Origin of the sequence: Acinetobacter higginsii, assembly GCF_000369845.1 — a bacterium.
Lineage (GTDB): Bacteria > Pseudomonadota > Gammaproteobacteria > Pseudomonadales > Moraxellaceae > Acinetobacter > Acinetobacter higginsii.
Window position 1 is genome coordinate 115,344 of the sequence record NZ_KB850212.1, and the last position, 57,671, is coordinate 173,014.

Below are 57,671 nucleotides of genomic sequence, written 5' to 3' on the forward strand. Positions count from 1 at the left end.
GGGCAATGATCTTGTCATCGATGTCGGTAATGTTGCGAATATAGCGAACTTTCCAACCTTGGCTGCGCAGAAAGCGAATGATGTAGTCAAATGCAACCATAACCCGAGCGTGCCCGATATGACAGTAATCGTAAACCGTCATACCACAGACATACATATCGATTTGACCTTCTTTACGTGGGACAAATTCAACTTTTTTACGTTGCTCAGAGTTATATAGAACAAAAGGTTGCATAAGGGTTTTCAAACACTCTACAAAAATCGTTATTCATCATAACGTATGCACCATATTTCATAAAGTTATCAGCAGAAAAAAGATGGCTTTCATTTGCAATATTTCTTTATTCAAAACCAATTTGACTCACTGTCCGAAGTTGAACTTTTTTTTGCGAAATAATAATAAATCACAGCCGTTGCCAGAATGCCGACCAACCAAGAGATATCAATACCACCTAACATGGTCACGATGTGACCCGTGTAAACTTTACTATGAATAAACGGAAGTTGTAGTAACACGCCCATGATATAACAGCCAATGCCGATATGATTCCAGCGGCCATATTTCCCATCTGGATCATATAAGGCGTCAACATCACATTCTTCTTTAGAGATGAAATAGTAGTCTACAAGGTTAATTGCACTCCAAGGAATGAAGAAGGTGAGTAGGAACAGAATGAATGCTTTAAAGCTGTTTAAAAAAGTATGTTCACCAGCAATTGCGATGATTGTAGAAATGGCAACCATAGCCAGTACAATACCTAAACGCGTCATTCTTGAAATTTGATAGCGCGGTTTGAAGCTATTCCAAATGGTTGCAATACACATGAAGCATCCATAAGCATTCAGCGTGGAGAGTGTGACCTTACCAAAGGCGATACTGAAATATAAGAACGTAATGATCAGTGCGACGGCGTTCATTCCCACGACATATTGCACCTCATTTCCGACAAAGCCGCCTTGTGAAATCTGTGCAATCAATACACCCAAAGTCATGGAAATTTGCGAACTGAGGAGTGAACCTAAACCAACAGCCAAAAAGACACGGGTGGAGGAGGTGTTTGACGGTAGGTATCTGGAATAATCGGCTACATAAGGACCGAATGAAATTTGCCAAGAGGCCGAAAGCGAAATTGCTAACAAAAATGAGGACCAGCTAAACTTTTGAACGGCAATTAATTCTGAAAAGTTTGAATGAGTTAAAATTTGAGTCAAAATAATAATAAAGGCAATTATGCCAATAACGCTTGCAACTTTTCCGACCCAGTGGATTAGGCGATAACCAATGGTGGCAAAGATCACAATAAAAGCCGCATAGATTAAAATTCCAGTGCTATTGCTGACATTGATGAGTTGTGCGATCGCTTTACCTGCGAGAACTTCACCCGTGGCTGTAAACCCAATGTACATTAAGCAAACTAAGAGAATCGGAATGCATGCACCATATACGCCAAATTGCACGCGGCTTGAAATCATTTGAGGAAGGCCAAGTTTGGGACCTTGTGCTGCATGCAATGCCATGACGATGGCACCGAAGCATTGGCCAATCAATAAACCGATAATCGACCAAAACACATCACCACCCAGTACAACGGCCAAAGCACCTGTAACGATCGCTGTGATTTGTAAATTAGCACCAAACCACAGGGTAAATTGGCCGAAAACACTGCCATGTCTTTCGTGTTCTGGAATGAAATCAATACTGCGGTTTTCAATAAATTGATGTTTTTCTTTCCCATCCACTGAGGTCATCTTTTTACTCCGTATCCTTGAAGCACTTTTCGTCATAAAAAATACCTAATTATTGCTTAGGTATGATCATGTATGATCTTATTTGTATATGTATATACAACTTGAGTTAATAATAAGCAAGTTTTCCTGTGAAGTATAGAAGGGATCTACGATTAAGAATGAATGTACATATGCCTAACTAAATTGGGATTCAACATATGGGTGTATAGCCCAAATATTATGAGTCCTATTTCATACTTCATCTCTTCATTTTTCATGAAAACTTATACATTTAGAAACGTGTATGATTTGCAGATATGTTAGAATCGCCACCATTCTTTTGATTAAAATCATCTACCATCAGGTGGATAGAGTATTATTTTGAGTCAAACTCATATGTCACACACTATAGATTTCCAAAAAAGCGCATTAGAAACGTTGCGTGTCGAACAACAAGCCATAGATGTCTTAACTGCGCAAATTGATGAACGCTTCGATATTGCATGCGAAATCCTTTTGCAATGCCAAGGACGTGTTGTTGTAACTGGTATGGGTAAGTCTGGTCATATCGGTCGTAAAATGGCAGCTACCTTTGCATCGACTGGAACACCATCTTTCTTTATGCATCCAGGTGAAGCAGGCCATGGTGATCTAGGAATGTTAGTGCGTGGTGATGTACTGATTGCAATTTCTAACTCAGGCAAGAGTGATGAAATCATGATGTTAATGCCTTTAATCAAGCATTTAGCTGTGCCTTTAATTACCATTAGTCGGGATAATAAAGGACCAATGCCTCAAAATGCAGATGTGGCATTGACATTAGGTTTAGCTGACGAGGCTTGTCCTTTAGGCTTAGCACCAACATCAAGCACTACAGCAACATTAGTGTTGGGGGATGCATTAGCTGTTGCGCTATTAGAAGCACGCGGTTTTACTGCGGATGATTTTGCGCGTTCACATCCAGCTGGAGCCCTAGGTAAACGGTTGCTTTTGCATGTGAAGCATTTGATGCATACAGGTTCAGAATTACCAAAGGTTCGCCCAGATACACCAATGAATAAAGTGTTATATGAAATTTCTGATAAGCGTCTGGGTTTAACCACGATTGTCGATGAAAATGATACCTTATTGGGTATTTTTACCGATGGTGATTTACGTCGTATGATTGACCAGCAACAAGGCTTCGATGTGAACTTAGCGGTTTCTGAAGTAATGACTAAAAATCCACTAACGATTTCACAAGAAGCGCGTGCGGTGAAAGCTTTAGAAAAAATGCATGACAGAAAAGTGAATCAATTTGTAGTTGTTGATGATGCCAATAAAGTGATTGGTGTGATTAGTATGCATGACCTCATTCAGGCAGGAGTAAATTAAGCCATGGCATCTTATGCTTTACAAGAACAAGCACGTCATTTAAAAGCACTGGTACTTGATGTGGATGGGATTTTAAGCGATGGCTTTGTTACATTAACCAATTCAGGTGATGAGATTAAATCATTTGATATCCGTGATGGCTTGGGAATGAAGCTGGTTCAACAAGCGGGTATGAAAGTAATTATTATCACAGGTCGAAAAAGTCAGATTGTTGAAAAACGGATGTCTGATCTTGGTGTAGATTTGGTATTCCAAGGACGTGAAGATAAAGGGGTGGCATTGCGTGAAGCTTGTGCTCAATTGGATCTATTGCCCGAAGATTGTATTTATATGGGCGATGACTGGCCTGATCTATCTGCATTTGCTATCGCTGGTATGAAAGTTACTGTGCCTAATGGACATGAAGAAGTACGTCGTCGTGCTAATTTAGTGACCCAAGCGATGGGTGGTCGTGGTGCTGTACGAGAAGTATGCGATATGTTGTTGATGGCAAAAGGTGTTTACCAAGAACTGCTTGAAAAATATCTTGCTGTACCACATTAATATAGTGTTGATTCGCTCAAAGGTTAGGTAACCCTGTTTATGGATACCAAAGTTTTATATGTTGTTGCTGTTGTAGTCGCTTCTATAAGTGGTGGCTACTATTACTACAGTGGCAAAGCAAAAAAGTTGGATGTTGATTCAGCCAAGAATATGACCTATTCAGCCCAGGGTGTTCATTTAACTCAAACTGACGAGCAGGGCAATTTGTATATGCGAGCTGAAGTTAAACAGCTACAACAGAATATGCAACAAAAAACCTCCCAGCTTGATCAACTGAATGCGGTGATGTACAAACAGGGCAAACCTGATGCAACATTCTATGCAAAACAAGCAAATGGCTATGATGATAATACTAAAGTCATTTTGCTTGGAGATGTTGTTGCAACGAAACTGTCCGATCAAGGTAACAAATTAGAGTTTCATACGGATGAACTCACTGGTTACCCAAAAACAAGAGAGCTTGAAACACAACATCAGGTGATAGTTCAATCACCATCTGCTGAATTTGTGAGTCAAGGTCTTAAGGCTAATTTAAATAATGGTCAATATGAGTTTTATAAAATTCGAGGAAAGTATGCGCCAAGTTCTTAATTCCAAATCTCGTTCTACTTTCCTTAAACAACTAAGCTGCGTTGCTGTTGTTGCACTTTCTTCTGCAGCTAGTTTTGCTTTGCCATCGGATCGTAACCAACAGCTTTCTTTGGTTGCGGATCGTGCAACCTATAATGATAAAACAGGTATAACGACCTATACAGGCAATGTTGTGATCGAACAAGGCACCATGAAGCTTCAAGCTGATTCACTTGTTGCAAATTTAAATAGCAAAAAAGAAATTCAAATCATTACGGCCAAAGGTCAGCCAGCAAAGTTCCAGCAGCAAATGGATACCAATAAGGGCTTAGCTCGAGGTGAAGCACAGACGATCGTGTACAATGCAGATACGGGTATTCTTACTTTAACGGGTAAAGCATACCTTTATCAGGATGGCTCAAGCATTCGTGGTAATAGCTTAAAATACAGCATGAATAAAGGTGATGTAGAGGCACAAGGATCTTCAACTAACCGTGTGCAAATTATTATTCCACCTTCAAGTTCAAAAAGTTTCCCAGGGGCGCGTGATTAATGGAACAATCAATGCAGCAACCACAGACGCTCTGTATCAAGCACTTAGCGAAGAACTACAGTAAACGTTGGGTAGTAAAAGATGTTTCTTTTACTATGCAAAGTGGACAAATTGTTGGTCTGCTTGGGCCAAATGGTGCAGGTAAAACGACGAGCTTTTATATGGTCGTCGGTTTGGTTCGTATGGATAAAGGCGAGATTCATTTAGATAATCTGGACTTGTCTGATCTGGCGATGCATGAGCGTGCACGTAAAGGTATTGGTTATTTGCCTCAGGAAGCTTCAATCTTTAGAAAGTTGACGATTGCTGAAAACATTATGGCAATTTTAGAAACGCGTAAAGATTTGAATAAGCAACAACGTCAGCAACGCCTGAATGAATTATTAAATGATTTTAAAATTAATCATATTAAGGATTCATTGGGGATGAGTGTGTCTGGTGGTGAGCGTCGCCGTGCTGAAATTGCTCGTGCTTTGGCTGCCGATCCTAAGTTTATGCTTCTAGATGAACCATTTGCTGGTGTCGACCCAATTTCTGTTGGTGATATTAAAGATATTATTCAAACACTTAAGGATCGTGGTATTGGGGTTCTGATCACGGATCATAACGTACGTGAGACTTTAGCAATTTGTGAAAAAGCTTATATTGTGAGTGAAGGGTCTGTAATTGCAGAGGGCACACCACAAGAAATTCTAGATAATGAGCAAGTGCGTAAAGTATATTTAGGTGATGATTTCGTCGTTTAAATCGGCCGATTATCACTTTTAAAAAAGAACCGTAAGGTTCTTTTTTTGGGGTAAATAAAATAATAAATGGTTAAATATTGAGTTGTTGATGAAGGGGTGGCTTATATTTTATCCTAATTGTATGATAAATATATATTTTATAGATTCCACTATAAAGGCATAATCTATTAAAATGCGAACTGTTTTACAAAAATATACATATATCTAGCGATGAAATTATGTGCGGAACGTAGTGTTTTTTATAAAAAAATGCTTAAAATGAAAATGCTGAAATGATAACAATACGAAAAAAATATGAACTTGCACAACGATATAAAAGTGAATAATGGATCATGGAAAAAAAGTATGGATTTTAAGTGGTTACTTTATGTAGCAACCTTGTCTGTGCCAATGACACATGCAACAACTCCAAGTGAACAGTATCACACTTTAAAGAACAATATTTCTCAGCTTTTTGTCCCAAAAAGTAGTGATGAGTTTAAAGTGGCACAAATGCAGAAATTAAGTAATTTTTCTGTTGATGCTTCACTCGGGAGTGATTTGCCTGTGGTTGGATCAGGCCGTCCTCAAGTCGATACCGTTCCTGCTGCTTTCTGGCAGAATCAGCGAAAAGTACTCAAAGATGCGGTACAGATTGCGGTACAGCGGAACCCTGAAATTTCGCAAGGAATTTCATCATTAGCCTCACAAAATGCCAATATTGATGTTGCCAAATCTGGCTACTATCCACAGATAGGTGGTGGGGTCAGCACAGGTGATTTGGGCAAAAAAGTACTCGAGGCCAACAGTTACTCACTTTAAGTGCTGCACAAATGCTTTATGACTTTGGTAAAGTTAAATCAGGTGTTGATGTCGAAAAAGCCAAAGTTGTGGTTGGGCAAGCGAATGTTCTAGTGAAAATTGATGATATTTCATTAGATGTTGCGCAAACAATTGTTAATATTCAGCGTTATCAAAAACTGATCCAGATTGCGAATCAGCAAATCGCAGGGATTAAGCGTATCCAAGAGATGGCTAATCTGCGTGCTAATGCGGGAATTAGTAGTCAGGCTGATCCGATACAGGCCCAATCTTATTTGCAATCCGCTCAATCAGCGATGATCGCGCAACAATCTTTGCTGAGCCAATATCAGCAGCATTTGTATACCTTATTAGGTTTTGATACACGAAATGTACAATGGGCGATTTCAGAAGATTTTGTAAAACAATCAGATTTATATGCTGCACCGCAGTTCAATACCATTCCACAAATGATCGCAGCTCAGGCTGGAATTGAGGTTGCCCGTAATCAAAAATTACAGACACAGATTAGTAATTATCCGACACTATCTGTAAAAGGAGAACTGAGTCAAGCTTTACATGGTAGGAACCCTGGAAATGATAAAGAGGGTGGGTTCGATAGTGCGATTATGTTGGAAGCTAGTAGCCAGTTCTATCAAGGTGGGGCCACATCCTCGAAAACTCGTGCGGCTAGTTTTGCTGAAGAGGCAGCAAAAGCACAAGTCAATGCGGTGTATTTAAAAGTATTGGATCAGATTCGAACCAGCAGAGAACAAATTGAAAACAAACAACGTCAAATGCAGGTTTTAGCAGGACAACAAGCAACAACAATACGAACAAGAGAACTTTATCAAGAACAATATAAGTTGGGAACACGGACTCTGGTTGATCTGTTAAATGCAGAACAGGCGATTCATAGTGCGAATTCAGAGGCAGAAACAGCACGTTATGACATTTACAGCAGTATTGCTCAATATATTGCTGCAACAGGACGTTCTCGCCAAGCCTATGACCTCAATAATATAAAAATCCAAGGATTTGAGGTACAACCATGATTACTACAAAAATAAACTATCAGCCTTGGTTACAAGCCATACTGACCATTGCAAAGCATTATCGAATTGAACCTTCTGAGGAACGGATTCGCCTGCAGCTTGACTGGAATCAAAACCAGAATCTAGATGAAGTTTTAGTGTTAATCAGCAGACAGGTTGGATTAAACCTTAGAAGAGTTGCCTTTAGCGACGACGTGATTAACCCTTGGCGTTTACCTGTATTGGTAGAATTAGCCGACGGGCAGGTTGGTGTTATTGATAAAGCTGACGGTTCAGGCCATGTCAGTGTTCAACTAAGTGGCGATCAAGGTCTATCCCAAAAATTTGCCGTTGGCGCATTGAAGCATATTATTAAAAATGTATATGTGCTCCGCCCTGAACAGTCAGTACCCGATGCGCGTATTGATGAATATATCAAACCATACGAGGCAAGCTGGTTTTGGTCAATTGTATTGCAAGACTGGAAACGCTATATCGATATCATGTTGGCCTCAATGATTGCCAATATTTTGGCCTTGGCCACGATTATTTTTTCAATGCAAGTCTATGACCGAGTTGTTCCATCACAGTCGATTCCAACACTTTGGGTACTTGCGAGTGGTGTACTCATTGCTGCGATTTTTGAGTTTGTATTAAGACTTTCACGGGTTTATATCTCAGATATTATTGGTAAAAGGGCAGATTTACGAATTTCTGATCGCGTATTTGGTCATGCAATTCGGATTAAGAATAGTGAGCGCTCTAAGTCAACGGGAACCTTTATTTCTCAGATCCGTGAGTTAGAAGGTGTTCGAGATCTAGTGACATCAACGACCATGGGGGCCATTGCCGATTTACCCTTTTTCTTTTTATTCCTGATTATCTTCGCAATCATTGGTGGTAACTTATTTTGGGTCATGTTATTGGTCGTGCCTCTAATGATCTTGCCTGCAATTTTGGCACAAAATAAATTGGCACAGCTTGCACAAGAAGGGATGCGTGAATCTTCGATTCGAAATGCAATTTTAGTAGAAGCAGTACAGGGTATTGAAGATATTAAATTATTACGCGCGGAGTCACGTTTCCAAAACCAGTGGAACCATATGAACGAAGTGTCTGCTGATATCAGTATGCAGCAACGTAAGATTGTGGGGGTACTGACTGCGTGGACGCAAAAGATTCAGGGGCTAACTTATGCAGCTGTGATTCTAGTGGGTTGTTTTGCGGTGATGAAAGGCGATATGACCACAGGTGCTTTGGTGGCGTGTTCGATTTTATCTTCACGGATGTTGGCACCAATTTCACAAATCACGGGTATTTTGGGACGTTTGCAACAGGCAAAAGTGGCGAAGAAAAGCTTAGATGAGTTAATGCAGAAACCTGTCGATCAACCAGATCAAGCACATTTGGTACATAAAGAAGTGTTGCATGGCGATTATGAGTTGAAAAAAGTGGTGTTCCAATATACGGAAGATGACCCACGCCCAAGTTTGGTTATTCCACAACTTAAGATTCGTGCAGGTGAGCGTATTGCAATTCTAGGACGCAATGGTGCAGGTAAATCGACCTTATTACAGATTTTATCTGCGATGCAGTTTCCGAATTCTGGCTCAGTGTATTTAGATGATCTGGATATTAGTTTGATTGATCCTGCCGATGTGCGTCGTGATATGGGCTTACTTAATCAAAATGCACATCTATTTTATGGCACCATCCGTGAAAACTTAACCCTTGGCGCACCTCTAGCGCGTGACGAGGATATATTAAAGGTACTAAAAGTGACTGGTGCACTGAGTTTTGTGCATGAAAAGAAAGAAGGCCTAGATCATTTGGTATTAGAAGGTGGCGTTGGTTTCTCTGGGGGACAACGACAAGCCTTATTGTTGGCGCGTTTATTGATTCGTCAGCCGAATATCTTATTGCTAGATGAACCAACTGCTGCCATTGATGATGTGGCCGAAAAGCAATTGATTGATCACTTAAAAACTTGGCTTGGTTATCGAACTTTAGTTGTTGCAACGCATCGACGTGCAGTTTTGGAATTGGTTGACCGAATTATTGTCATGAATGAAGGCAAGATCGTCATGGATGGACCTGTAGATCAAGTTTTACAACAATCATCAATAAAACAAAAAATAGTTTAATACTTTGAGGAAATTTTATGAGTGAACAACAACAGAACAGCAGTCGTCCCATGAACGTAACTTATAATGAACCAAAGTTACCTCGTTCGACGCTTGTTGTTTGGATGATTGGGATTGGTTTACTTTCACTCTTAATCTGGGCATGGTTATTTAATCTAGAAGAGGTTTCAACGGGTACGGGGAAAGTGATTCCCTCTTCAAAAGAGCAGATTATTCAATCACTTGAAGGGGGAATTCTCACTAAACTTGATGTCAATGAAGGTGATGTGGTTGAAAAGGGGCAAATTCTTGCACAACTTGATCCAACCCGATTTGCATCGAATGTTGGAGAGTCAAAGTCTTTACTGACTTCAGCACAGGCAACTGCAGCACGTTTACGTGCTGAAGTGACGGGTTCACCATTAAGTTTTCCTGAAGACGTGCAAAAGAGTCCTAAATTGGTGCAAGAAGAAACAGCGCTATATTTGTCACGACGTGCTAATTTGGAACAGTCAATTGAAGGTTACGAGCAAGCAGCTAAGTTGGTAAGACAAGAACTGGCAATGACAGAACCATTGGTGGCAAAAGGGGCGGCCAGTGAGGTTGAAGTATTACGTTTAAAGCGTGAAGCCAATGATTTAAACAATAAAATCAATGATACGCGCAACCAGTACTATGTCAAAGCACGAGAAGAATTGTCTAAGGCGAATACCGATATTCAAACTCAGCAGCAGATTGTGAATGGTCGAAATGACAGTTTAGAACGTGCGGTATTTAAAGCACCTGTACGTGGCGTAGTGAAAGAAATTGATGTTACGACCCTAGGTGGTGTTATTCCTCAGAATGGTAAGTTGATGACCATTGTTCCTTTAGAGGATAAATTGCTGATTGAAGCGCGTATCTCACCGCGTGATATTGCGTTTATTCGCCCGGGGCAAGAAGCTTTAGTCAAAATTACCGCCTATGATTACTCAATTTATGGCGGGTTAGACGGTAAAGTGACTGTGATATCCCCAGATACCATTCGTGATGAGGTCAAGCAAGATCAGTTCTATTATCGTGTATACATTCGTACTGATTCTGACCGTTTATATAACAAAGCGGGTAAGGCATTCAGTATTACTCCAGGGATGGTAGCGACAGTGGATATTCGTACTGGACAAAAAACCATTATGGATTACTTGTTGAAACCGTTTAATAAAGCCAAAGAAGCATTGCGTGAACGCTAACTTGTGCTGATTGAAAACCTCGCTTGATGCGAGGTTTTTTATTTGTGCTGTAAAAAGCTATAATCGCGTTTTAAATTTTTAATCATGTTCTATGCCATTCACCCTTGCCAGTTCGGTAACTTTTGAAGAAGACATTAAAAAAAGTCGTTTCCAAGCGATTGCAGCAGTTGTTGAAAATGAACAACAAGTGAAAATTTTTTTAGAACAAAACAAAGACTTATCCACCACGCATCAATGCTGGGCATGGAAGATCGGCCATCATGTTCGTTTTAATGATGATGGCGAACCTTCAGGAACAGCAGGGCGGCCAATACTTGCCACCATTGAAGGTAATGATTTAACCAATGTGATTGTATTAGTGAATCGTTGGTATGGTGGAATTAAACTGGGTACAGGTGGTTTGGTTCGTGCCTACGGTGGTTGCGCAGGACAATGTTTGCTCTTGGCAGAAAAAATCGAATTGATTGAAAAGCAAGAAATTCGTTTTGCGTGTTTGTTCAATGAATGGGCGATTATGCAATATGAGCTGATGCAGCAGCAGATCGAGTATCAAGAACAATATACCGAAACAGGTGTCGTGATTGAGGCACGAGTTCAAGTGCATCAAATTGAACCATTAAGGTTAAAACTGCAAGATGTGAGTAGAGGACGTGAGCAGCTGAAAGTCCTAGAGGAACACGCACATGATGAATGATCCTTTATTAAAATACCGAGAGCAGCATAAGCATCGTTTGAACTATATGCCATGGTTATATTGGACTTTAAAACCCAAACATCGCGAATGGGCTGAAGCATGGCAAGCCGAGTACCAAGCCTATTTGATGGATATGGAAACGGTTGAAATTGGTCAAAACTGCTTTATTTCACCCTTGGCCCATATCTTTGCTGAACGTGGTCGCAAGATCAGTATCGGAGATAATACCTTTATTGCTGCAGATTGTACTTTGCATGGCCCTTTAGAAATTGGCAATGAAGTGGCAATTAACCATCATTGTATTTTAGATGGCGGTCGTACAGGGATTAAGTTGCATGATCAAGTTCGAATTGCGGCTTATAGTCATCTATATGCATTTGATCATGGCATGGAAATGGATCGTCCGATCTATCAACAACCTGTTACGTCTAAAGGCATTGAGATTGGTCGAGATGTCTGGCTAGGAGCGCACGTCGGAATTAAAGATGGAGTCAAAATTGGCGATCATGCTGTGGTTGGAATGAACAGTATGGTGACCAAAAATGTTGAGGATTATGCAGTGGTTGCAGGGAACCCCGCAAAATTAATTCGTTACCGAAGCGAATAAAAAAGTGTATGAGATTCGATACATAAATTTAACCCACCATGCTTTTATCTATGTTAAGTTAAAAATAAGTAGAAGACCTAAGGTACATACCTAGAGAGAGGCGAAAATGAACCGTGTAATTGCATGTATTGATTCTTCACCCTGCATTGATGCTGTTGCAGAAGCAGCAGTATGGGTTGCGAAACAAACGCAAAGAGAGTTGGTATTGTTGCAAATCCTGGACTATTACCCAGCTAGCTACCATTTAGGTGAAATCAGTGGCGTGATTGGCTTTGAAAGTAATGCCATGCTACTTAAAGAACTCGCAGAGTTGGAACAAAAACAGAGTGAGTTAGCACTCGATTATAGTAATAATTTGCTGAATCACATTTCTGAGTTGATCGAAAAACAGTACGGTCTAAGCAGTACCAAAATTCAGGAAAAAGGCGATTTTCTTGAGCAAAGCTTTAATCTTCTCAATGAAAATGATGTGGTGATTATCGGTCGAGTGGGTGAGCGAGCTGCTGAGAAGAACAAGCCGATTGGAAGTAATGTTGAAAACTTTATTCGTGGTGCAAATTGTACGGTTATTACCGTTGGGGAACATTTCCAGCCACCGAAACGCTTTATCTTTGCTTATGAATATTCACCGACCTGCCAAAAGATGTTGCAACGCATTGCTCAAAGTGACTTGTTGAAAACATTACAATGCCATTTGCTCTATGTAGGTGATCATCCGGAAATGTTGGCCGAACCTGAAAAGTATCTCACTGATGCAGGTCTGGAAGTGGTTTCAGTCTATCGTTATGGTGATGTAGCACAAAATATTCTTGAATATCAAAGAGAACATGATATTCAATTGATTGTATTAGGTGCATTTAGTCACAGTAAAATTCATCAATTCTTCTTGGGCAGTATCACGACGACGATCTTCCGAAATGCCATTGTTCCACTATTAGTTGCTAAGTGATTCATTTTATTCCATATAGTTATCCGCAATTCCTGTGGATAACTGTATGGAAAAGCACTGGAGATAAATATAATTTATTGATATTGCACAACTAAATTAAATAGGTTGTTTTTTAATCTCTATTTTACGATTGCAATGGCAAAACCATCATGGCCTTTTGAACCAACCGTTTGCAAAGCTGTGCAAGAAAGCAGCTGAGGATGATCTTTCAAAGCGGTGAATGCTTCACGGATTCCTTCAATACTTGGTTTCTTGTTATTTTCATCAATGATCGCACCTGCACGAATCACATTATCTAATACAATGATTGTGCCTGGATGAGACAGTTTTAGACTGAGTTCAAAATACTCTCGGTAGCTTTGCTTATCGGCATCAATAAAGATCAAATCAAATGCTTCGCTGTCTTCAGCAATCAGCTGATTCATAATATCGGCACCACGACCTTTTTTGAGTTCGATATTGGTCGGCATATTGGCATAATCAATATTTTCTTGAGCGATAACCACGTGAGTATCGCGTCCTTCAACCGTCAGTAGATAGCCATCTTCAGGAAGGGCCTTGGCTAGCCAAATGGTACTATAGGCACCGAATGTACCGAGTTCTAATACGCGTTTGCATTGATTCATTTGAATCAACATTTGCAAAAACATACCTTGATTAGGTGCAACAGCCAAATGATTAGAAAAGCCTTGAGTATCAGTATTATCTAATGCATGTTGAAGTCTAGGGTCTGTGGGAATTAAATGTGAATTGATATAGTCATCAATCTCGGTCCACATCTGTTGCATAATCAAGTTTACCTACCAATTTGTTAGCTCTGCATTTTAAACGTTTATGCTCAGAGTGCAATTTTATTGCGGCATGAATCCGCATGATTGAAACAAAAAAAGAGATCATTTTGATCTCTTTTTATTCAGATATCTGTTTTAGAAATTACACATTGAACTATTACGGGTCAAGTCAGGTCCCCATGTCCGATAGCCTTGAGTATCGATATGGATTTGACCAGAACTATATAAACCAATGCCTAAATCTAGGCTTTGACCATGCTGGGCCCAGAACTGACATAGCTTAAACTTGGTTTGTTCAATATAGGCATAGTCTTGCGGTTGAGGATATTCAGGTCCAATACGAAAATCGATGGCTGAATTGAATAAGTGTTTCGACGAGCCAGCACCACCTGCACATTGATTGAGTGGCAAGTCTCGATAGACAGAAGTCACCTCAAAATCGGTCAAGATTTTGGCTGCAATTAAGTATTTAAAGACACGTAAGGTCGAAAGGGAGTTGTTCCACAATTCACGGTTAGGCACCATATATTCAGTACGACCGCATTTTTGCCAGTCCCGAGCAGTACGTAATAATTCAAAACTTGGAATAATATGTGCCACATTATTACGGGTTAGAAATTGTTCATATTCTCGAACACGTGCATAGTTTTCACCTTGATTCAGCCATTGGCGATAAGAGGCAGGTTCAACTTTGTTTGGGATGGGGCGGGTAAAAGTGACTTGTTCTTGGGGAATGTAAATTCTTTTACCTTGCTGCTGATTTACTTTTGTCGTTGAGCTGGTACAGCCCGCCATCATCACAGGGATGATAAATAATGATAATAGACCCTGTAATTTATTTCGCATCATAAAAAGGCAGTTCAAAATCTGTAGGCGTACTATTTTAATGCAAAATAGCGCATGAATAATGATGTAATTGCAAAGAAATGTGTGGTTCAGGTATAAAAAAGACCAGTAAAACTGGCCTTTTGAATTATTTTTCTAAATATTGTAGCTTGTCTGGCTTACCATTCCATTCTTCACGGTCTGCTGGCTGTTCACCAATTTGCGTGATGTTATTACCCGCCCATTTTTCTGATAATTCAGCATTGAGTTCGATAAAGACTTCTTGACCTTCTGGTAATTCATCTTCAGAGAAAATTGCATTTGCTGGGCATTCTGGTTCACATAGAGCACAGTCGATACATTCATCTGGATTGATAACAAGGAAGTTAGGACCTTCGTAGAAACAGTCTACAGGGCAAACTTCAACACAATCTTGATATTTACATTTAATACAATTTTCAGTGACAACAAAGGTCATGGCGACAGCTACCTAAAAATACGGTTTTTTGTTTGGAATGAGGTATTGTAGGCAAAAAAGGGGTAAACAAACAATTGCTTTTATTGATATTGTTTATTTATACATATGAAAAATGAATTAATATATTGATAATAAAGAAAATATTATCGGGTGCTAAGATTTTTTGACTAAAAAATAAAGTGATGGTCAGCTCAATTGACCTAATCATTGCAACTGAATCTTATTTTTATTCTCAGTTAAAACAGCTAATTAACGAGGTTGAGCCATCTTCATGCTTTCATTTCTGCTTGGTTAGCACTTAAAGCGTGTAGAGCAAGTGAATGTCTTCTGGTTCTCGTTCAAACAACTGCTGATCAGGTTGTGCTAAAAGTTGGGCACTTTGTTTAAGATAAAAGTCTACAGTGCGCTTACTTGGGGTAGCCGAAATATAGAGTTGTTTTGCATTGAGTTGCTTTGCAGATGCGATAGCAGCTTGCATCAACTGAGTACCGATACCTAAACCTTGGTGATCGGCATCCACATAAAAATATTGCAGTAACTTTGCTTCAGGATAATCAGCAATGTGCTGATTGGAAACGACCTGTACAGCAATCAGTCGATTAGATTCGTCAAATCCACCTACGCATAAAGCTCCTTGTTGATGTAAATTTTTGAGTAAAGGGGGATCATTTTCCAAATGATAGGCATCCCAATTTTGCTCATCATAAAAACAATCAATTAATTGTAAATTTAAACTCTGCTGTATATACATTTGAGTGATCAGTTCACGCCGACTAATCTGTTGCCAGATTAAATCAATTTCTGAGTGTTCGAGTGGCTTAAACAGAATATTAATTGTGCTTTCCCTTAGTTGGATACTGAACAAAAATCTATTCAGTCTTTTTAGGTTGAGTGATATCAGTCAAAAATAAACAGAAAATGGTTCTGGAACAAGCTGTAATGATCAACTTGTTCCAGAAAGTACATTTAAGATTTCAGAGCAGCTTTTAGAGAATAAAGCTGCTCTAATGCCTGACGTGGTGTTAAATCATCGACATCGATTTGATGTAATAATTCTAAAGCAGGTGATGGTTTTTCAACCTCAATAACTCGCTCAATGACTTGAGTTTCGATCTCATGTTCAACTGCACTAAACAAATCATTCTGCACGCTACTTTGCAAATGTTGATGCTGTTGTTTTTCCAAGATCTTCAAACGTTTTTGTGCTTCTTTAATCACGTTGGCAGGGATACCAGCTAATTTGGCAACCTGTAAACCATGACTTTGGCTAGCCGGGCCATGTTGAACTTTATGCAGCAAAATCAAATTGCCATTGAGTTCTTGTGCGGTAACATGATAGTTATCAATGCCCGCTTCACCACCTAATTCTGTTAATTCAAAATAATGTGTTGCGAATAGGCACAGGCATTTCACCCGTTTGGTTAAATCAACCACACATGCCCAGGCCAAAGAAAGACCGTCATAAGTACTGGTACCACGACCAACCTCATCCATCAGCACTAAAGACTGACTGGTGGCATGGTGCAGGATCTGAGAGGTTTCGGTCATTTCCACCATGAAGGTCGATTTACCTGTCGATAAATCATCAGCAGAACCAATACGAGTAAAGATACGGTCAATCGAACCCAGTTTTGCTGATTTAGCTGGTACAAAACTACCGCAATAGGCAAGCAGACTAATCAAGGCGGTCTGACGCATAAAGGTCGATTTCCCCCCCATGTTTGGTCCTGTAATAATCGCCATACGATGTTGGCTATCTAGGAAGGTGTCATTTGGGGTGAATGGGGCTTTATTTAAAGCTTCAACAACAGGGTGGCGACCTGCCTGAATTTTGATACTGGTTTCAGGCGTATATTCAGGTCTAGCCCAATTGTTGAGTCGAGCTTGATGTGCAAAGTTTGCTAGCACATCAATATAGGCAATTGCAGCACTCATCATCTGTAAATGTGCAATATTTTGACGCAATTCATCGAGTAATGATTCAAACAAAAGCTTTTCACGAGCGAGGGCACGTGATTCGCTAGAAAGAACCTTATCTTCAAAACCTTTCAGTTCAGGTGTGATATAACGCTCTGCATTTTTGAGGGTTTGACGACGAATATAGTCCGCTGGAGCTTGTTCTGCCTGCGCACGGGTGAGTTCAATATAATAACCGCTGACACGATTGTATCCGATTTTAAGGGTATTGATCCCAGTACGTTCGCGCTCTTTTATTTCCAAGTCAATCAGGAATTGTCCAGCATGATCACGGATTTTACGTAACTCATCCAGTTCATCATCATAACCTTCTGCAATTACATTGCCATCACGTAGTAATACGGGTGGACTTTCAACAATTGCAGCCATCAAATGTTGATGCAGACTCTTAAAGTCACCAAGCTCTTCATCTAATTGAATTAATAACTTAGATTGCTGGGTCTTTAAAACAGGATCTAAGGCGTGGCGTAGGTAAGGGATTTGTGCACAAGCTTGACGCAGTTGTACTAAATCTCGTGGACGAGCACTGCCGAGTGCAACACGACTTAGCACACGTTCAATATCGCCAATCTCTTTTAAAACTAGACGAAGTGGCGATTCATGATAGCCCTTTAACAGTTGTTCGGTTGCATCAAGACGTGCATCTAAAACTGCCGTGTCACGAATAGGCTGCATTAACGTGCGGCTTAGTAAGCGTCCACCCATGGCAGTTTGGCAGTCATTAATCAATTGGAACAGCGATGTACCATGATCAAACAACGGTTCAATAATTTCTAAATTACGACGCGTGATTGGATCAAGTGCAATGAAGTCTGTGCTTTGTTCAATTTGAATTGAACGAATATGGGGTAAAGCTGTTTTTTGGGTTTCTTTCGCATAGTGAATCAACGCTGCGGCAGCAGCTTTCGCGAGTGGAATCGGATCTAATCCAAACCCAGATAACGTTGAAACACTCAACTGATCGCACAATGTTTTTTGTGCATTATTCAAATTAAAATCAACGTTTGGACGTTTGGTGATTGGACAGTCCAGATTTTTTTTAATCTGTTCAATAATATTCTTATCAATAAGATCTTCGTCAATGAGGATTTCGCTTGGCATTAAACGCGCCAGCTCAATTGCAAGTTGCTCTGGTTTATAGTCTTGTTGCTGAACTTTAAAAATACCTGCGCTCAAGTCGAGCAAAGCAAAACCAATTTGATTTTGTTGAATACACAGTGCGACTAGATTTGACGATTGATAGCTGCCAAGTAAGGCATCATCGGTTAAGGTTCCTGGCGTTAAAATACGGACAACTTTACGTTCTACAGGACCTTTGCCTGTGACTTCACCGACTTGTTCACAGATCGCGACAGTTCGCCCAGCTTTGACTAAACGCGCGAGATAACCTTCTGCTGCATGATAAGGAACGCCAGCCATAGGAATAGGTTGACCACTGGCTTTGCCACGATGAGTCAGGGTAATACCTAAAAGTTTGGCTGCTAGATGCGCATCTTCAAAGAATAGCTCGTAAAAGTCACCCATACGGTAGAACAGCAATGCATGCTGATAGTCTGTTTTGACTTTGAGATACTGCTGCATCATTGGGGTGTGGTTTGAAAGATCTGCTATGCTATTATTATCATTCATTATTATCAAATCCTTTATTTTCAATGTTTTTAATCATGTATAACATAAACAGAATATCCGAGGGCGTAGGAGAAAATCTAAGCAAATACAGCCTAAGCTAAAACATTAGTATAGGTTTTAGTGTAGGTTGTTTTAGTTTAAACTAGACATCATTCCTTATCAATATTGGAAAAATGGACAGCTTAAAAGGATAGCAAATAATTCAATCTTTCTGTGAGGATTAAAGTGGTTCGTTCAATAGATCAACAAACGCCAATAAAAAAAGCACTTTCAGCAAAAGCCATTGAGAAGATGAAAATTGGTGATCCTGATAAGGCTGATATTGGGGAATATGTGGGGTTGCGGGTACATTGCGGCAAAACAGGAATGAAGACTTTTTTCTATCGCTATCGTAGTCCTTTGGATGATTCGATTAAACAATACAAGATCGGAAATTTTCCCCAAATTACACTGGCAGAGGCAAGGGTAGAACTCATTCGTTTAAAGGCTGAACGAAATCAGGGGATTTGTCCAAAACTTAAAAAAGAGCAGGAAAAGCTTCAGCAACAGCTTGAACAAGAGCTTGCACAAAACGATGTATCTCAACTCACTGTACATCAAATGATAGAGATGTATTTGACTGAGGTAATTGAAGATCACTGGATTACTGATCCTCGAACTGGGGAAAGGAAAAAGGTTTTGGGTGTTCGAAAACCTAAAGGGCAATCTGAAACAAGACGAACACTGTATGGCGATGCAGTACGGGTTTTGGGTAATCGTATTGCCTTAGAAGTGACCCGAAAAGATGTTGTGGCTCTAACCAAGGAAATTATTGATCGTGGTTCTAATGTGCAGGCTGGACGGGTATTGTCCGAATTGACGTTGGCTTACGAATACGCCATTGGGTTAGAGCGCTTCCCTGCCAATTTTGCCAATCCTGCCTTATTAGCCAAAATGAGTATCAAGCAGTCAAGGCTGAAAGTAACTTGTAAAAAGGGGACAAGAGTTTTAAATGAACAGGAATTAAAACGTGTATTGGCTTGGTTGCCGACATCAGGATTTACTACCCATCAAAAACACATCCTTTATTTAACCTTGTGGACAGGTTGCCGTACTGGAGAGTTGTGTGATGCTGAATGGAAAAATTTTAATTTGGATAAAGGAACATGGCATCTAAAAGCTTCAAAAAATAGTACTGAGCGTTATGTGCAATTATCTAGCCAATGCGTCAGTTTTTTAAATAATCTATATAAACCAGATCAGGAATATTTATTTGCTTCAAATCGAACAGGTCTACCCATCCAACAAAAATCTCTGACAGAAATAAAGTGGCAAATGAAAAATCCAGATAAAGTTCAGGCTAATTTCCGCCCTGAACAACTTTGGTTGAAAGATATAGATGATTGGAATCCTCATGACTTGCGTCGAACGGTGAGAACAGGTTTATCAAGATTAGGCTGTCCTACAGATATTGCCGAAGCAGTTTTAGGACATTCCAAAAAGGGGATTGAAGGAACGTATAACCTTCATAATTATGAAATGGAATGTGCTGAGTGGTTGCAACGGTGGGCGGATTATTTGGATCAATTAGGCAGTAGTTCATTCATAGGTAAGAGATCCTGATCAATAATTAATGTAATCACTCTTTTAAAAAAATCCCCGTACTCCAGCGGAGTAAGGGGATTTTTTACGCTATAAAAAATTTGATAAAATTTATAGATGATAAATCTATTTGAATACAGAATTAATGTGCGTATTAATTTCAAATATAATGATAAAAATATAGAAGATAAATTAATTTTTTTATGCATATTTATTATGTGATAAACTATTTTTTTAATTTTTATAAAAAATTATTTATCAATAATTTATAGATGGTATGTATGCAAAATAGTGAAAGAAATTACAATATAAAAAATAAAGAATTTTTTAAATTACTAAAATCACTCTATGACGATAGGAAATTAGAGCAACAAGAATGTGAAAATTTTTTATATACAGACACGATTGAATTGTTCAGTAATCTGGAAGAGCTGATTTGTCTTTTGAATAATGAGGGAGCTACGGTGCTCTCTCGATTTGAAACTCAAGGTGAACCCAATGCAGTTATTGAAAGTGCACTTTTGGCTTTAAATAAATTAAGTACTTTTCCTGACTTAGAAAAAATTATTGAACATACCAAGCTCTGCAATATTTTTTTTAATTACTTTTTATGGTGGCTGAGTACGAACAATAACATGTACGAGAGGGCTGTTCGTGATGGAGATGAGCTGGATGAAAACCTATTACAGAAAAAAATTTCTGGGCCTGAACGAAGACAACAGTCCATTGAACTTTTAAAAAGATTTGCGATCTATCTTCGAGACAATAAGATTCGAGGGCGTTCGCATGAGCCTAAATTCTTAGATCAACTCACTGAAATTGAGCAGACTTGGAAAAATGATATTCAAGAGCTAACCAACCACCTAGGGTTACTTTATGCCTTTGGTATGAGGATTAAGATTAATCATAAGTTTGAGACTTTTGATCCTCAATTTAGAAAGTTATTTCTCAATAGATATAAGCATTTGGATTGCTTTCAAAATATCCCCGAGATTGTCTATACAATTTGTAAGCCAATGGTAGGAGTAGACAATGCCTTGGAATATTTTGTTATTGTCTTGATCAATCATGATGAAAAGGTAGTTTTTGAAGAGTTTGTGATTCAGTCTGTTTTAGAAAAGTTATTGAATAAGTATTTAGATCCATTGTACCCAGACATAATTCTTCGGATAAGGAACTTTAATTCAGACTTAATTAGGACGTTTCCTGAAAAGTATCAAAGAAAGCGTTGGCTGAGCAATTTTTCTACTTCAGAAAACTCAAAGGTTTGGAATGGATTGCTTGGTTTCATGTTGGAAATAGAAAAATATCAGCGAATTAGTGACAAATTTTTAGGAATGATTGGGGAGAAAGGTTATATAAGCCGAAATGACTATCTTTCCCATATTCAAGTCACTAAAAATATTAAAACGGAATCTCTGGGTAAATATTATCTTTTAAAGCTATCAGTAATTGAACGAAATAAGTTGATTTGGAAGACTGAGCATTTGTCAGCTAACAGCCAAGACTATTTTGCTAATTTAAGCATATTGAATAAAGAATACTTGAGTCAAAACCGAAAAAGCAGTTTTGCAGAATTGATTGACCAGATAGAAATTTTTATGTTGAGCATCAAAGAAGCACCAATCTCTGCTTTTGGAAATTATGATTGCCAAATTCGTGGTAGATATCATCAAAGCCTAGAAGATAGTGTTACTAGACCATTACTACAATTTATTCAATTGTTGTTAAAACACGAAAAAATTTTAGAATTTAAAGGATTGATTAGTCCAACCTTAAGCTCAAGACTCTTGAATCATTTTTTATATGTTTATGATCAAAACCAATTAAGTCTAGAAAAAATTTTAGGCTTGGATGTAACAAAGACAGCAAATCGTAAAGCAATAAATGACTTAATACATGACTTCATCTATCCGTACGATATCTTTCTAAAAAAATTGATTCAGGTAGAAAATGAAAGCGGGCAATCTACTGAGCTAGAACAATTGATACGCATTCCTATACATAAGACTAGGCTGCTTAAGGTAAAAAATTATTTAAATCAGGCTATGAAAGGGGACGTTGTTGTCGTTAGATGTCAGTTTGGTTGTGAGGCGAAGGGCGTGCATTTGAAGCAGAAGGCAATGTCGTCTTTATTCTATCAAATGATGCATGCTGGTAAACGGCGTAAGCCATTATCAGCAATTACAGCTTATTGGGGCTATTGGGAGAGGACTATAAAAAATGATGGAGTCGATAAACTTACTGCAAATGTCTTTTTTATTTTTAAGTCTTCTGTAGTAAGTGAGTTTCCTGATCTCTATAGAGAAATGAAACAGGCGTGGGAAAGCACATTGAATAAGCATGCTCAGATCTATGAGTCTAAGAGTAATATTCGGTTTAATTACCAAGCTGAGTTTGCTAAAAAAGTTCTAATAAATTCAATAGATGGGTTTGCTACTGAACAGATTGTTATTGAGAATATAAACAGGAAATTGAAAAAGCAATTTATTGACTATGTCTCATCATTGGTTGTTTATCGTGATTTGTTAGATGATGATTTCTATGCAACTACCCCAAAGTGGTTGATTCGTGGTACTGAGCCTAGAAAGGTCAAAGCTAAAAAAATGAATAAGATGAAAGTGATCAAAAAAGTTGGTAAATCAAAAGAGAATCAGACCGTAAACTTTCATGAAATAGCGTCGGATAATTTTTCCTGATTCAGGTTGGTTTTAGGTATAAATCAAGTAGATAAAGTTTATTGTAGGCGATGTAATGATTAGGTAGGTGACTACTTATTTATAATCAAGTGAAGGTTTTTGCCTGTGTTTTTGAATTTAGTGTGGTTGGTGTTTATATATTATTGATTAATAAATATTAATTATGTTGTTGAGGTAGTTATATACGAAATGTCTTTCTTATATGTATTCGATTATAGGAAAGCAAGTATGTCAAATACTATTAATGAAAGTAACTTAATGATTTTGATAGAGAAAAGTATTAAAGGTTGGATAGAGTGTAAACGGGAACCTAAATACTTTTATCAAGACTTTGCAGATTTGCTGAGAACATTTGATAGCATCTTTAATCATCATTGCTATTATTTTGGTTATTTAGCATGTTTTGTAAATCTGATCAGGGAAACTGATGCGCATTTAGATGATAGAGGTTCTCTAATTGATTATCTGAAAGAATGGACATTTAGTCAGTGGCAAGCAGAGCTTCGGCGTTATAAAGACCGATACCAATATCAGTTAAGACAACATCGCTATCATGAAAATAAAAACAGGTTAGAAATAAGAAATCGAGTACTTGAGCTAACACGGCAATATCGTACTTTATTGGTAGTTCGTGTAGATCTTGCCTATCTAAAGCAGTTCCTTTTCCATAAAACTATTCAATCATTTCATAATGACCTAATTACCTTTCGGTATCAGATTGCTAAGAATAAAGATGAGTTATTCAATGGTTTGATTTTTTATGCTTGGGCTGCTGAGCAAGGCGAAGAGGATAAAGGTTATCACTGCCATGCTTTACTTATTTTTAATGGAGCCAAACGGTATGATGGTAAAGGGATTGCTCAACAAGTTGGTGAGTTATGGCAGCGATTAACACATGAGCAGGGGGCATATTTCAATTGTAATAGTCCAGCATACTTAAGAAGTTATGAAAAACAAGGTAAAACTGGAGTTGGGATGATTTATAGTGCAGTACCCGTACAAGTAAGAAATTTACTTACCGTTGTTGAGTATTTGGCACAACCTGAAAAAGAACAATATTTGCGTGTTAAGACTTCTCATGGAATGAGAACTTTTGGTATGTCACAGCATTAATTGAAATCATAAACAGTTATATACCATCTAGATGAGAAACATCTTCTCTTTATTGGCTTGCCTGTGTGGTAAGCCTTTCTTATTCCAGAGGTATATCTTATGCAAATTAATTGCCCATATTGCCATTCAGAGCATGTGATTCGTGTTGTTCAAAATAGCGCTTCGCAAGCTGGTAATCAGAGTCTGGCATCGTCAGCATCATTTGCCACGATGGGTGCAGCATTATCAAAAACCTTGCCCGTATCCCCCTTGGTTGGAGGGATTGCAGGAGCCGTAGTCGGTGGTTTGTTAGGTTCAGTATTTGGTTCTGGTTCAACTCAAAATGTGCAATCTTGCTTTCAATGCCAGCATTGTGGGCAGTCTTTCTACTAAGACAGAATGAGAAATTATGGTTCTATAAACTCCCTGTGGGCTGGTAGGTTCTACCAGTCTTGGCTCACTTTAAACGGCTTTAGTAGATAGATTGGTGGTAATTTGAATGATCAGATTGAAAACCTACATTTGCTATAATGTCTTGGTTAAAGATATGAGGCTGTAAAATGAATGCTGGAGAAATTGGAAAAGAGGCAGGGCGGATTTTTGAATATAAGCTGCCTGCTAATTGGATTGCCCGCAGCCAAGAAGATCAAGATGATCATGGTATTGACTATGAGATTGAAATTAAAGATGTAGGAGGGAAGGCTCTTGGTGAAGACAACGTTTTTAAAATCCAAGTAAAGGGAGAGGAAAATTGTTCTTTTATTAAGGATGGGCAAGTTGTATCTCATAGCATCAAAGTTGAAAGACTTAAATACTATTTATCATTTAACATACCTGTAATATTGGTAGTGGTTGATGTGACCCTAGAGAAAGTGTTCTGGGTATCTATTACTGATAGTGAAGTAATTAAAGAGCAGATAGAAAGTACAAATGACGAAAACAAGAGTGTACATCTGCCTATACAAAATGAACTCATTCGAAAAGATAATGATTCTTTTCTAAAGCTAATCGCAGCAGTCAAGCAGTGTTGGGATTATCTGTCTATAAGAGGAATTAAGAAAGCAGTTTCTAACTATTTAGTTGTTAGGCCTGATGAAATTGATAAGTGTATTCATGACATTGGTGATGCATTTTTTAAAGCTCATCATGTAAAACTTGATCGGCTTCTTTTACAGAGAGATTTTATAGCAATTTATGAGCAAGCTAGCCAGATAGTTCAGTCACCAATAGTTCCTCCGAAAGATAGATTTGTGGCTCTATCTTATTATGCTGAAGCTTTTGAGTCTGCTCCATATACAGAAATTAAGCATGAACAAGTCAAAGAGCGCCTTATAATTAAGGAGAGGCTAGTTCTAATAGCAAGAGAGGCACCTAATAAGATATATGGAACTACTGCGATAGGTAGGTTGCGTATAGAGCTATTTAGAATCAAGCTGGAGCAACTCCATGCTTTACATTTTTCAAATGCGAATTTTGATAGTAAGAGTATCGAATATATGCTTATGGATGGGCAGACACATCAATTATATATTGATGTGTGTCAGGAACTTCAGAAAATCATTGTTCTTTGTAATAAGCTATTAAGCCAATGCCAATTCGATGTGCTTGCGACATTATTTACCGAATTAGCACGCTTTCTTTTTTTATTTAAAATGGTTCACACAGCTCGTGGCTCAAAATTATCTATAGAGTTTCTTGATAATTGGTACGCTCAAATGTTTGAATTTGTTATTACTTATATATCTTCAATTTCTGATACTTATCGTTTAGGAAGATTGTATTTTACTTATAGCAAGGAAGAGTATAAAGATCGAACTAAATTAGCCACAATAAGAGAACTTGTACTTAAGCTTTTGCCAGAAATAAAGGATATGTTGGATAAAATTGATAACCAAGTTAAAGAGTTATATACAGAAAAGAGTTTCTATGAGACAAGTTTTGACGAACAAAAAGCCTTCTTCACAAATTTAGCAAAGAGTCTAGGAATGGACCCAGATGATTCGGAAAGTAGAGAGGGAAGGTTTGTAAAAATGGGACTTCAAAACTATGATCCAACTGATGTAATGAAGAATTGTGAAAACTTATTTGTACATTACAAACCAGCGGGCATGATTGCTCAACAGTTAGGGATGCACTCTTTAGGAATGATTACTTTAGTGTGTTTGAAGCATCATTATGCTAGAGGCGGGTGGTCATTAACCGAAGCTTATGATCAAGATAGTGAGCATGATTTCTTGCAGGGATTTAAGCAGCAGCATTGTAATAAATGTAGTGATTGTACCTTGAGACAAAATGATTGGAAGTGGAATCTAAAGTGGCATAATGAAGAGGCGAGTAATCATAAAGCATTTTTGGGTAAGTTTAGATTTTGACGTTCTAAAGTGCTTTGGACACGATATTGATGTCATTTTATAGTGATTGATGGCGGTGTAAAACAACGTATTAACACTAGGGAGGTTACACCTCCCATGATGTTTAATCATAACTTATATTTATGAACCAAATTTCCATTCCCCTTGATTGGTAGATATAACCACTTCAATAATTTTATTTCTAGCACAGTTGCTTGTATCCACTGACATCATTTGTCCAAAACCAAGTCGTATTGGATTATTTATTTTTTGCAATAAAGGGCAATTGCCACGATTAACTGTGACATTTGAAATGGATACATCATCAACGAGTGATTGAACTTTGATCATTGTTATAAATGAGTGATGTGGATTTTGTTCTAACGCAATTTTAACTGGAGAGGTTGCAGGAATTGTCGAAGTGGTTTCATTTTGATTTGCGGGGGTATTGCCACGCTCAATGATATTAAAACAATCTTCGTTTAACGTAGATTCAATATCTGAGGTTTTTTTATTCCATGATAGTTGTTGGCTATCGCAGCCATAGACATCATCCGATTGATTGTCTAAAAAACGGATGTTCCATGTATACAGAAAAAGGTCTTCTGATTGCTGACGTAGGAACTTAACGTTATCGACTGAAAAGGCGGTATAGCGATCAGGGTATTTCTGATCAAGAAGGTATTGCAAAGTTTCTTTACCATAGGTTGCAATATCATTTTTGCCTTGATCAATAAACTTTTGAGAGTCAGATGTATTGGCGTTAATAGCTTCTGTTTGAGTGCTATTTGATGATGCTTTTTCTGTGGATTCATTTTTAGTACAAGCTTGCATTAAACAAGCTGTCATTAAGGTAATGATGATTTTTTTATTCATGATGATTCCTAAAACATGTACATGTATGGGCTTTGTAGGTATGGATGTACAGATGCTTATTTAGATACGATGGAATGATTTTTATTGACTAGGCTTTAGGTGATTCACCATAGGCATTTGTTGTAGGTTCGCCTTCTTGTGCAGCCCAGAACAGCAGTAAAAGTATTCCTACAATGGGCACAAGTGCGATTAACATCCACCAACCTGAACGCCCAATGTCATGTAAACGTCTGACACTGACCGCTATATTTGGAATAAACGTGATTAACATGACGATGGTTGCTGCATCTTCACTGATAAAGCTAAAGGCTAGGCTCATCAGTACACAAAATAGCTCGAAATACCAAAACTCACTGCGTCTAGCACGGTCCTTAAAATCTGCAAACTTTTTAAAGCAGGTCAAAATGGCTTGTTGATAGTTTGTAAGGATGCTTTCAATGTTGTTGGTGGTTGCTTTTGTTGAATCATTTGGATTGCCATTAACAAAAGTTGGAGAGGGTATTAGTGTTTTAGTTTGTTGTGGAGTTTCAGCTACAGTCATGAAATCGAGGTAAATACCTGTAGCTTGACCTTCAGCATTTACATCAAAGTCAACTTCATTGCCTCGAACAGGTGCGTGCTGTTCTTTCCATTCACTACCTAAAAAGTTATAACGTTTTTGGTCATTACCCAGAATAATTCCCATATTGGTTTGAATCGTGAAATCTAAAATCTTGCCTTTCATCTTCGTGTCCTTATTGCATGTATTGGAGAGATGTTTAGACCTACAGAGGTGGTCCCACATGTTTGAACAACTAAAAGCTTATTTATAAGTGATACTCTGCTCTAGTTAAGCTACCTTATTTTGTTGTGGTAGCTGGTCATAGTAAAACTCATCTGGAGTCATTTTGTCCAGACTCGAATGAGGTCGTTTCAAATTATAAAATTCAAAATATGCGTTTAATTGCTTCTTCGCATCCAAAACATTGCTGTAGGCTTTGAGATACACCTCTTCATATTTAACGCTCCGCCATAATCGTTCAACCATCACATTATCAACCCATCGACCTTTACCATCCATGCTGATTTGGATGTCATTTGATTTCAATACATCAATAAATGCATCACTGGTAAACTGACTGCCTTGGTCTGTATTAAATATTTCAGGTCGACCATATTTTTCAATAGCTTCATTTAATGTTTCTATGCAAAATGTAACCTCCATACTAATCGATACTCTATGCGCAAGTACCTTGCGGCTATGCCAATCAATCACAGCACATAAATAAACAAAGCCTTTTGCCATAGGGATATACGTTATATCCGTAGACCACACTTGATTACTGCGCTGAATAGCCAATCCTTTGAGCAGATATGGATATTTGCGGTGAGCTTGATTAGCCTGGCTTAAATTTGGTTTGCAATATAACGCATTAATGCCCATTTTCTTCATTAAAGTACGTGTATGACGTCGTCCTATATGATGTCCTTGACGATTCAACAAATCACGCATCATACGGCTACCTGCAAAAGGGTATTGCATATGTAACTCATCCATACACCGCATCAGCTTCAGATCTGATGCACTCACAGGTTTTGGGCGATAGTAATAACAACCACGGGAGACTTTCAGCAGCTGAGCTTGCTTAGATACTGAAATCTGAAGTGAGTCATCGATTAACTTTTGTGGTTGAAGCGGCCCAGTTTCTTCAACACACCTTCTAAAAAATCAATTTCTAATGCCTGCTCACCGATTTTTGCATGTAGTTTTTTTAGATCGATGGGTGGTTCTGTTGGAGCTTTTGATTGATCGAAAGCTTGCGAGGAAGCTGAAATCAGTTGATTTTTCCAGTCGATAATTTGGTTTTGATGAACATCAAATTCAGCACTCAATTCAGCAAGTGTTTTTTCTGCTTTAATCGCAGCAAGTGCTACCTTAGCTTTAAAATCATTTGAATGATTTCTTCTTGGTCTACGTGCCATAAAATACTCCATATATTGATGTTTATAACATCATTTGGGGAGCAAAATATCACTTATAAGTGTTGTTCAAATTTCCTGATCCACCTCTTACAGGTAAATTGATCTTTACCATCAGTGTTGAAACATGCTCCACTCACAACACAAAGCAGCTTTTATTCTTATTCACAGTGACAGTGAATCTCTTTTTTATGGCAGCACAAATCTGACCTGAATCAATAGATAGGGCTGAAAGCTGAAATTGTGATGTACTAAAAGTGTTGTTATAAATTGAGCGCTTTAATATAAAAGACCTGATAGCTCAATAATTTAGTGTTTTGGATTTTATCAGTGAAGGATAGGGCTGATGCCCAAGGATAAGAATAGAGATTAGTCATGGTTGACTCCTTTGGCTATAAAGAAGTTTCACCGCATCACTGTCAAATAATGGTGGCGAAACGAAAGAGGGTTGACAGACTGATAGCCAAAGGATCAGCACACCCGAAGGTGTCCCCCTCCCGTTCCGCCGCAGAGGGGGACACGCAGGGTCGCTCACCAAAAAGATAAACTTTTTAGTGTGCTTTGGCTGAACGGTCTGTCAAAACCGACTGGCAATGTAGGCCAGCAAGTGAATGATAATGTTTGCTTTAGGGGACGTCAAATCACTTTAAAGGTTATATGGTGAGTTAGGTTGATTTATTATCAGGATTAGAAACCTTATTGTTTTTTAACTTTTTGAGGAACATTTGGCTGCCTTCTATTCTAGTTTCAAACAGATTGAGCATTTTTATTAAGCCTGAAAGTTTAGCTCGTCCATAATTACGAGAATCAAAATCAGGGCGAACGTTATTAATATATTGACCTACTTCAGAGAGGTTGGCCCAGCCATTTTCATCTGAATTGTCTTTAACTGCCTTGTAAATTAAATTGAGAGTAGGGCGGTCGACTTGTTGTGATGTATCCTTGTCTATGGTGCTTTTAACATTATTATTTTCTTTTTCCACAATAGTTTCTTTGCTCTCAGTTAAAACTTTCTCTTCATCTGTTAAGTTTTCAACGTAGATGAACTTATCACAAGCCTTTCTAAATGCTTCTGGTGTTTGCTTTCTGCCAAACCCATAAACCACAAGACCACTTTCTCTGATTCTTGAAGCTAATGGGGTGAAGTCGCTGTCACTAGAAATAATACAGAAACCATCTAAAGCACCGCTATACAAAAGATCCATTGCATCAATGATCAGTCCCATGTCGGTAGCATCTTTGCCGACAGTATAAGCAAACTGCTGTACTGGTGTTATTGCATTAGGCAAAAGAATATCTCGCCATTTATTTAGAACATCTTTACTCCAGTCTCCATAAACTCGTTTGACACTTGCAATACCATATTTGGCAATTTCTTCTAATATGGGACTAATTGAATTTACTGAAGAATTATCGGCATCAATTAATACAGCAAGTTTTTTAGTTTGATGTTCCAATCTTATTTCCCCTTAAGTTAATTTTGGCTTATTTGTACCCACTATTAATACTAAGTGTGAGCTAAGCTTTCTTAGAAATAAACAATACCAGAAATAGAATAAATTTCAGATATATACCATCTAAGTGAATGAATGCATTCACATGCATCTTATCGACTTCTCACTTTGGTCTGCTCCCCTAGCAGGCCTTTTTTTATGCACAAAATCTGAAATTGAAACAATTCAAGATTGATCTATTTAAGGAAAAGTTTATGGCACATTTAGTCGAAACAATGGCATTCGTTGGTCAAACACCTTGGCATGGTTTAGGTAATCAATTGACCCAAAATCAACCCTTAGAAGTGTGGGCACAACAAGCGGGTATGGACTGGCGAATTGAATCTTCCGATGTCAGCTATATGGCACAAAATGAACGTGGGCAAAGCATCATTTTACCGTTTGAAGAACAACGGGTTTTATATCGCTCGGATACTCATGCACCGCTATCGGTAGTGAGTCAACGCTTTCAGGAAGTTCAGCCGATGGAAATCCTACATTTCTACAAAGATTTAACTGAACAATCAGGTTTTGAACTAGAAACCGCAGGCGTACTCAAAGGTGGTAAGAAATTCTGGGCATTGGCGAAAACAGGACAAAGTTCCGCACTTAAAGGTAAGGATGTGAGTAATGGCTATATTTTATTGGCAACCGCTTGTGACGGCACGCTAGCAACTACCGCACAATTTACCAGTATTCGAGTCGTCTGCAACAACACTTTAGCGATTGCCTTGAAAGAACAACAAGGCAATGTTGGTGTGGTGAAAGTGCCACATAGCACTAAATTCGATGCAGAGAAGGTCAAACAGCAACTGGGTATTTCAGTTCGTGCATGGGATGAACACATGTATGAAATGAAACAACTCAGTCAGCGTAAAGTGACACAGCAGGAAGCCGCAGCCTATTTTGATGCAGTGTTTAACAATACCAATCTCAGTATGGCTGAGCAGGATGAAAGCATTATTCAGTTTTATCGAAATGCAGCCATGCCGAATCAAACAAACTCATTCAAAGCAGACAATAAAACCGAACCGAATGGACGTGCCATGTCCAAGGTGATGACGATGTTTAATGGACATGGGCGAGGGGCTGAACTCAGTTCTGCTAAGGATACCGCTTATGGATTGCTTTGTTCTATGACGGAGTTTGTTGATCACGAACGAAGAGCGATGAGCACAGATCATCGTTTGGATTCAGCTTGGTTTGGCGCAGGTGCAGCCATTAAGCAGCGTGCGTTAGAACAAGCCCTTAGACTCACTGCTTAAATGATTTAGCCTAAGCAGAACATAACTCTAATTGAATTTTATTGAGCTGCATCTTTGGATGCAGCTTTTTTATGCCGCCAATTCCATTTTTACCCGACTTTTATATGAATGCAGGAATAATCATGAACTCGAATATCCAGATTCAAAACACTTTGAACAATCCACCTTTACAACCTTATTTACCTAACCTCAATCAACCCAATCAGCAGGTTGAAGTGGGAACCAGAACTAGGCGAGAGCGACCGAACACACAGCCACGTAAAACCAAATCACCCACAGCCAAACGCCTAGCCAACACCAAACAGTTGAATTACCAACAATGGTTAGAAGTCAGAAAACAGGGTATTGGCAGCAGTGACGCAGCAACCGCTTGTGGGCTCAATCCCTATATGTCGATGCTAGAACTATGGATGATTAAAACAGGACGGATGCAACAAAACATCGAGGATGAAAGCGCAGGCTATGCACCTTTATATTGGGGTAAACAGTTAGAACCTCTTGTTGCTGAATTCTACAGTATGCACACCAACCATAAGGTACGTCGAGTTAATGCCGTACTGCAACACCCAGATGACGACAAACACTTTATGTTGGCGAATTTGGATTATGCCGTGGTGGGTAGTGAAGAAGTTCAAATTTTGGAATGTAAAACCGTAGGTGAATATGGCTCAAAACTATGGCGAGATGGCGTACCGCTGTATGTCCTCTGCCAAGTACAACATCAACTGGCAGTCACAGGCAAACAGGCAGCACATATCTGTGCCCTGATCTGTGGGCATGAAACCAAAATCTTTAAAGTGACGCGTAATGAAACCGTGATTCAGCACATCATCAATGCGGAACGTCACTTCTGGCAATGTGTCGAAACAGGTATCCCGCCAAGTGTCGATGCTTCTGATTCAGCAGCCAAAGCTTTACAACAGCTTTATCCTGAACAAGTTCCATTATTAGTAGAAGACCTCAGCCAAAATGAACAGGCTAACTATCTCTTTAACCAATTGCTTGAGGAGAGGCATAAGGTTGAGCAACACCAACAGTATTTTGATGAGTTGAAACATCAATTACAAATGCTGATGAAAGATGCAGAGCGAGCGGTATTTACAGGCGGTTCAGTCACTTGGAAAAAGTCGCAAGACTCAATCAGTTTAGACAGTAAATCGCTTCTTAAACAGCACCCAGAATACCTACAACAGTTTCCACAGACTAAAGCAGGAACACGGCGTTTCCAGATTTATCCGAATGGTGGATAAGACTGAGATACCGAAATTCACTACTCAAATCAACCGATCCCATGCTCCAACAGGTATGGGATTTTTTATGCGCAAAATTTTATTTATACATTTATATAGAGGACATCAAGATGATTAAAGGTTTAGCTATTACCCCACCTGTACTTGGTCGTATCAGCATTGGCAAGATCGTGGAAAAGAATGGCAAAAGACTGCCTGAAAAGGATGATCAATTTACCATTACCAGCCAAATCCAAAACAAAGATGGCTGGGTCAAACATCCCTTAGATGAACAACTCCGAGCCAAAGCACCCAATCAAAACCAAAAATTGAGAAACATTCCAGTCCGTATGATCTTCAACGATCCTGAGCTAAATCTACGGGCAGAGTACAGCCTATTTGATCGTCAGACTGGGCGTTTAATCTGCTCAGGAAATGGCGAAACATGTCAGCGTCTTGGGCAAAATGGCATTGAACAACATCAGTGCCCATCACCTGATTTGTGTCAATTGGCGCAAGGTGGACTATGTAAACCTTATGGACGGCTCTATGTGAACCTAGATGAATCTGATGAGTTTGGTACCTTCATATTTAGAACCACAGGTTTTAATAGCATTCGTACCTTGGCAGCAAGGCTTCGTTACTACCATGCAGCATCGGGTGATCTACTATCATGTCTACCGTTGCAACTCACTCTGAGAGGTAAGAGCACCACGCAGAGTTATCGTACCCCGATCTATTACGTGGACTTGACCTTACGTGATGGAGTGAACTTAAGTGAAGCCATTACTTCAGCTAAACAGATAGATGAACAAAGCAAGGCAGCAGGGTTTTATCAGGAGGCTTTAGATCATGTGGCAAGGCAGGGATATGGCAATGCCAGTTTTGAGGTAGGAGGTGAAGAAGGCTTGGATATAGTGGAGGATTTTTATACAGATGACCCCAAGCAAGAATCATCTCATTCATCACATGACCTGAGTCATGTGCAGGATATTCAGAAAGGGTTGCAGCAGTCAGTTCAGGCTTTGAACTAGTAAAAATAATTTCTTACGGAATTGACCTATTGTTTGAGCGAAATGCGCTCGCTTCATTGATTAGGAGAAAAACATCATGAATGCGCTCACAGGTCAAACTTTTCAGATGCATAGACTGATTTGTATTAAACAGGTTGTAGACTACACCGGTCTTAGTCGTTCCACCATATATGAGATAATGGATGAAAAATCTCCATATTACGATTCCACCTTTCCGAAGAAAATTAAGATGACACAAAACCGTATTTGTTGGTCAGCTTGGGAAATCAATCAATGGATTGAGTCCAAGATGGCTCAACGCTGAGAGAGCTTATGCTCTCTTTTTTATTGCTTTCAAAAAATATAGACTCAAATATAATCTTTGAATGTAAGTTGTTTATTTGACTAATATTGATAATTAATAAGTTTTGAGATTGATGATTTGTTAAGTATATATTTAAAAATATGAAAGTTATGGTTAATAATTGATGGCGAAATAAGTTAAATATAGTTTCTGGTGGCCTTGTTACCCAAACCTATTCATGACAGCTTATTCAGAAATATAATTTCCAAATGAATAAGCCTATCTCCAAAATCTATCGTACAACCAATTGGTCCACATATAACCGAGCCTTAATTAATCGAGGCAATATCTCAATCTAGTTTGATCCTTTGACTCAATGGTATGCTCATCCGCAAAGAAAATATGGACGAAATCAAACTTACTCGGATTCAGCTATTCAATGCTGATTAATGATCAAATCTTTATTTAAATTGTCTTTGCGAATGGTCACTCACTTTGTCCAAAGTCTGATTAATGTTTGCAAATTAGATTGGATAGAGCCAGATTATACCGCACTTTGCAGAAGGCAAAGGCATATCGATATTGCGACTGGCTATCAAAAATTAGTAATGGTCTACATCTACTCGTGGACTCAACTGGCTTGAAGTTTTTAGGTTAAGGTGAATGGAAATGTAAGAAACATGGACCTGAATATCGTCGCCAATAGCGTAAGCTTCATATTGCTATAGATGCTGAAACCCTACAAATTCGGGCAATTCAGCTCACGTCAAATAATGTCAGTGACTCACAAGTCTTGGAGGGTTTACTTGATCAAATCCCATTGGATGAGCAGATTGATTCTGTCTATACAGGTGGTGCTTGTGACACAAAGCAATGCCGTCAGGTCATTGCAGATCGGCAAGCGTATGCAGTGTTTTACCAAGAAAAAATGCAAAGCCTTGGAAAGATATAAAAGTTCATTCACGAGAGCGAAATGAACTACTTCGAACGGTTAAACATTTCGGCAGGACACTATGGAAAAAATTGTCAGGCTATCATCGGCGAAGCTTGGTTCAAACCAAGATGCATTGCATCAAATTATTAGGAGATAAACTTTGCTCTAGGAAATTTGACAGCGCTTTTAAAGAGATTCATGCACGAGTAGCCTTATTAAATAAATTTACTGAATTAGGCAGACCTAACAACCAAGTTATAACTTAAATCTGAGTAGGTATGGCAAATTTTAATTTTTAAATCTTTGTGCAACAAATCCAGGCTCAACCTATAATGAAAACAAATTCGCTTTGTTGAAAAGATGATTGAATATCTCACACAAAATGGCGTGTTAGATACCGCACAATTGTACTAACCTCCATTTAATCAGATCCACTATGAAGGGATAGATGGTGTGTCTGGTGATGCAGATGCTGACAACATATTTGGGATTGTTGAAGTATTTAATGAAGCGGTGGCTTAAATTTTAAATAATTAGATAGGTATAGTAGTGTTTATTAAAAAGTTATCAATCGAGGGATATCGTTGTTTTTCAGAGAATTTCGAAATCAACTTCAGAAAAGGGCTAAATGTAATTGTTGGTGAAAATGGAGCTGGTAAAACAACTATTATTAACTCTTTTCGTCAGCTATTTATTGATACTGAGTCTGGGTCATACAGTGTTTCTTCAGATGACTTTAATAAGCCTTTTAAAGAAAAGTCGATAGCTTCTGACTCTTTCAAAATAAAAGTTGAATTTGATAATTTAGAAAATGCTGAACCAATCGCATTTCTACAGTGGAGTGATGCTGCAAATAACGTGATTTTAAACTTAGAAGTTTTAAATAAGGAATTACGTGGACGCTTCAAAAAAAGTTTTTGGGGTGGAAACTCTAAATCCTCTCAATTTGATGTTGAGCTATTTGACAAAATTCATTGTATTTATCTCCCCCCATTACGAGATGCGGAATCAAAACTAGTAAATGGACGACAATCTCGTTTATCAAAATTGTTAAAATTTATTGAAGCTGAGCAACTTAAAGCATGTAAGAAAGCTGAAAAGAAACATCCATTAGAAGAGAAATTTAAAGAATTTAATCAATCTCTTATTAATGAAACAGATTCAAGTATTAAGAAAGCGAATGAGTTGATTGCAGGTCATTTATTAAAAGCAGTTGGTCAAAATTTTAGCCAATCAACACATATACAATTTGTTGAAAATGAATTCTCAAAAATTGTTGAAAATTTAAGATTAATTTTCTTTCCAAACGTAACTACTGCCGAAGCGGACCAATTCAGAGATTTATGTCAGAATAGTCTTGGATACAATAATTTATTGTATATTGCTTCTATCCTTGCGGAATTAACATTAACAAAGGATGAGTCATTATATAGACTTTTACTGATTGAAGAGCCAGAAGCTCATTTGCACCCTCAACTGCAGGTTCGCTTATTAGATCATTTAGAGACCGTAGCAAATGATCAAAATGTGCAAGTTATTGTTACCACACATTCAACAGTTCTAGCTTCAAGTGTTAAACTAGATAAAATTATACATTTAACAAGAAACGAAAATCCCAAAGCTACAGCATTAGCTGAATGTGGTCTTGCACTAAAAAATTTAGATTTTCTTAATCGATGGTTAGATATCACAAAGTCTAATCTACTTTTTGCAAGTGGAGTTATTTTGGTTGAAGGCATTGCTGAACAAATGATCATACCAGAGCTTGCTAAAACTGTATTAAAAGGAAAAGATATTAATAATATTGAAGACTATGGGGTTTCAGTAATTAATCTTAATGGTATTTATTTTAATCATTTTATGCGCCTTTATTGTAATATTACAGGTGTAAATGATGATCAAGAAGATCAAGTAGGTTTGAATATTCCTATCCGCTGTGCAGGTATTACAGATTTAGATCCTGAGCAACATTATGAAGAAGAAGTTACAGAAAAAGATCCTAAAACAGGAAATGAAAGAGTCAAAAAAATAACATACGATTATAAACCTCATGAAAAAAATATATTAGAAGGAAAAAATCATGCTTTGAAATTGGTAGATAGTATTAACACTTCTGACTTTGCACGGCTATTTGTTGCAAAGTTTAAGACGTTAGAATATGACCTTGCAATGGAAAGTAGTAATGCAAAAGAAATAGCTAAAGTTCTTATTGAATTATGGCCATCAAAAACAGGTGAGGTGAAAAAAGGCTTACAAGTAATAATAGATGATGATTACTTGAAAATCACTCCTGAACAAAAAGCAAATCATGCTTTTGAAATATTAAAAAGAGTAGATGATAAAAATATTGGGAAAGGATATTTCGCACAAGTTTTAGCAGATAAGATTTCATCAGAGGAAATTAAACTTCAAGTCCCACAATACCTTGAAGATGCGATTCTTTGGGCTTGTTCATTAGACAAAACTTCTATTGAGGAATAGTTAGATGAAGTATACAGATGAACAACTCGATTATATTGAACGTGCAAAAATTACAGAGAATATTTTTTTAAATGCGTGTCCTGGCAGTGGAAAAACTGAAACCATTGCTCAACGAGTAGCGAATGAAATCGAGCGTTGGGAGTATTTTCCTAGTGGTATAGCAATTTTGTCTTTTACTAAGAGTGCGGCTAAAGAAATTGAGCATAGAATTAAAGAGAAAATAAAAGGACAATCAACCTACCCCCATTTTATAGGAACATTTGATAGCTTTATCCTAAAGAATATTGTTAATCCACTTTCTAAAGATATTTCTAAATATAAAGGAGATAACGGGGATTATTCATTTAAAGTAGTGAACTACGATTCACAGTTATTTTTTTTAACAAAGTATCCACATGGCTATCAGAAAATTTCAGGGCATCAGGTAGAAATTGATAATAGAACAGGACGTTTTAAATTTCATACACCAAATCAAGATGCAAACAGAGCTCTTAATGCTATGGTTTTAGAACAATGGCGTAAAGAAGACATCTATAGTGCGAAGAAAAAATGCAGAGATGCAGGTTTTCTAACTCATAAAGATATCGAATATCTTGCTGAATCAGCTCTTACTACTCGTACTATTACACAGGATTATGCAAAAAAAATAGCAAAAAAATTTCGACTTATCATTGTAGATGAGTGCCAAGATTTATCATTTGAACAGAGGTGGATCAGGAAATTTGAACAACACTTATAAGTGATATTTTGCTCCCCAAATGATGTTATAAACATCAATATATGGAGTATTTTATGGCACGTAGACCAAGAAGAAATCATTCAAATGATTTTAAAGCTAAGGTAGCACTTGCTGCGATTAAAGCAGAAAAAACACTTGCTGAATTGAGTGCTGAATTTGATGTTCATCAAAACCAAATTATCGACTGGAAAAATCAACTGATTTCAGCTTCCTCGCAAGCTTTCGATCAATCAAAAGCTCCAACAGAACCACCCATCGATCTAAAAAAACTACATGCAAAAATCGGTGAGCAGGCATTAGAAATTGATTTTTTAGAAGGTGTGTTGAAGAAACTGGGCCGCTTCAACCACAAAAGTTAATCGATGACTCACTTCAGATTTCAGTATCTAAGCAAGCTCAGCTGCTGAAAGTCTCCCGTGGTTGTTATTACTATCGCCCAAAACCTGTGAGTGCATCAGATCTGAAGCTGATGCGGTGTATGGATGAGTTACATATGCAATACCCTTTTGCAGGTAGCCGTATGATGCGTGATTTGTTGAATCGTCAAGGACATCATATAGGACGACGTCATACACGTACTTTAATGAAGAAAATGGGCATTAATGCGTTATATTGCAAACCAAATTTAAGCCAGGCTAATCAAGCTCACCGCAAATATCCATATCTGCTCAAAGGATTGGCTATTCAGCGCAGTAATCAAGTGTGGTCTACGGATATAACGTATATCCCTATGGCAAAAGGCTTTGTTTATTTATGTGCTGTGATTGATTGGCATAGCCGCAAGGTACTTGCGCATAGAGTATCGATTAGTATGGAGGTTACATTTTGCATAGAAACATTAAATGAAGCTATTGAAAAATATGGTCGACCTGAAATATTTAATACAGACCAAGGCAGTCAGTTTACCAGTGATGCATTTATTGATGTATTGAAATCAAATGACATCCAAATCAGCATGGATGGTAAAGGTCGATGGGTTGATAATGTGATGGTTGAACGATTATGGCGGAGCGTTAAATATGAAGAGGTGTATCTCAAAGCCTACAGCAATGTTTTGGATGCGAAGAAGCAATTAAACGCATATTTTGAATTTTATAATTTGAAACGACCTCATTCGAGTCTGGACAAAATGACTCCAGATGAGTTTTACTATGACCAGCTACCACAACAAAATAAGGTAGCTTAACTAGAGCAGAGTATCACTTATAAATAAGCTTTTAGTTGTTCAAACATGTGGGACCACCTCTAACAATTAAATATTTTGAAAGCAATGATGCTGAATGGCACAAAATTACATTTTGTAGGAGACCTAAATCAGGCTATATATGAATTTAGAGATGTTGATCCTAATGATATTATTAACTTTATAATCAACAATGGCTTTCGAAAAATTCAATTAACTAAAAACTTTCGAAGCTGTCAAAAAATTGTAAATATTGCAACAAATATTATGAAATCAGCTTCAATCGAAGCTGATTTCACATCACCCGAACAATCATGTTTCGTACTTCAGTATAAAGATTCACCTAGTGAAGTGATTTCTCTATTTAATGAATTAACCAAACAGTATAGCAATCGAGTTTTAGTAGCTAGAGGTCATCAAATTTTAAACCAGCTATCTATTGTGGATAGCACACCAGCGAAACCAGTTGAGTTCTTACTAAGCTCAATCTTGAATTTTGATGAGACAAGTTATACTTCAATCAATCAGTCACTTATTGATTTTTCAAAATATATTAAAGATAAGGTGAAGCTAGAAACAAAATCTAGTGATTATAATTGCCCTCAAATTATTGCATCAGAATTAGATTGGAGATTGTTCCTCTACAACTCTATCCAGTATTTATTAAATCATGATTTGCAATCAGATAGTTGTACTTGGACAAATTGGTGCAAAAAAGTAAATGCTGTAGTTATTAATTTGTTTAAGCAAGAATTTGTACTCCCAGAAATTTATGAAGCACTAAAAAACTCTGACTTTAAAATTAAGTCTCCAAGTGGTAAAGCAACACACTGCATCTCTAACTATCACCGTAAAAATGATTCATTAGATATCAAATTCAGAAAATCAACCATTCATGGTGTTAAAGGTGAAACGCATGAAGCGACTATGTTAATTTCAAATTCTACGCGTAAAGGAGATGGTACGCATTGGTCTCATTGGATAGGAGATAAAACCTCAGAAGCTGCAAGATTCGCTTATGTTGCATCATCCAGACCTAAGCATGTATTAGTATGGTGCGTTAAAAAATTAAAACCACTAGAAAAAACAGAATTAGAAAGTTTGGGATTTGAAGTTTTGGAGCATTAGTTCTAAGTCATAATTTTTTTAACAACTAAAAGTAGAATCAGTGCCCACTTCTATACGCCACTAGATGTCCAGTTGGAAAAGAATATGCAACTGGCCTCCAAATAGGATTTTTTATATTAATTAGCAATCAATTTTTTAATTATACTGATAATTTATTCATTAATATAAACTAAGAGAGCTAATCTAAGATGTACAGCAGTCGTAATCCGAAATGCTGAACGAGAAGAAGACTATTTATGAATTCGTCATATATACGATTACTTTAAAATCAAATATAGCAAGTCACAGGATTTTATTTACTTTGCGAATTTGGCAACTCTTGTCATCTAGAATGATATTGATCGTTAGTTGGCAACACCCTCAAATTGGAAATCTAGTGAGTGTGTTACTGTTTGGTCTAGCTGAACTTAATAATAATCCAGTATATCAAGAATGATTCCAAAGATTCTTGTTACCAATGGTATTTGATGTAGAAAAAGTGACGTGCGAAAAGGCTTACACACATTTTAGGATTCAGTACATCGGATTCTAGTTGAGATAAGGGTTTGAAGAGTTTTTAATAGCTTTATGTTTTTGAGAAAGGTATTGGGCAAAATTTGACTCATCTTGGGAACAGTTAAAAAGATAAATAATACATGTTGAGAAAATTTAGAATTAGTTATTCCTCAAGTGGTTAAAGGCTTAGAGTTGGTAAGTTTTTGTTATCTTGTTATTTTTTATATTTAGGAAAACTCTTATGTGAGGTGGTGTTCACAAAAAATATAATTTAGGCTTGAAAATAAAAATCAAAACCATAAATAGTGATGTATTAGGCATATTTTTAATTGCCTAAAGGAAAGCTAACCAATAATAACAGTAAGCTTTTAATTGTTAACGAATAACTAGGAAGAAAACATGAACTTTTTTAAAAATCTCTTCAATCGCTTTAAACTTTTTTGTCAATCCATCTATACCAAATATCGAAAGCCTATCAAGGTTGTCGCTACAACATTAGCCTGCTCTGTTACAGGATACATTTTTGCACCTGCTTTTGCCTCTGTACTTGGTGCGTGGGGTTTTCTAGGTAAAGCTAGTACAGGTATTGCAATAAGTTCACTACATGGTGCAGCCTTGACAAATGCCTCCCTTGCCGCAGTTGGAGGTGGAGCTATGTCTGCTGGAGGTGGTGGGATGTTTGCTGGCAAGCTTTTGATTTCAGGTGCAAGCGCGGCCAACGGAATGTTCCTGTCAGCAGCATAAATTTAAAAAAGACTCTTCCGATTAAATGAAGAGTCTTTTATCAAAACTTCCTCTTTAAACTTTTAGTATATCCACATTCTGAAGAACGGTTACAGGCCATAAAGTCACCGTATGGTCCTGTTCTTTTCCACATACGTCCCTGATTACATTTCGGACAGCGCCATTTTTCTGGAATATCATGGTTAATGGACGTATTTTCATCTTGAGGTATATGGATAAACGCTTTAAAGCATGGGTCTTTAGTAATTTCCTCAAGGAACACTGAATTACGTTCACCAATAAGAAAAGCTTTCTCTTTTGCACGGGTCAATGCTACATAAAACAGACGGCGCTCTTCAGCATAGGCATGTGTTTCTGGTTGTGGCAATACTAAGTTAATAAGAGGATCATCTTCTTTTTCAGAAGGGAATGCACTACCGCCAGTATTTAAGCCTAAAAGAATTACATAGTCTGCTTGTAGGCCTTTGGATGAGTGGATCGTTTTAAATTCAACACTGCAATTTCTAAGAAAGGGCTGAACACTGTCTAGATTTGGTTTGTGATGTTTGTAGCGTCCTAAAATATAAATTGATTTCTTCTTACCTGAACCTGTATTAGCATTATTTATTTCCATAATGGTTTTAAACAGATACTCATGAATTTCCTGAGTCTTTGTTAAAAAGCTTATCTCAACCACTTTACTGCTGGTCTTATCAACAGCACTGACCACCTTTTGAAGCTGAGATTCATTTTTTTGGATAAAGCCACTGGCGACATTGGCAATACCCTGATTGGAACGGAATGTTTTGGTAAGCTGTGCCTGTTTTGTATAGCCAAAGAATTCTTGGAAATTAGTAAAAATACTAATGTCTGAGCCTGCAAATCGGTATATGGCTTGCCAGTCGTCCCCAACACAAAACAGCTTTGCTTCGGGTACTTGATCCAATAATGACAAGATAAGTCTAGCCCTTGCTTGTGATGTATCCTGAAACTCATCCACGATAATAAGCTTGAATGGGCTTTTATATTTGTTCTCATTGATTAATTGAGCAGATTCAATCAGTAGGTCATCAAAGTCATGCTCCTTGCTGCTTTTCAATAACTGGTCGTACTGTTGGTAAACCTTGGAAAATAGCTGTAAAAAAAGACTCTCCCGCAGGTTGAGTGAGGGCCTGGCTAGTAGGCTGGCAATGTTGGCTTGATTGGATTTGTAGTGACTTAAAAAACTGACATAAAGTTCATTGGCATCGTATTCATAGATAGACTGAGCTTGAGAGTTGACCTCAGAAAGGCTACGTGGCTTAAAAGTTTGTCCCCTTGATTTAAGCTCTTGTTCCAACTTCTGAAAGATGGAACCTGTAATAAACTCATGAAAGGTTGTAGTAATTAAATCCGTCTTATATTGTTGATGGATTCCTGATTTCCATTTCATGTCATCGAGATACTTTTGCCCAAAATGCGCAGGCGGTTTGCCATGCTGGTCTACAGCATAGTGTTCTAGATATAGGTTGATTTCAGGTAGGTAAAAGTCAGGCTTGTATTGGCGGTGGTGTTCATTCGCTGTGTCATGCTCGTAGTTTCTTTCGTACTGGTAGGGAACCCCCTGACTGTATAACCAGTTTGCTATGGCTTTTTCACCATGTGATTTAACGATTTCTCCCTGATAGGTTTCAAAGCCATCCTTGAACCTGTCAAATGAACGTCTGCGAGCCTTTTCCCATTCACTTTGAGTTTTAAATGCAAATGGTGATAAGGGAGGTCTTAGGTAGGCCGTTTTAAATAAAAGATATTTTGCCCGGAAGTCTGGATCTGTTTCGATCAGTTGTTGAATAATCTTATTCAACAGGGACTGTGGTTTTCCTGCATCATTGGAAACAGAGGGGCTTTTTCCTGTGGCCTTACCAATCACCTTTACGCCAAACTTATGGAAATTAAGTGCTTCAACACGAGTATTAAACTGGGTGAGGATGTCTTTTAATCGAAAGTTAATACGTTCACTGAGTTCCTCACCTGCATTTTTATTAAATGCGAGAACCAGAATCTCTTCAGGTTTGTAGAGTCCAGTTAAGAGGGCATAGCCCACCTTTCCAACAATCGTGGATGTTTTGCCTGAACCAGCCGCAGCAACCAATAGGTTACGGTCTTCAAAGATAATCGAGGAAATACGCTGTTCATCGGTTAGGGGCGTACTTTCTACCTGATCAAAGAACTGCTTAAATACCTGTAACTCACTTTCTACAAAACGCTTATTCTTTGCATCGATGGCATAGTTTGCTTCAACTGGCAATTCAATAAACTGTCGCAATTGCTCAAACAGGTTCTGTAGAGACGGTTCAAATGCAAAAGAACTATCCCTTTGAATCAGGCTGTTAAATTGTTCAATAGAGACTTTTGACCTTTGTGATAAATCTGACCTAAACAGCTTGCTGAGGCGATGGGATAGATAAATGTTTTGCTGGATAAAATTGTGATATTCCCGTAAGTACGGTTTTAAGGTTTCTTTGATCTTTTCAGCGTTTCTTTTATTTCTCAGGAATTCCGCATCATTACGGATTTCAGCTTGAAACTGTTCAGCCTGTGTATTGAACATACCCTTGAACTGAAAGTTTTGATCAACGGTCTTGAGCGTTAAAGATGACCATATCCAGCCTTTTTGGATATGTGCTTCCAATACCTGTTCAGGATTTAGCTTTACAGTTTTGGTATCCAGTTCAAGTACCAGCTCAGGAAATGTATAGTTGATTCGCCATTTGCTGGAGTCTGCAAAAATGAAGCTGAGTAAACTTGGTCGGATATTCATATTGCCCTAAAATGAAAATGATTTTTTAATAATTCAAAATTTGTAATTGGTTATAAAGTCTATAGAAATTTTACTTAGTTGTTTTATTCCTTTTGCAACTACTCCTTGAATGTTTCATTCAATGCCTGCTGTACGGCATCGACCCGTGACTTACATGCCTTGTAAGCCGTCATTGATTCCTCAACAATCTTCATCAGGTTGTCGATGTCTGGTTCTCCTTGGGATTCCAGCAGGGCGGCATTCTTCTTCAGCAGTTCATAACCGTCTTTAAAGCTTAACTCATTTTTACTCATGATTCGTCACCTCACTTACACTGGCATGAATATAGCCATCCTGCATCTCAATTGAAACAGTTGAACCGACCTGTTGTACAGATCGAATAGCCTTGTTTTGACTCCGTACAATAGCATAGCCTTTGGCAAGCACATTCTTAGGATTCTGCAATAACGTTTCACGCATTAAGGACTCAATCTGTGTGGAGGCAAGCTTAAGCTGCTGCTGGGCAAAATATTGTGTTGTTGACTTAACCAAATCAAGATTTCTATTAGCTGTATTGATCTGATTCTGGGTATGAGTCTTGATGATATTCATCAACTGTTCATTTTGGCCCTGATACGCTGTGATTTGATGCTGTGACAGTAGCTTGATGGTTTGCAAGTAATCCATCACATCCTGAGAACGTTCTGAAATCACATTCCGAATACCTGCAATTACCTTGCTTGGTGTATCGAAAGAACGATGGGCGATTTCATCCAGAATGGTTCGATCTTTTTCATGACCAATACCCACCCATATTGGAACCTTGCGCTTGCATAGCAGGGCAGTGAGATCATAGTCGTTTAAATAGGCTAGATCATTCACTGCACCGCCACCACGAATAATCACAATGAGGTCAGGTGGAATAGCATAATCTTTAGCCCACTGGCGCAGTCCTGAACTTAAGGATTCCATAATGCTGTTGGCAGCAGCATTACCCTGAAAGGTAGCTGTGTGATAGACAAAGTGGCATACGCCAGCCTTGTCCAAGGCATCAGCATCTTTCCTGAAGTCACCCAGACCAGCAGCATTTTCTGGAGCAATCACTAAGACATTTTTAATATCAAAAGGGGCAGGAAGTGACTTATTCAGATTTACCAAACCCTCAGAGCTTAGACGAGCAAGAATCTGTTGGTAGCGTTTGGCAATATCACCTAGTGTGAAACTAGAGTCGATGTCTTCTATATTGACAGAAAACCCGTACTGAGGATCAAAACGAGCTTTGATTTTAATAAGAACATTTAAGTCTTTTGAAAGCTCAATGCCACTTTCACGCTCAAACTTGAGTACAATTTTTACGGCGGTGAATTTCCAAATAGTTGCTTTGCAGCTTGCAATGACTTTATCTGTATCCTCTTCCTTTTCAGCCAGCTCAAGATAGTAATGACCACCCTTGATACTTAAGTTTCGTATCTCAGCCTTTACCCATACAGGCTCATCAAAGTACAGGCAAATGACTTCCTGTACTGTGGATAGATAATCGCTGAGGGGTAACTGTAATTCTGGCATCAAATTAGGTGCTATAATTAGAAATATTTTATACTAATAAACCGAAATACTTGTGATAAACAATCTTATATATGTTCTTTTAATAATCTTTTAGTGTGGTCCATAAAGATATATGCATCCTGTCGATATAATTCAAAGGGGTAAAGTGCTATAGAGTAAGAGGTGGTCCCACATGTTTGAACAACTAAAAGCTTATTTATAAGTGATACTCTGCTCTAGTTAAGCTACCTTATTTTGTTGTGGTAGCTGGTCATAGTAAAACTCATCTGGAGTCATTTTGTCCAGACTCGAATGAGGTCGTTTCAAATTATAAAATTCAAAATATGCGTTTAATTGCTTCTTCGCATCCAAAACATTGCTGTAGGCTTTGAGATACACCTCTTCATATTTAACGCTCCGCCATAATCGTTCAACCATCACATTATCAACCCATCGACCTTTACCATCCATGCTGATTTGGATGTCATTTGATTTCAATACATCAATAAATGCATCACTGGTAAACTGACTGCCTTGGTCTGTATTAAATATTTCAGGTCGACCATATTTTTCAATAGCTTCATTTAATGTTTCTATGCAAAATGTAACCTCCATACTAATCGATACTCTATGCGCAAGTACCTTGCGGCTATGCCAATCAATCACAGCACATAAATAAACAAAGCCTTTTGCCATAGGGATATACGTTATATCCGTAGACCACACTTGATTACTGCGCTGAATAGCCAATCCTTTGAGCAGATATGGATATTTGCGGTGAGCTTGATTAGCCTGGCTTAAATTTGGTTTGCAATATAACGCATTAATGCCCATTTTCTTCATTAAAGTACGTGTATGACGTCGTCCTATATGATGTCCTTGACGATTCAACAAATCACGCATCATACGGCTACCTGCAAAAGGGTATTGCATATGTAACTCATCCATACACCGCATCAGCTTCAGATCTGATGCACTCACAGGTTTTGGGCGATAGTAATAACAACCACGGGAGACTTTCAGCAGCTGAGCTTGCTTAGATACTGAAATCTGAAGTGAGTCATCGATTAACTTTTGTGGTTGAAGCGGCCCAGTTTCTTCAACACACCTTCTAAAAAATCAATTTCTAATGCCTGCTCACCGATTTTTGCATGTAGTTTTTTTAGATCGATGGGTGGTTCTGTTGGAGCTTTTGATTGATCGAAAGCTTGCGAGGAAGCTGAAATCAGTTGATTTTTCCAGTCGATAATTTGGTTTTGATGAACATCAAATTCAGCACTCAATTCAGCAAGTGTTTTTTCTGCTTTAATCGCAGCAAGTGCTACCTTAGCTTTAAAATCATTTGAATGATTTCTTCTTGGTCTACGTGCCATAAAATACTCCATATATTGATGTTTATAACATCATTTGGGGAGCAAAATATCACTTATAAGTGTTGTTCAAATTTCCTGATCCACCTCTAGTATTATTTAATTATATACTACTGTTGTTACGATAAAAAACTCTTCTTACCAATAAAGTAAATGAAATTAAAATTGTATGAGGATAGCTGGTAATGGCTGCACCAAAGTTGTTCATATCTTATAGTTGGACCTCTACTGAACATGAGGATTGGGTCTTAAGGTTAGCTCATGATTTAACAGAATCAGGAGTCGATGTAAAATTCGATAAATGGGATTTAAAAGAGGGGCAGGATCCTTATCATTTCATGGAACAAATGGTAGCAGATGAGACTATTACGAAAGTCATTATGATTTGCGATAAAAAATACAAGAGTCGAGCAGATGATAGAGAAAAAGGTGTTGGTGTTGAAACACAAATTATTTCTTCAAAAATTTATAATGAGGTTAAGCAAACGAAATTTGTAGCTGTTATTGCAGAGGTTGATGATAATGGAAATCCTTTTATACCAGTATATTATTCAGGAAGAATACATATTGATTTGAGTAACGATGATAAATATACACAAAATTTTGAACAATTAATACGGTGGATATTTGATAAACCCTTGCATCAAAGACCACAGCTAGGTAAGCCACCACAATATATTTTAGAAGAAAAAGTTTCTTTGCTTGGGACTGATGCGCTAGCAAGACGATGTATAGATTTGCTCAAGAGTGGAAAGCCCAATGCTCAAGGAACAGTAAGTGAATATTTTGATACAGTGCTAGAGAATCTAAGTAGATTCAAATTAGAATATTCTGATGATTTAGAACCAGTTGATCATGCAAAATTAATTTTTAATAGAATTGAAGAGTTTAAGCAACCTCTAGAGCAAATTATTGGAGTGCTATATACAATCGCTTCACATGCCGCAAACGAGGATAGTATCTTGGCGCTTCACCGTTTTTTTGAGGGAATGTCTCAATATTTCTATCCAGATTCGAATGGAAAAACGAGCTATAGTTATAGAGCATGGGATTTTGATTTTTATAAATTTATTGGATGTGAACTTTTTCTTTATGCATTAGCAATTTTTATAAAAATGGAAAAATTTTCTGTTATTTCATTTTTATTAAATCAACCATACTACTGTTATAGAGAGTCAGGTCGTTCAAAAAAGATCAAGCAATTTGATTTTTTAAATCAAGATATTGAATCACTTAAATTTTATTTTTCAAATGCAGAGTCTCAGAATTGGATATCTCCATTTGGTGAGCTTATCAAAAGAAGATTTTCCATAAAATTTTTAGGACTGGATCATTTATGTCAGGCAGACTTTATTTGTTATTTAAATTTGATGTCTAAAAATATAGAAAGTAATGGATATGATTACTGGCACCCATCCTTACAGATATATCACGATGAGCATGATGCTTATGAAATTTTTGCAAAATCAGTTTCAAAGAAATACTGTGAAAAAATATTACCATTATTAGGTATTAACTCTACATCTCATTTGAAAGAATTATTAGAAAAACTTTCTAGTAATTCAAATATGCTTCCAAGAGTAGGGGGATGGAGAAATTTGCTTATCCAGCGTTTATCCAATTATGACTTACTTTTAACCTTACCTTAGTTTTTGAATATGCCAGAATTAAATTTTTCAAATATAAGAACTTTTGATGGGAGTAAAGATGGTGGATTTGAAGAATTAATCTGCCAATTAGCTCACCTGTGCCCTCCGGCAAATTCCCGGACCTTTGAAAGGAAAGAGGGGGCTGGTGGAGATGCTGGTGTAGAGTGTTATTGGATACTTAATGATGGTACAGAACATGCTTGGCAAGCTAAATACTTTTTAGAGAATGTTGATGATTCTCAATGGACTCAAATTAGTGATTCGGTTTTAACAGCATTGGATAAACATCCAAATATCACAAATTATTATGTTTGTATTCCTCAAGATTTACCAGATAGCCGAAAAATGGGGCGTGGAGGAAAACAGGTCGTAAGTGCCAGGGATAAATGGAATACTCATTGTTATAAATGGGAAAAAGAAGCTCTAAAAAGAAATATGCTGGTAAATTTCCATTTTTGGGGAAAGCATGAAATTTTATTAATGCTAAGCCAACGGGATAATCCATTGTTTAATGGACGAGCAAGATATTGGTTTGATGAGTTAATTATAACTAAAGATATTTTTGAAAGAATTATTAACAGGTCTAGGCTTTCTTTAGGTGATCGTTTTACACCAGAATTTCATGTGGATCTACCTATAGCTAAAATATTTGAGGGGTTAGGTCGGACAAAAGAATATATAGAATTATTGAACTCCAATGTGTATGAGTGGCTTTCAATAGTTGGTGAGGTGGAAAAAGCTCTTTTACGTTTGGAAAGTTGTGATAAGAATTATTTTAAAGATTTAGTTAAAAATATAAGTTATCAAGATAAATGGAGTTTAATAACTACTACTATTGAAGATATAAAAAATAGTTTGAAATATAAAGACTGGTTTTCCAATCTGGAAATATATATTTCAGTATTTAGTGAAATTAAAGAATTTTGTTCTGAACTTATTAGAGTTTATCATTTTGCTTCTGATCATAAAAAAACTGTAGAAACTGTAAGAATATATCAAAATGATATTTATAAATTTAGTGATATAACAACTAATCTATTGAATTTTTTTACTGATAAAATTACTCAAGCTGCTTATACAAGGCAGTTTCTATTACATGGCGATGCTGGGAATGGTAAGTCTCACATGCTGTGTGATATTGCTTTAACGAGAATGGGTAAGGGATTATCTACAGTATTTATGTTAGGGCAGCACTATCAGGGTGGTAATCCTCTAGATTTTTTAAAAAGAGAATTAGATTTAGCAACAATAGATGATAGTACACTTTTAGGAGCATTGGATGCTTGTGGAGAAGCAGATAAGTCTAATCTTCTGATCATAATTGATGCAATTAATGAGGGGCGATTTAATAGAGATTGGAATGACTGGTTGATCAGCTTTTTTCATCAAATTAGCCAATATCCACGTATAAGTATAGTTGTCAGTTGTAGATCCACCTATCTTAACTATATATTTCCTGAAGGTTTAAGAAGTAATATTACTCAACAGGAACACAATGGATTTAAAGGGTTTGAGCATAGAGCTGCTTCGATTTATCTAAATAGACAAGGGATTGTTAAGCCATCTGTACCTATATTAGCTCCTGAATACACGAACCCCCTTTTTCTTAAAACATGCTGTAAAGCAATAAAACAAGCAGGTCTGAGTGAGTTTCCTAAAGGGTTACATGGAATAGTAAATATTTTTGAGTTTTATATTCAAAGTGCCCAAAATAAAATTTCTAAAGTTAAGGGATATAGACCGCATGAAAAGGTTATTTATAATGCCTTACTACGGTTAGCAGAAAAATTGTTTCCAGATAATGTTTATGGGCTAAAATTTGAAGAAGCATTTGAATTAATTAATAGTATAGATTCACGTAATGGTTCAGATAAATGTTTATATGATTTGATGCTAGAAGAAGGACTGATATCTGAAGATATTGAGTATAATGGAGTAGATGGTCAAACGAATCATAATGTGGTCGTTCGTTTTACTTTTGAAAGGTTTAGTGATTACTTAATTGCTATTAGCATAATGGCTGGCATAAAAAGTATTCCTGAACTAGAAGTAGCACTTTATGAAAATTATAATTTCCAACTTCTAAAATCAAAACAGAATAGCTTTAAATTTTTAGGTATCTGGTCTGCACTTAATATTATCATAGCTGATGAATTTAAAACTGAGTTGATTGACTATTTTCCTATTGAAATTCTAAACTATTATTTTTTTAAAGAGATTTTTGTTAAGACCTTAATAAGTCGAAGCACAAGTTCATTCACTGATAGAACAATAGAAATTTTTCACCAAATTCCTGACAAGTGTTATGAAGATCATAAGATAAATATTTTGTTTGCATTAGCAACAGAACCTACTCATAAATTGAATGCAGTTTTCTTAAATGATTGGCTTAAAAATATGTCTCTCTCTTCAAGAGACTCTTATTGGTCAACTTATGTGGCATATGCTGATGAAGTTGAAGAGGAACATGAAACAGAGTCCAACCTTAGAGCATTAATAGAATGGGCTTTGAGCAAAGAGATTGCTTTAGCAGAAGAAGAAAGGCTCTATTTGTGTTCTATAGCATTAACTTGGATAACATCAACTACAAATAGAAAGCTACGAGATGAGGTAACTAAGGCAGTTACTCATTTGCTTTGCTTTATTCCAGAGAGAATTATCTTATTTCTTGAAAACTTTTATGAAACAAATGATCCTTATATTAATGAAAGAGTTTACGCTATTGTCTATGGGGTTTTGACAAATCTTCAAGATAACTCTTATACATCTAAAATAAGTAAGTGGATTATAGAACATCACTTTAAAGATAAATATCCATATCCACATGTTCTATTAAGGGACTATATTGTCAGTATATTGCTTTATGCAGAACATAAACAAAGTCTTCCTATTGATATAAAAAGAGAATCTTTTTTACCACCTTATAAGCAGAAATGGGCTTTAAAAGACCCTATTCATGTTCTGAATATTGCTGATCAAGATAAAAATGATATTTATCAATCTGTTATGAGTTCTATGTCAGATTTTTATTGCTACAGCATGAGAGCTATTGATGAAGTTACTTGTACTGAATTAGATATAGAGGATATGAGGGTAGGATTAGATGAGAAAATAAAATTTGCAAAAGAATTACCTGCAAATTTAGCTACTGAGTTGGAAGCTTTGATTTTGGAAGAAGCAGATTATCTTTTGATGAAAAAATTAGAAGAATCTAAATTATGGAAATCTTTAAATTTTGATAAAATTTTGGAAGAAATTTCTAATAATAGAAGAAAGCAGATTGTTCTTGATCCGAATCCAGAACCTAATGAAATTATTAATTTTAATAAAAAAAATAAAAAAAATGAGAAAACAAAAATACAGTTATTTTTAGAAAACAACAAAGATAAATTTAATTCATTGCAACAAATTAGAGCTAAATGGGTATTTAAATTATCTAATTTCGAAATTGTGATGCAATCAAAAAAGCAAGCTCAGCGATGGATTTATTTTAGAGCAATGCAGCTTGGTTGGAGTGATGAGTTATTTAAATCATTTGATAGAAACTTATCTTCTAATGGCGGAAGTAGACCTTTGATAGAGCGAATCGGTAAAAAATATCAATGGATTGCTTATCATGAATATTTAGCCTATTTAACAGATAGCTTCCAAGTGAAGCCCGATAGTCGTTTCCCTGAAGCAGTTTCTACTGATTTTTTTGGGGGGTGGCAACTTGGTGTAAGAGATATCGATCCAACATTATTGATTAGAAGAACAGGAGATGATGGTTGGTCAATAAATAACACTACTACATGGTGGCAACCAATTTCAATAAACTTTGCTGCGAGCAATAAGATAAATGAATTACAGGAATGGCTTTGGACTGAAAAGAACTTACCGCAGTTTAATAAAGCTCTTATAGTAAAAGATGAATGCGATATAAGTTGGTATGCTTTAGCTGGTTTTGTGAAATTTAGAAAAGAGCCAAAAGTAAATAAAGATGAAATTCCATCTCAGGATTTTTGGTATAGAATTAATCCAGTTATTATATCTAATCAATTTTTTTCTGATTTTAAACAAAAGGTCTTGCGGCAGGAACTTTGTAATCCTGATTTAATTGAAACGCTACGAATAGGATATCATTCTTTTCTAGGTGAGCATTGTTGGCACCCTTGTGTATATGATTATCTAAATGATTTATCTGAAGGTTTTGGATGTAGATTGGAGCATATAGATGAGAATTTAGAAGCCTTTTCTCCAATCTCAAAATATGAATATGAAGGTAGTACTAATGATGCTTCTGTTAAAGAGGGCATAAATTTTTTTCTTCCTTCACCACAATTCATTCATTCATTAGGTTTAAAGAGAAAAGCTTTGTCTGTTAATAATTGGATTGATTCTTCAGGGCGAATTGTTTTTCAAGATCCAAGTGTTGATGAAAGTGGTTCTAGTTTTGCTTTATGCAGTAAAGATATACTTGATAATTGGTTAGAAGAAAACGATTATAGATTGGTTTGGTTAATAGGTGGTGATAAAAAACTTTTCACAGAGTACAATCATGATTTTTATGGACAGTTAAACTTCAATGGTTTTTTCTCAATAGATGATAATGGTGTAAAGGGCAAGATATGGACAACAAGGATAGAGTTGGATCGTGATGGTTACGAATAATAATACTTTGCCAGTCTGCGATTAAAGCTTTCTTTTTTCTAGACAGTTTCCATGTAAACAAGTATGTTCAATATCATCAGAGAGTTTTTTGGTTATAAAATATTCATAAATTTCTTATGCATACCTTTTTTATTAATCAATTTCAATTAGAGCTTATTCGGAGTTTACTATGATTGAATTAAGGAGTATTCTACAAATAGTTATTAATTTCAGGTGTCTTTGAACTGAATTTTAAGAAATTATAGAGAATAGTAATCCATGATGTTAAAGCTCAACAATAATTTTTAGAATAAAATTAATATGAATCAAAAGTATATGGATACTATTTGCTATATTATCCTATTTAATAGAGAAGATCTAACATATTTTAATAAGTATGATAGGGGTATACTTAAAAAAACAGAGATATTTGAAAAAATTTCTTCCTTTCCTAAAGACTTATATGAATTATTTTTTTCAAAAGAAAATATTATAAGAAATCGAATAGGTGGTTTATTTGATGGGTATTGTATAAAATTTATCTCAAATTGTGAAGAAATTGAAAAATCTCCTTTTGATATAAATGTTGTTTTTATATCTTCTATCTTAGATATTGATAAGATTAATCGTGAGGTTATATTTGTTTCTGATGAATTGTTAACAGATATTAATCGTAAAATATATAATATAAACGATATTAATAAAATAAAATTATTAAAACTGGTATCTGATTTAATATCTACATTAAGTTTGGAAAAGAGAGTTTACTTTAGAAATCTTAGATGTATTGCTCATGGTAAAGAAAAATCAGAATTTTTAAAATTAGAAGAAAAATTTATAAAAAGTATATACACAAAATCTAATTTAATTCTTTTGAAATCAATGAAAATAGATTGTGATTTTGATGAATATGGTTTTAATTTTCAGATGGAATATCAAGAAAGAATTATTGAATGTATAAAATTTATTAAGCATGATGTATGTAAGAATATTCCTCTATCTATTATGGAGATGCTGCCAAATATAGATTTTATAATAAGTGATATGTCAAGTAATCTAGAGTTTCTAATTAATAAAGATGAATTTAGTGCTAATGCATTGGCTCATAAGGGTTTTGGAGATGGTCGCCTTTTAGAAAAAACAATAAAGTTAATTAATCAAAATAAAATTGAAAATAATGTTAATGAAAATCAGTATATTAGTATTTATGTTCAAGAAAGGAATTTTATCGAATCACTAATAGCATTAAAATCTTCGGGTAATATCGCGATAAATATTAAGTTGCCATGGGCAAATAGCTTATTTTTTAGCAAATTAAAAGATATTGGTATTGTTGATAGGAGTAATAATAGAAATAAAATTAATATATTAATGTCTAAGCTATTAAGTGAATTCGAAATTAACAATTGGTATGATAACTTCGATAAAAAATATTCATCAAATATAAAGGTAGTATCGAATCTTCCAGTTGAGTGGTCTTGGCATAATGGACTGCCTCTTATGGTTCGGCATGAAGTCAGTCGTATACCTGTTTCTCCAGGAATTGTATCTACTAAATTATTGCTGGATTCTGAACAAGTTTTTTTGAAGAAGTGTAACTTTAAAAATATAAAAATTATTAGTTCATTTGCAGATTCGGATCCTATTAAAGAAGATCTTAGTAAAAAAGTTAATTTTATAAATAATGAGCTTAAATTGGAGTATTCGACAGTTAGAGCATTATTGGATAGTAATAGTGAAACAAAAGGGATTGATATAGAAGTTGGAGAAGAAGGATTAGATATTTCAATAGACTGGGTTAATGTTAATACGTTGCAAGAATTATCCGAAACATTAGCTCATGATGATTCTGCTATAACGATATTTGATTTACATGGTAGCCATGATGTAAAAGGAAATGGAGTTATAATACTTAAGGATGAAACCGTATCAGTTTATGATTTAGTTGGTAAAGTGAGAATCTCTCCAATAGTTATTTTAAGTTCATGCGACACTAGCCCTATAGATAGAAATCATTACACAATAGCAAATGCATTTTTTTTGGCTGGTGCAAAAACAGTTTTAGCAAGTGCACTTCCAATCCAAAGCCATGAAGCCTCTATTTTTATTGCTAGATTGTTACTAAGGATTAAATATTATCTGCCAAAACGTCTAGATGATGTTGGAATTAGCATCAGATGGTCAAGTGTTGTAACTGGTATGATCCGTAAAACATTTTATAGTGAATTAATATCAATGTTACAGAAAAAATTTGGTTTAGATGCTGGATTGAAGAAAAATTTAAACTTCTCTGTAGGTCAAAATCTTGATCCTTTAGATAATAACTGGCATGAAAAAATAATAGAAAAAATAAGTATGCAAATTGGTATTCCTATTGATAAGTTAAAAAACTTAATCAGGACAGAATTTATGATGCCTGAATGTATAAAATACATACAATTGGGTAATCCTGAGTTAATAGTAATTGCTGCAGAAAAGCATATTTCATTGAAGGCTGATTAACTTAACTTCGAATTAGAGGAATTTTGTATATCTATCTAAGATACACTATCTCTTTGACTTGATATCTTGTATTTCTTCCGCCACCCTCAAGCTTTACAATACAGCCTTTTTCAGTAAATCAGTGAGATGGCGAGTCGCAGTTGCTCGACTTACTTTAGCCACTTTCTGGTATTGTGAAGTAATGATCCCATGTTCAAAGCCATTTTCCCACCGTTAAGTAGCCGATTTAAAACCCTGCGCTGCCCCTCATGTAAATCCACTTCTGAAAATTCTGCCAAAATGTACTTTTTAAAAGTGTCCTTTCAATACGCTTTAATGTTTGTTCAAGGCTTTCATTCAGTACCTGTAGAAACCAAAGTAACCAATTCGTAATATAAAAACCACCTTTTGGGGTTGCTTCGAGAATTTCATAATAGATCTTAAGCTTATCTAGTATAAAAGGTGACATTGCATATAGATGGATACTCTGCTGATCCATCTGTGCTAAAGCCAAGTCAGTCAATATACAGGTAATACGTCCAGTACCATAATCAAAAGGATGGAGTGTCACAAACCACAGGTGAGTTATTCCAGCTCAAATCAGTGGGTCAAGTAGGGTATTGGCTCTGCGGGTATTAAACCACTGAATGAATTCATCTAAACATTGCTCTAAATCATCTTGTGCTGGAGCTTTAAAATGCGCAGTAGGATAATCCATGTGCCCAGTAACAACCTGCATGGATTCATGCTCTCGTAATTGTCCTATCCTAATATGTTGCATGGTCCAGTCGGTTTCATTAATAGCCATGGGTGCCAGTGAAATAATCTTTCAACGGATAGGTCTTGTTCAAAATTATTTAAGGCATCTAGCATAATATTAGCTAGGCCATCTGAGTGTTCTGAGCTTGGACCGAAATGCTTCAATGATACACCTAGACGTTTTGCCGGAGATGAACGAAGCGAATAAATATTCAGAGTTTCATTTTCGATAGCTGAAGATGAAAAAAGATTGGCAATCAGGCTGTCTAGGGTAAGGTATTCTT

General features: G+C 36.8%; 42 protein-coding genes and 4 pseudogenes (2 of these 46 cut by a window edge). 30 read left to right on the forward strand and 16 right to left on the reverse strand.

Features of this window, described 5'->3' with window-relative positions:
* On the reverse strand, positions 1-235 hold the beginning of the coding sequence (gene cysS, locus F885_RS14700; protein WP_005202499.1) for a cysteine--tRNA ligase. It extends 1,187 nt beyond the left edge of the window; only the first 235 of its 1,422 coding nucleotides appear in the window; its start codon is at positions 233-235; the stop codon falls past the left edge of the window.
* A 110-nt stretch (positions 236-345) separates the two neighbouring features.
* Positions 346-1,749 carry a purine-cytosine permease family protein gene (locus tag F885_RS14695; protein WP_005202501.1) on the reverse strand — a complete coding sequence of 468 codons (1,404 nt, stop codon included), beginning with the start codon at positions 1,747-1,749 and terminating at the stop codon, positions 346-348.
* Between the two features lie 375 nt (positions 1,750-2,124).
* Between F885_RS14695 and F885_RS14690 the strand changes: the two genes are divergently transcribed.
* The 11 genes and pseudogenes from F885_RS14690 to F885_RS14645 all read left to right on the forward strand — a co-directional run bounded on the left by F885_RS14690 (position 2,125) and on the right by F885_RS14645 (position 12,930).
* The gene (locus F885_RS14690) at positions 2,125-3,102 is read left to right on the forward strand and encodes a KpsF/GutQ family sugar-phosphate isomerase (RefSeq protein WP_005202503.1); all 978 of its coding nucleotides are present in this window, start codon (positions 2,125-2,127) and stop codon (positions 3,100-3,102) included.
* Between the two features lie 3 nt (positions 3,103-3,105).
* On the forward strand, positions 3,106-3,645 hold the full coding sequence (locus tag F885_RS14685; RefSeq protein WP_005202504.1) for a KdsC family phosphatase: 540 nt from the start codon (positions 3,106-3,108) through the stop codon (positions 3,643-3,645).
* A gap of 39 nt (positions 3,646-3,684) precedes the next feature.
* The gene (lptC, locus tag F885_RS14680) at positions 3,685-4,236 is read left to right on the forward strand and encodes an LPS export ABC transporter periplasmic protein LptC (protein WP_004808434.1); all 552 of its coding nucleotides are present in this window, start codon (positions 3,685-3,687) and stop codon (positions 4,234-4,236) included.
* Entirely contained in the window at positions 4,220-4,768 is a 549-nt protein-coding gene (lptA, locus tag F885_RS14675; protein ID WP_005202505.1) for a lipopolysaccharide transport periplasmic protein LptA, read from the forward strand. The genes lptC and lptA overlap by 17 nt, the downstream gene beginning before the upstream one ends.
* On the forward strand, positions 4,768-5,514 hold the full coding sequence (gene lptB / locus F885_RS14670; RefSeq protein WP_017402170.1) for an LPS export ABC transporter ATP-binding protein: 747 nt from the start codon (positions 4,768-4,770) through the stop codon (positions 5,512-5,514). Before lptA ends, lptB begins: the two co-directional genes overlap by 1 nt.
* Before the next feature lie 345 nt (positions 5,515-5,859).
* Positions 5,860-7,349, forward strand: a pseudogene (locus F885_RS21425) (TolC family protein).
* On the forward strand, positions 7,349-9,472 hold the full coding sequence (locus F885_RS14665; RefSeq protein WP_032859133.1) for a type I secretion system permease/ATPase: 2,124 nt from the start codon (positions 7,349-7,351) through the stop codon (positions 9,470-9,472). The pseudogene F885_RS21425 and the gene F885_RS14665 overlap by 1 nt, the downstream one beginning before the upstream one ends.
* A 17-nt stretch (positions 9,473-9,489) precedes the next feature.
* Entirely contained in the window at positions 9,490-10,680 is a 1,191-nt protein-coding gene (locus F885_RS14660) for an HlyD family type I secretion periplasmic adaptor subunit (protein WP_005202510.1), read from the forward strand.
* 91 nt (positions 10,681-10,771) lie between these two features.
* A complete protein-coding gene (locus tag F885_RS14655; RefSeq protein ID WP_005202511.1) occupies positions 10,772-11,374 on the forward strand; it encodes an IMPACT family protein in 603 nt (200 codons plus the stop codon).
* Positions 11,364-11,981, forward strand: coding sequence for an acyltransferase (locus F885_RS14650; protein WP_005202512.1), 618 nt, complete (start codon positions 11,364-11,366; stop codon positions 11,979-11,981). The genes F885_RS14655 and F885_RS14650 overlap by 11 nt, the downstream gene beginning before the upstream one ends.
* A gap of 106 nt (positions 11,982-12,087) precedes the next feature.
* Complete coding sequence (locus F885_RS14645; RefSeq protein WP_005314330.1) at positions 12,088-12,930, forward strand: universal stress protein; 843 nt, start codon at positions 12,088-12,090, stop codon at positions 12,928-12,930.
* A gap of 119 nt (positions 12,931-13,049) precedes the next feature.
* On the opposite strand, the gene F885_RS14640 is transcribed toward F885_RS14645, so the two are convergent.
* From F885_RS14640 to mutS, 5 genes are all read right to left on the reverse strand, one after another.
* Positions 13,050-13,718, reverse strand: coding sequence for an O-methyltransferase (locus F885_RS14640; RefSeq protein WP_005202514.1), 669 nt, complete (start codon positions 13,716-13,718; stop codon positions 13,050-13,052).
* Between the two features lie 138 nt (positions 13,719-13,856).
* Positions 13,857-14,570, reverse strand: coding sequence for a D-Ala-D-Ala carboxypeptidase family metallohydrolase (locus tag F885_RS14635; RefSeq protein WP_004808415.1), 714 nt, complete (start codon positions 14,568-14,570; stop codon positions 13,857-13,859).
* A gap of 124 nt (positions 14,571-14,694) precedes the next feature.
* The gene (fdxA, locus tag F885_RS14630) at positions 14,695-15,024 is read right to left on the reverse strand and encodes a ferredoxin FdxA (RefSeq protein ID WP_004652744.1); all 330 of its coding nucleotides are present in this window, start codon (positions 15,022-15,024) and stop codon (positions 14,695-14,697) included.
* Between the two features lie 298 nt (positions 15,025-15,322).
* Positions 15,323-15,889 carry a GNAT family N-acetyltransferase gene (locus F885_RS14625; RefSeq protein ID WP_005202516.1) on the reverse strand — a complete coding sequence of 189 codons (567 nt, stop codon included), beginning with the start codon at positions 15,887-15,889 and terminating at the stop codon, positions 15,323-15,325.
* Positions 15,890-15,990: 101 nt separating this feature from the next.
* Positions 15,991-18,630, reverse strand: coding sequence for a DNA mismatch repair protein MutS (gene mutS, locus F885_RS14620; RefSeq protein WP_005314332.1), 2,640 nt, complete (start codon positions 18,628-18,630; stop codon positions 15,991-15,993).
* Between the two features lie 225 nt (positions 18,631-18,855).
* Here mutS and F885_RS14615 point away from each other — a divergent pair, with 225 nt between their 5' ends.
* The 5 genes from F885_RS14615 to F885_RS14595 all read left to right on the forward strand — a co-directional run bounded on the left by F885_RS14615 (position 18,856) and on the right by F885_RS14595 (position 26,374).
* Complete coding sequence (locus F885_RS14615; RefSeq protein WP_005314335.1) at positions 18,856-20,232, forward strand: tyrosine-type recombinase/integrase; 1,377 nt, start codon at positions 18,856-18,858, stop codon at positions 20,230-20,232.
* A gap of 260 nt (positions 20,233-20,492) precedes the next feature.
* Entirely contained in the window at positions 20,493-22,910 is a 2,418-nt protein-coding gene (locus F885_RS14610; protein WP_005314339.1) for a hypothetical protein, read from the forward strand.
* A 228-nt stretch (positions 22,911-23,138) separates the two neighbouring features.
* Positions 23,139-24,023 (forward strand): YagK/YfjJ domain-containing protein, encoded by an 885-nt coding sequence (locus F885_RS14605; protein ID WP_005314341.1) that lies wholly within the window; start codon positions 23,139-23,141, stop codon positions 24,021-24,023.
* A 99-nt stretch (positions 24,024-24,122) separates the two neighbouring features.
* Complete coding sequence (locus F885_RS14600) at positions 24,123-24,395, forward strand: hypothetical protein (protein WP_005314343.1); 273 nt, start codon at positions 24,123-24,125, stop codon at positions 24,393-24,395.
* Positions 24,396-24,562: 167 nt separating this feature from the next.
* Positions 24,563-26,374 (forward strand): DUF4365 domain-containing protein, encoded by a 1,812-nt coding sequence (locus F885_RS14595; RefSeq protein WP_005314345.1) that lies wholly within the window; start codon positions 24,563-24,565, stop codon positions 26,372-26,374.
* A gap of 120 nt (positions 26,375-26,494) precedes the next feature.
* Here the strand turns inward: F885_RS14595 and F885_RS14590 are convergent, their stop codons facing one another.
* The 4 genes from F885_RS14590 to F885_RS14570 all read right to left on the reverse strand — a co-directional run bounded on the left by F885_RS14590 (position 26,495) and on the right by F885_RS14570 (position 30,645).
* Positions 26,495-27,229, reverse strand: a complete 735-nt coding sequence (locus F885_RS14590) for a hypothetical protein (RefSeq protein WP_005314348.1) — start codon at positions 27,227-27,229, stop codon at positions 26,495-26,497.
* A gap of 88 nt (positions 27,230-27,317) precedes the next feature.
* Positions 27,318-27,953: a DUF805 domain-containing protein gene (locus F885_RS14585; protein WP_005314351.1), complete on the reverse strand. Its 636-nt coding sequence runs from the start codon at positions 27,951-27,953 to the stop codon at positions 27,318-27,320.
* A 105-nt stretch (positions 27,954-28,058) separates the two neighbouring features.
* A protein-coding gene (locus tag F885_RS20580) for an IS3 family transposase (protein WP_085944219.1) occupies positions 28,059-29,203 on the reverse strand; the annotation gives its coding sequence in 2 pieces (ribosomal slippage) (positions 28,059-28,939 and positions 28,939-29,203; 1,146 coding nt in all).
* Positions 29,204-29,853: 650 nt separating this feature from the next.
* Positions 29,854-30,645, reverse strand: a complete 792-nt coding sequence (locus F885_RS14570; RefSeq protein ID WP_005314354.1) for an NYN domain-containing protein — start codon at positions 30,643-30,645, stop codon at positions 29,854-29,856.
* 251 nt (positions 30,646-30,896) lie between these two features.
* Here F885_RS14570 and F885_RS14565 point away from each other — a divergent pair, with 251 nt between their 5' ends.
* The 11 genes and pseudogenes from F885_RS14565 (at position 30,897) to F885_RS14520 (ending at position 42,196) form a co-directional block, all read left to right on the forward strand.
* A complete protein-coding gene (locus tag F885_RS14565) occupies positions 30,897-31,946 on the forward strand; it encodes a DUF932 domain-containing protein (RefSeq protein WP_005314355.1) in 1,050 nt (349 codons plus the stop codon).
* Positions 31,947-32,068: 122 nt separating this feature from the next.
* A complete protein-coding gene (locus tag F885_RS14560; protein ID WP_005314356.1) occupies positions 32,069-33,196 on the forward strand; it encodes a YqaJ viral recombinase family nuclease in 1,128 nt (375 codons plus the stop codon).
* Between the two features lie 110 nt (positions 33,197-33,306).
* Positions 33,307-34,209, forward strand: coding sequence for a recombination directionality factor (locus F885_RS14555; RefSeq protein WP_005314358.1), 903 nt, complete (start codon positions 33,307-33,309; stop codon positions 34,207-34,209).
* Positions 34,210-34,285: 76 nt separating this feature from the next.
* Positions 34,286-34,513, forward strand: a complete 228-nt coding sequence (locus tag F885_RS14550) for a helix-turn-helix transcriptional regulator (RefSeq protein WP_005314368.1) — start codon at positions 34,286-34,288, stop codon at positions 34,511-34,513.
* A 248-nt stretch (positions 34,514-34,761) separates the two neighbouring features.
* Positions 34,762-35,692: pseudogene (locus F885_RS20590) on the forward strand (IS5 family transposase).
* Positions 35,693-35,745: 53 nt separating this feature from the next.
* Positions 35,746-35,948: pseudogene (locus tag F885_RS20595) on the forward strand (type I restriction-modification enzyme R subunit C-terminal domain-containing protein); the annotation flags it as partial.
* Positions 35,949-35,975: 27 nt separating this feature from the next.
* On the forward strand, positions 35,976-37,907 hold the full coding sequence (locus F885_RS14545) for an ATP-dependent nuclease (protein ID WP_005314370.1): 1,932 nt from the start codon (positions 35,976-35,978) through the stop codon (positions 37,905-37,907).
* Positions 37,908-37,911: 4 nt separating this feature from the next.
* Positions 37,912-38,646 carry a UvrD-helicase domain-containing protein gene (locus F885_RS14540; protein WP_005314373.1) on the forward strand — a complete coding sequence of 245 codons (735 nt, stop codon included), beginning with the start codon at positions 37,912-37,914 and terminating at the stop codon, positions 38,644-38,646.
* A 41-nt stretch (positions 38,647-38,687) separates the two neighbouring features.
* A protein-coding gene (locus F885_RS20600) for an IS3 family transposase (RefSeq protein ID WP_085944219.1) occupies positions 38,688-39,832 on the forward strand; the annotation gives its coding sequence in 2 pieces (ribosomal slippage) (positions 38,688-38,952 and positions 38,952-39,832; 1,146 coding nt in all).
* A gap of 84 nt (positions 39,833-39,916) precedes the next feature.
* Positions 39,917-40,957 (forward strand): hypothetical protein, encoded by a 1,041-nt coding sequence (locus tag F885_RS14525; protein WP_005314376.1) that lies wholly within the window; start codon positions 39,917-39,919, stop codon positions 40,955-40,957.
* 894 nt (positions 40,958-41,851) lie between these two features.
* Positions 41,852-42,196, forward strand: a complete 345-nt coding sequence (locus F885_RS14520; RefSeq protein WP_005314379.1) for a hypothetical protein — start codon at positions 41,852-41,854, stop codon at positions 42,194-42,196.
* Positions 42,197-42,236: 40 nt separating this feature from the next.
* Here F885_RS14520 and F885_RS14515 read toward each other — a convergent pair whose 3' ends face one another.
* From F885_RS14515 to F885_RS20605, 4 genes are all read right to left on the reverse strand, one after another.
* Positions 42,237-44,975, reverse strand: a complete 2,739-nt coding sequence (locus F885_RS14515) for a UvrD-helicase domain-containing protein (RefSeq protein WP_005314381.1) — start codon at positions 44,973-44,975, stop codon at positions 42,237-42,239.
* A gap of 98 nt (positions 44,976-45,073) precedes the next feature.
* A complete protein-coding gene (gene xseB / locus F885_RS14510; protein ID WP_005314382.1) occupies positions 45,074-45,268 on the reverse strand; it encodes an exodeoxyribonuclease VII small subunit in 195 nt (64 codons plus the stop codon).
* On the reverse strand, positions 45,261-46,520 hold the full coding sequence (xseA, locus tag F885_RS14505; RefSeq protein WP_005314384.1) for an exodeoxyribonuclease VII large subunit: 1,260 nt from the start codon (positions 46,518-46,520) through the stop codon (positions 45,261-45,263). The genes xseB and xseA overlap by 8 nt, the downstream gene beginning before the upstream one ends.
* 219 nt (positions 46,521-46,739) lie before the next feature.
* Positions 46,740-47,884, reverse strand: a protein-coding gene (locus F885_RS20605) for an IS3 family transposase (protein WP_085944219.1) whose coding sequence is annotated in 2 segments (ribosomal slippage) — positions 46,740-47,620 and positions 47,620-47,884 — 1,146 coding nt in all. Because the reading frame shifts where the segments join, the coding sequence is not laid out codon by codon here.
* Between the two features lie 170 nt (positions 47,885-48,054).
* Here F885_RS20605 and F885_RS14490 point away from each other — a divergent pair.
* From F885_RS14490 to F885_RS14480, 3 genes are all read left to right on the forward strand, one after another.
* Positions 48,055-49,518, forward strand: coding sequence for an SEFIR domain-containing protein (locus tag F885_RS14490; protein ID WP_005314385.1), 1,464 nt, complete (start codon positions 48,055-48,057; stop codon positions 49,516-49,518).
* 9 nt (positions 49,519-49,527) lie between these two features.
* The gene (locus F885_RS14485; protein ID WP_005314388.1) at positions 49,528-54,168 is read left to right on the forward strand and encodes an NACHT domain-containing protein; all 4,641 of its coding nucleotides are present in this window, start codon (positions 49,528-49,530) and stop codon (positions 54,166-54,168) included.
* Between the two features lie 300 nt (positions 54,169-54,468).
* Positions 54,469-56,649: a CHAT domain-containing protein gene (locus tag F885_RS14480; RefSeq protein ID WP_005314391.1), complete on the forward strand. Its 2,181-nt coding sequence runs from the start codon at positions 54,469-54,471 to the stop codon at positions 56,647-56,649.
* Between the two features lie 31 nt (positions 56,650-56,680).
* On the opposite strand, the pseudogene F885_RS20320 reads toward F885_RS14480, so the two are convergent.
* A pseudogene (locus tag F885_RS20320) lies at positions 56,681-57,671 on the reverse strand (Fic family protein); it runs 137 nt beyond the window's last position.

Excerpts from the sequence above, each read along its gene's own strand:
- F885_RS14695 (WP_005202501.1), bottom strand. The coding sequence starts at position 1,749 with ATGACCTCAGTGGATGGGAAAGAAAAACATCAATTTATTGAAAACCGC.
- F885_RS14690 (WP_005202503.1), top strand. The coding sequence starts at position 2,125 with ATGTCACACACTATAGATTTCCAAAAAAGCGCATTAGAAACGTTGCGT.
- F885_RS14685 (WP_005202504.1), top strand. The coding sequence starts at position 3,106 with ATGGCATCTTATGCTTTACAAGAACAAGCACGTCATTTAAAAGCACTG.
- lptC (WP_004808434.1), top strand. The coding sequence starts at position 3,685 with ATGGATACCAAAGTTTTATATGTTGTTGCTGTTGTAGTCGCTTCTATA.
- lptA (WP_005202505.1), top strand. The coding sequence starts at position 4,220 with ATGCGCCAAGTTCTTAATTCCAAATCTCGTTCTACTTTCCTTAAACAA.
- lptB (WP_017402170.1), top strand. The coding sequence starts at position 4,768 with ATGGAACAATCAATGCAGCAACCACAGACGCTCTGTATCAAGCACTTA.
- F885_RS14660 (WP_005202510.1), top strand. The coding sequence starts at position 9,490 with ATGAGTGAACAACAACAGAACAGCAGTCGTCCCATGAACGTAACTTAT.
- F885_RS14655 (WP_005202511.1), top strand. The coding sequence starts at position 10,772 with ATGCCATTCACCCTTGCCAGTTCGGTAACTTTTGAAGAAGACATTAAA.
- F885_RS14650 (WP_005202512.1), top strand. The coding sequence starts at position 11,364 with ATGATGAATGATCCTTTATTAAAATACCGAGAGCAGCATAAGCATCGT.
- F885_RS14645 (WP_005314330.1), top strand. The coding sequence starts at position 12,088 with ATGAACCGTGTAATTGCATGTATTGATTCTTCACCCTGCATTGATGCT.
- F885_RS14640 (WP_005202514.1), bottom strand. The coding sequence starts at position 13,718 with ATGCAACAGATGTGGACCGAGATTGATGACTATATCAATTCACATTTA.
- F885_RS14635 (WP_004808415.1), bottom strand. The coding sequence starts at position 14,570 with ATGATGCGAAATAAATTACAGGGTCTATTATCATTATTTATCATCCCT.
- fdxA (WP_004652744.1), bottom strand. The coding sequence starts at position 15,024 with ATGACCTTTGTTGTCACTGAAAATTGTATTAAATGTAAATATCAAGAT.
- mutS (WP_005314332.1), bottom strand. The coding sequence starts at position 18,630 with ATGAATGATAATAATAGCATAGCAGATCTTTCAAACCACACCCCAATG.
- F885_RS14610 (WP_005314339.1), top strand. The coding sequence starts at position 20,493 with ATGCAAAATAGTGAAAGAAATTACAATATAAAAAATAAAGAATTTTTT.
- F885_RS14605 (WP_005314341.1), top strand. The coding sequence starts at position 23,139 with ATGTCAAATACTATTAATGAAAGTAACTTAATGATTTTGATAGAGAAA.
- F885_RS14600 (WP_005314343.1), top strand. The coding sequence starts at position 24,123 with ATGCAAATTAATTGCCCATATTGCCATTCAGAGCATGTGATTCGTGTT.
- F885_RS14595 (WP_005314345.1), top strand. The coding sequence starts at position 24,563 with ATGAATGCTGGAGAAATTGGAAAAGAGGCAGGGCGGATTTTTGAATAT.
- F885_RS14590 (WP_005314348.1), bottom strand. The coding sequence starts at position 27,229 with ATGAATAAAAAAATCATCATTACCTTAATGACAGCTTGTTTAATGCAA.
- F885_RS14585 (WP_005314351.1), bottom strand. The coding sequence starts at position 27,953 with ATGAAAGGCAAGATTTTAGATTTCACGATTCAAACCAATATGGGAATT.
- F885_RS14565 (WP_005314355.1), top strand. The coding sequence starts at position 30,897 with ATGGCACATTTAGTCGAAACAATGGCATTCGTTGGTCAAACACCTTGG.
- F885_RS14560 (WP_005314356.1), top strand. The coding sequence starts at position 32,069 with ATGAACTCGAATATCCAGATTCAAAACACTTTGAACAATCCACCTTTA.
- F885_RS14555 (WP_005314358.1), top strand. The coding sequence starts at position 33,307 with ATGATTAAAGGTTTAGCTATTACCCCACCTGTACTTGGTCGTATCAGC.
- F885_RS14550 (WP_005314368.1), top strand. The coding sequence starts at position 34,286 with ATGAATGCGCTCACAGGTCAAACTTTTCAGATGCATAGACTGATTTGT.
- F885_RS14540 (WP_005314373.1), top strand. The coding sequence starts at position 37,912 with ATGAAGTATACAGATGAACAACTCGATTATATTGAACGTGCAAAAATT.
- F885_RS14525 (WP_005314376.1), top strand. The coding sequence starts at position 39,917 with ATGATGCTGAATGGCACAAAATTACATTTTGTAGGAGACCTAAATCAG.
- F885_RS14520 (WP_005314379.1), top strand. The coding sequence starts at position 41,852 with ATGAACTTTTTTAAAAATCTCTTCAATCGCTTTAAACTTTTTTGTCAA.
- F885_RS14515 (WP_005314381.1), bottom strand. The coding sequence starts at position 44,975 with ATGAATATCCGACCAAGTTTACTCAGCTTCATTTTTGCAGACTCCAGC.
- xseB (WP_005314382.1), bottom strand. The coding sequence starts at position 45,268 with ATGAGTAAAAATGAGTTAAGCTTTAAAGACGGTTATGAACTGCTGAAG.
- xseA (WP_005314384.1), bottom strand. The coding sequence starts at position 46,520 with ATGCCAGAATTACAGTTACCCCTCAGCGATTATCTATCCACAGTACAG.
- F885_RS14490 (WP_005314385.1), top strand. The coding sequence starts at position 48,055 with ATGGCTGCACCAAAGTTGTTCATATCTTATAGTTGGACCTCTACTGAA.
- F885_RS14485 (WP_005314388.1), top strand. The coding sequence starts at position 49,528 with ATGCCAGAATTAAATTTTTCAAATATAAGAACTTTTGATGGGAGTAAA.
- F885_RS14480 (WP_005314391.1), top strand. The coding sequence starts at position 54,469 with ATGAATCAAAAGTATATGGATACTATTTGCTATATTATCCTATTTAAT.